A 56,482-nucleotide genomic window follows, 5' to 3' on the forward strand; every position below is an offset into this window, starting at 1 on the left:
TCGAAGAAGCAAACAAACTTCTCAATGGCGAACTCAAATACTTCTCCCATGAATATCGCAAAACCGACTTTCCACCTAATTGGAATGATGTCATCCTGAGCGATAGCGAAGGATCTCTACCAACATCCTCAGAGATTCTTCGGTCGCGAAGAACGCTCCCTCAGAATGACATGACTAAACACTGGTCCCAAATCTCCGACGACTCCGCAACCGACATCAAATTCATCTGGGAACCGAACCGCTTCGCCTTCGTCTACACCCTCGTCCGCGCCTACGGAATCACCCAAGACGAAAAATACCCCCAAGCCTTCTGGCAACTCATCCAAGACTGGGCGGAACACAATCCCCCCAACACCGGCGCCAACTGGAAAGACGGACAAGAGATCGCCCTCCGCCTCATGGCATGGACCTTCGGCTTCTACACCTTTATCCATTCTCCATCCGCCACATCTGAGCGTATTTCACAATTTACCCAACTCGTCGCCGCCCAAGCCGAACGGATTCACGCCAACATCGGCTACGCCATCTCCACCCGCAGCAACCACACCATCAGCGAAGCCTTCGGTCTGTGGATGGTTGGTTTGCTATTCCCTGAACTAAAAGATGCCGAAAAATATTTCAACCTCGGCAAACGTCTGCTCGAAGAGGAAGCCGCCAAACAAATCTTCCCCGATGGCAGTTATTCTATGTACTCTCTCAACTACCATCGCTTCATTTTGCATCTTTATCTCTACGCTGTTCAACTTGGAGAACTTAACCACGATAATCCGTCATTGCGAGCCGCGCTTTTGCCCTTTGTGACGAAGCAATCTCCCAGTCTGCTCATGAGATTGCTTCGGGCGGGAGAGCACCACCCTCGCAATGACGGAATAGGGTTTTCGGATGAATTGAAAATATCTGTAGCCAACTCCATCCAATTCCTCTCACAACTCATTGACCCTATTACCGGACATATGCCCGTCTACGGCTCGAACGACGGTGCATTAGTCTTGCCTCTCAATAACTGTGACTTTGCCGACTATCGTCCGCTGCTGCAATTAGGCTCGGTCATCTCCACCGGTCAACCCATGTTTGACGCAGGCGTTTGGGACGAGGATGTATATTGGTTATGCGGCATTGAATCCCTCTCCCAACGGGAGAGGGTGTCCGAAGGACGGGTGAGGGGGAATTTCCCCCAAGGCGGTACCTATATCCTTCACAACACCAACTCCCGCGCCATCCTGCGCTGTACCGACTTCACCTCCCGCCCCTCCCACGCCGACCAACTCCACATGGACTTGTGGATGGGTAGCGACAACATCGCCATCGACGCCGGAACCTATCTCTACTCCGGTGAGGGTATCTGGCGCAATGGATTGGCTCACCTCCGCGCACAACACCGTCACTGTGGACGGCAAAGACCAAATGACCCTGGTCAGCCGCTTCACATGGACGAATTGGGCGAAGGGCAAAGTTATCAAGCACACCGAAAACCTTTGGCAAGGCGAACATAATGGCTATAAACCCGTCCGCCACAAACGCACGGTCATGGCATTGGAAGGGGACAGGTGGCTGATCATCGACGACCTCGAAGCGAATGAGTCGCATCACTACACCCTGCACTGGCTATTGAATGATGTGCCGTTTTCCCAAAATAAAAACTCGCTTCACCTGAAATATGAAGCGAGCACATACAAAATTCAAACCGGGCTAACGAATGGCACAGGCAAACTCTCTATCCTCCGCGCCGACCCTAAATCAACTCTTGGATGGCGCTCACGTTACTACAGTCACAAAGAGCCTGCCATCTCCCTCCTGTTCGAAGTCACTCAACCCATTGCGCAGTTCTATACCTTCTTCGGCTTTGAAAACGACTTCGCAGATTCCTATCTCTCGCAAATAAAAAGACCGTGAACGGCATCGTCCACGGTCAATCGTCCATCGTCTAATCCAGTCTCTGCAAGATATGACTCACTGCCGTGGAGGCGGGACCGCCCAGCGACTGGATCAACCCGAACTTCGCATCCTTAATTTGGTTCGCCTCAGCCTGACCTCGTAACTGTATCGCCGCTTCGACGGCTTGGTACACACCGGCAGCCCCGCCGGGGAATCCGCGGGCTTTCATTCCACCCATGGTTGCGCAGGGGATACTTCCTTTCAGACCGATCGCGCCATCTGCGGCGAGCTTCCAGCCTTTTCCTTTGATCGCAAATCCCACGGCTTCCAATTGCAGTGCCGCATAAATGCTGAAGGCATCATGATATTCAAAGAAGTCAATGCCATCCAAGGTTAAACCAACTTGTTTCATGGCTTTGCCCGCCGAAAGTTGCGCGGTGTCGAAGTACAGCATGTCCTTGCGGTCGTGTAACGCCAGCGTATCAGACGATGCCGCCGAGCCAGCGATCTTTACGAGTGGACTCTTCCAACTGGACGGAAGCAGCTCACGGCGAGTCAGAACGAGCGCGGCAGCGCCATCCGCATTGGGTGCCATATCAAACATATTGAGCGGGTCGCTGACCATCTCAGCTTTGGCGTATGTCTCTGCTTTGATGGCTTTGCGGAACATGGCGTTCTTATTCGCCACACCATTGGCATGTGCCGTAAGTGCAAATCCTGCGAACCCATCGGCAGGGACTTCATATTCATGCATGTAACGCTTCATTAGCAACGCAGCTTGGGCGGCGGGAGTCATACCTTGTACGGCTTCATAATCTGAGTCCGATGCAGTGGCGAGGGCTTCATCCACACCGGCGCCGACTTTGTCTGTAAATTTTTCCACGCCCACCACGAGAGCCACATCCACAAATCCGCTGGCAACGGCGAGATAGCCCTGGCGCAGCGCTGCTCCGCCGGACGCTCCTGCCGCTTCAACGGTCACGGCTTCGATACCATTCAACCCGGCATAATCCGCAATCAACACGCCGACGTGTGCCTGACGTGAAAGATTCGGCGCGAGCATATTGCCCACGAACAGCGACTGCGGTTTGAGCCCGCCTGCATCTTCGATCGCATCGTGGATGGCGGCATAGGCTAGGTCACGTAGACCAATATCCCAATGTTCGCCAACTTCGGTTTGTCCTATTCCTGCAATAACGACTTCTGTCATGTTGTGAGCGAATCCTTTATGTGTTTAATTCCAGAATTGCCACCAGGCTTTGCCTTTTGCGTTCGCCTGGCTCGAAGTTTTCATTCCTTTAATGACTTCGCCGACCTTTGAATTCTCATTGATCGAGCGGACGTGCATTTTATAGTCTTTTAGAAAACCGCCATTGATATTGACGTAGTCCACTTCACCTGCAAGCATCTTATTCCATTCCCCGATCGTTTCTTTTGCCACATACTTGCGAGTGCCTGCATTCCTATCCGTCGATATTTCAGCGACGACCGTTTCCAGCAGGCTGACATGGTACTTGACCCATTCCTCGATAACTTGCGGTTGTTGCTTGCGCAGGGTATCAAGAAGCTGTTTTAATTCAGCTAACCCGGCGTTGATCTCAACATCGAGTTTCTTGAGGGTGTCCTCAGCTTCCTTCAACTGTGCCGGGTTGGGTTTGCCATAATCAATGTAATTTGCGCGGTCGCCTGATTTTTCTCTCAGGTCTTCGATCTTCTGGCGTAGTTTTTCGAGTCTTACAGTTTCTGACAACATATTTCTCCGATTATTCCCAAATAGTTTTTAAGAATTTCAATTTTTCCAGGTCATGAAAACTTTGTCCGCCTTCGTGACCGTTATAAGTGTAGGTCTTAATATCTTTTTCTCCAGTCCAATGGTTGTATGCTGCATAGACTGTCGATGGCGGGCAGACTTGATCCATGAGCGCCACTGAGAATAAGGTCTGCGCTTTGGCACGGACAGAGAAGTTGACCCCGTCGAAATACGAAAGCGTGTTGAAGACCGTCTCGATCTTGTCGCGATGAACATGGCAATATTCGCCGATCTCTTTGTAAGGATACGCATCACTAATTTCAGTCGCACGGCGATAGTGACATAAGAACGGCACATCGGGCATGGCAACTTTGACGTTGGGAACGAGCCCTGCCGCGGCGATGGAGATGCCTCCGCCTTGCGAGCCGCCCGTCACCGCGACTCGCGCTTCATCTACTTCGGGATGGCTGGTTGCTGCTTCGACGGCTCTCACTGCATCTGTGAACACTCGTCGATAGTAATAGTGTTGCGGGTCGAGAATCCCTTTGGTCATGCTGCCGGGGAAGTGCGCATTACCGCCGTCACCATACAGGTCAGGGGTATCGCCCGCAGACCAGGTACTGCCTTGTCCGCGCGTATCCATGACGAAATGAGCGTAACCCGCACTTGCCCAAAGCAGCCAGTTGAAGCCGAATTGACGTCCGCCGCCATAGCCGATGTATTCCACCACAACCGGTAAGGGTACGTCGCGACGTGCCCTTACAGCTGGCAGGATCAACCAGCCTTTGACGGGTTGACCACCAAAGCCATTGAACGTCACGTCAAACGTTTCTTGCGCAACGAGACCATAATCCACTTTTTCAAATTTTGCGTTCAGTGGGAATGTTCGTGCTTCGGCGAGGGTGTTTGCCCAAAACGAGTCAAAGTCTGCGGGCTCGCTGCGGGCGGGTTTGTATTTTTTTAGTTCGTCGAGAGAAAGGTCGAAGAATGCCATGGGGTCTCCTCGTCATTGCGAGGAGGGTGCTCTTCCCGACGAAGCAATCTAATGATTAGGTCATGAGATTGCTTCGGGCGAAGAACAAGAGCGCCCTCGCAATGACGGATTATTTTTTTACTTCATCGCCAACTTGCCACGGAAGCGCACATAGGTCGCGTAATCAATTTCGGTGCGACGGGCAATGTATTCACGAGTCTTCGTGGCGAGGTTTTGTCTGGCAGGAGCTTTATCAGTGACGGTAATGTCGAAGGCATCGGACCCGGCACCGGAGCCGAAAGAGACGATGAGGATTCGGTCACCGGGTTGGGCGATGTCGAGAGTCGCAGTGAGTCCGATCATCGCCGCGCCTGCGTAGGTATTTCCAATAATCGGCACGAGCAGACCGGGCTCGATCTGATCCATCGAAAAGCCAAGTTGACCCGCCACACGCTGCGGGAATTTAGTGTTGGGTTGATGGAAGACCGCCCACTTGTAATCTTTGGCGGTGGTGCCGGATGCTTCCATGAGATGTGTGGCAGCTTCGGTGACGTGTTTGAAATACGCCGGTTCGCCGGTGAAGCGCATGCCGTGTTCGGGATATTTCTGATATTCGCGTCGCCAGAAATCAGGCGTATCGGTGACGTAGGAGTACGAAGCATTGATGGTTGCCAAAGACTCTTCGGCGGGACCGACAATGTACGCGCCGCCGCCCGCGCCTGCGGTGTATTCGAGCGCGTCGCCGGGTTTGCCTTGTGCCGTATCCATGCCAATCGCCATCGCATAGTGACCCATGCCCGAGCCGACCAGACCCATTGCTGCGACGAGCGCCTCAGTGCCTGCCTTACAAGCGAATTCCCAATCTGCAGCCTGCGTGTTCGGGACAGCTCCAATCGCCTCAGCAACGAGAGTTGACGTTGGCTTGACCGCATACGGATGTGACTCGGAGCCGACCCATACCGCGCGCAGTTCGGTCGGGTCGATCTGGGCACGCATCATTGCATTTCGCGCCGCTTCTATTGACATGGTGATGACATCTTCGTCCAACCCTGGCACGGCTTTTTCTTTGATGGGAAGTCCGCTGGTCTTGCCCGTCCACACGCGGGCGACCTCCTTGGCAGGCAGACGGAAGCGCGGCACATACGAGCCATAGCCGACAATGCCAACGGGTTTGATGGGTTTGAGTAAGGTAGGGGAGGGTTGAGGAGTTGTCATTTGTTTTTCCTGAATACGTAGGAGGATTGTAGTAGGTGAGGGCTTGCAAAAGCTATCTTGTTATTTTACCGCTCAATAACCCCAATCAATTCATGCGGAGAGTTAACCACATATTCTGGTTTACCCTTTATTAGAGTCTCCAAACCCTGATGCCCCCATGTGACAGCAATACTAGTCACCCCAGCCTCCTTCGCGGCGCGGATGTCACTCAACGCATCACCGATCATAAAGACCGCTTCTCCGTTTTGTACAAATCGCTCCCGTGCAATGGATATTTTCTGTGCTTTTGAGCCGGGCGTGTCCACACCGTAAACGGCATGGATGAGACTGTCCAGTCCGTGTTGGGTGAGGAAGGCATGCACGTTTTGCGATGAATTTGTGGTTACGATGGCGATCTTATGGTTGGTGGAAAAATGCTGAATTACTTCGCTCACTCCATCGAAGATAGCGGGTGGGGATGCTTTTTCTGCGAAGAGTCTCAAGCTGATTTTAACGAACTCATCTATGAGATGCTCAGGTACTTCACAGGCTCGCCCATAGGTAGCAAAAGACATGACTTCAAGGTTGCTCAAATCGTCTTTTGTCACCACATGCTTGACGCCTAATTGGTCGCAGGCTTCCTGCCCGAAGCGGATCAAGTCGTCGAGCGTGTCTGCCAGGACGCCGTCATAATCGAAGATAACTAATGCCATGAAAATTTTCCGTTTCTAAAATGCGGTTGCGACAATGCCAAGAATGGCAATGACAACCCCGATCAATTGAAGTTTTGAAAGTTTATCTTTTAGGAAGATGACCGCCAGTGCAATGGTCACAATGGACAGAGCCGAGGCGATGGGCGTGATCAAGATGGCATCTCCAATGGTCAAGCCGTAATTCACGAGAGCCACGGCGCTGACTTCGATGATTCCCATCAACAAAACCGCGTATTTTGTTTTCGTTGGAATGTTCGTCAGTCCAATTTCTTGCTTTGCAAAAAGAGAAAAACCCAACAAGAAAATTATGATGCCAAGTTTAGTCAGTATTGTGGACAAAAGCCAGCCGATCTCTTCAGAAACGATTTCGCTAATGTTCCAAAACACTCCAAAGAAAAATGCTCCCAGAATCGCTTCGCGTACACCCAATGAAAGCTGAAATCCCTGCTTATTGATGCTCTTCCAATCAATGGCGGCAAGCGTCGCGCCGGAGAGGATCAAGAATACGCCGATGGTTTGGGTTGTGCTCAAACGCTGTCCCATAAAGAGGAAGGCGAAGGACATGGTGAAGACTGCCCACAGGTTCATGGTCGCGGCAATGATCGAGACGTTGCCTTTCTCAAAACCTTTGAAGAAGAATAAATATCCCGCCGAATAGACGATGGATGCAAGCGGTGACAAAGCGATAGCCAGAAAGGGAATGTCGAATGTTGTTTTAAGAGCAAAAGCAAGTAACAGAATGGATATTAATCCCGCTAACTGTGACCAGAACAAAGACTTGAACGACCCGATTTGCTTGGAAAAAACGCCGCCCAGGAAATCATAGATTCCCCAACCAAGCATGCCACCGATTCCCAATATTATGCTAATGATGGTTGTGCTCATAAATACTTTGGAGTTGTATGCCTATGCTGGGAAATTTTAATCCGACGAAATTTTCGTGTCACAGCAATCTGCTACGCATAAGATTTATATTGTGCCATCGCCTCGCCCGCAAAGGGTCTGCTGCTTGAACGATACACATCAGCCATCTTGTCCATGTCCAAAGCGACGCGGATGAATTCCAGTTGCACGTTCGATTTATCGATGGTTAGTAGGGCATATTCTGCCCAAGGGTCGAGTAGTTTTTGTTCACCGGTCTGATCGTGGTTGTATGCAACACCGACGCTGCCTGGGTTGAAATAAAAATTTTGGCTGTCTCGCAGGCGACGGGTATATTGCAAGTGGACATGCCCGCCGGTGAGGATATGATCTGAATACGGTTTGAAAACTTCTTGGTACTCTTCCTCAGAAGTGGATGGCAGGAGGACCTGGTCGAAGGATGTGGGGGAGCCGTGAAAGGCAAGCAGGCTTTTGCCGTTCCCTAAATCAATGCTCACCGTTGCTTGAAATGATTCAATGAATACACAATCATCTTTGTTTAGTTTGCTCAAAGACCACTCGCGGACAGTGTCCAGTTTCTTGCGGCGTTCTTCTGAGATCGAATCTGCATCGGTTTCTTCTCCGGTTAATAGCCATGCATCAGAATTACCCATCACTACGGGACTTTTCATTTCACGCAAAAGTTGAACGGTCTCATGTGGTTGAGGTCCACCCTGGATCATGTCGCCATTGCAAATGATCTGATCGAACCCTTTCTTTTTCGCATCTGCCAAGACAGTTTCGAGCGCCAGACAATTTCCATGAACATCGGATAAGACAAGGATTCTCATTGTAGGTCCTTTATAAATACCAAAATTTCGACATCAACCCAGCCTGTTTAAAAATCTCTGCAACTTGTTCCATACTACGTCCATGATACTCAAGCGACATACGATTGCCGTACCAGAGTTTGGAAAGCTCCCAAACCTGCTGAATCGACAGCATCTCTCCGCGTTCGAGGTTATTTCGTTTGCACCATTTGTCTACCCATTCTTCCGACCGGAAGAGAAGCATCGTCGCTCAGGTAAAGACCAGGTCATCGTACCATTGTGAGAAGGCAAGTGGAAAGTGAACAAGCAAGTCACCATTTGTAACCTTGCCGTCCTTTACTTCCAATTGAACCGACTCGTTGCTCTCTGTAAATACCGCGTCAATCACCGCGTCACAGTGTAATGCCGCAGGAATACCGAGCATGTCCCAGGCACAGTTGGCAAAGTAGGTCTTGCCATTGGCATGGACTTTGAAATCAGTTGGAATCCCCGAGAACGGATTTGCCATGCGGATAGCCATTTTGTCAAAATCGAGAAACACGGCGTGGCGGTTATGAAGTTCTTTAAAAAGTTCACTGGCTTCTTCTGTTGAAATACCAAAATGCGCAGCGGTTTCATCCACACTGGGTGGGCGGGTGGTATCTGCGATGTGCGAGTAAACAAAGTGACGGGTTTGCCAGATAACAGAGTCGTCTTTCATCTTTCCTCTTTCATTTTAATAATCACCACTTACCAATTACTACTTACCCAACACCGACTCTATAATCCCCGCATACCCTCGCGCCGTCTTCACAAGTTCATCGAGGCTGAGTTGTTCATCCACCACGTGCGCATCCCCTTCCGCGCCGGGACCAAAGCCAATGGTTGGCACGCCCGCTGTGCCGATGCTGTACGCGGCGTTGGTACAGAATCGGTAGGCACCCAGTTTCGGATCCAGACCGGAGGCGCGCAGTCCCTTCAATGCTTTTTGTAAAAATTCATCGTCTTCATTCAGTTCCCAAGCTGGGAAGAATTTATTCGCGGTCAAGGTTTCGCCTGTATAAGTGACGTGGTCACTTTGCGCGATCTTCGCTTTGAAATTTACATCCTTCAACGCAGGCAAAGAAGTAATTTCATTCAATACACCTTCAGGTGTTTCGCCTGGCAAGAGACGGCGATCGTAGGTCACTTTGCAGAGCGCGGGAATCACCGAATAACCGGGATACGGCTCCGAGATAATATCGGTCAACGCAAGGATGGCGGGACCCATCAGTGGATGTTCGCCCAATTTCACCTTTTCCACTTCAGCGATGACCTTTGTCATCAGATGCACAGCGTTCACGCCTAACTGTGGTGACGATGAATGGGCAGGCTTGCCGATCGCTTCGAGATGAATCTCCGCCCGTCCGCGCCCGCCTCTAGCAACATTGAGTTGGGTCGCTTCGCCGATGACAACATAATCCGGCTTGACCTCATCCATCACGGCTTTGAGCGCGCCGCCTTCGTACACTTCTTCCATCACCGAAGCGGAGATGACCACCGCGCCCGCGAGTTTGCTTCTATCTATACTCGCCGCCGCATGGATCATCGCCGCGAGCGAGCCTTTCATGTCCATCACACCGCGCCCGTACATGTGAGTGTCCGTGACTTCGGCGCCGAAAGGGGCGCGAGTCCAGACGGACCCGGGAGCGATTCCCACCGTATCGGTGTGCGCATCAAAAAGCAGAGTCTTCCCCGCTTGCGCCCCGCGGATCATTCCCACGGCGGAACCGTATTTGTCGACCCAAACCTTATCGAAGCCGAGAGCGTTCATCTCGTCCACGACGATCTGCGTGACCGCGCCTTCTTCTCCAGACAAACTCTGCTGGCGGACGATTCTTTGAGTGAATTCAATTAAGGCTTCGATATCCATGTTGGTCTCCGTTTGTCACCCTGAGGAAGCGCGCTCTTTGCGACCGAAGGGTCTCTACCTTAGATTAGCAAGACTCCATGCAGTGGTAGAGATCCTCACCGCACTGCATCCGCAGCGCGGTGCATGTGTCGCTATCGCTCAGGATGACATTAAATTATAGTGATTTCAAAATTTCTTCCGCCCTATCAATTCTCACAACCTTCTCCACCACCATCTGCGCCGCGACCTTTTCAACCAACTCGCCAGTCGCACCAGCCGCAATCGCAACTTGACGGGCATGCAGCGACATATGTCCGCGTTGAATGCCTTCGGTGGCGAGGGCGCGCAAGGCTGCCATATTCTGTGCCAAGCCAACCGAGACGATGATCTCAGCCAGCTCGCTCGCAGTTTTCACGCCCATAAGTTTGACCGCCGCCTGTGCCGCCGGGTGAACCTTGGTCGCCCCGCCGACGATGCCGACTGCCATCGGCATTTCGAGCGTGCCGACGAGGTTGCCTTCACTGTCTTTGCCCCAGGTGGAGAGGGAGGTGTAATGTCCATTTTTCACGGCGTAGGCGTGAGCGCCTGCTTCAATGGCGCGCCAGTCGTTGCCAGTGGCGATGACGACAGAGTCCACGCCGTTCATAATGCCTTTATTGTGAGTGGCGGCGCGGTATGGGTCCACAGCGGCGAAGGCGTAGGCAGCGATGATTCCGTCTCGCACTTGTTCGCCGGAAAAATTATCGAACGCCAATGATTTCACAGGGATGGTGCAACGTGCGCGGGCAATGCGTCGGTCTGCTAAGTTGGAGAGAATGCGCAAATGAACTTTTCCGCCTGTGATAGCTTCGATCTTCGGGGCGAGTCTTTCGCAAGCGGTGTTGACTGCATTCGCGCCCATTGCATCACGGACGTCATAAATGAGATGAACAACGAGAAATCCGCCAATGGGCGAGTCGTTGAAGATGCGCACTTCCAAGTCTCTTGCGCCGCCGCCAAATTTTTTGAGGATGGGATCAATCGAGTCCGCTTCGGCGAGCAACTCGGCTTTCTTTTCGTATATCTTTAGCTTTGCTTCATTGAGATTGGTGACGTTGATGACCTGCATCTGTCCGATCATGAGCGGGTCGGTAGTGGTGGCTTGGTATCCGCCGCCGGCACGGGCAAGCTTTGCCATGAACGATGCGCCCGCCACGACAGACGGTTCTTCAAGCGTCATGGGCACGAGTACGTCTTTACCGTTTACCATGAAGTTCAAGGCGATGCCCAACGGCAGGCTGTGCATGCCGACCACGTTTTCAATCATGTGGTCAGCGGCTTCGGCGGAGATTCCGCCTGAGGTCCACGCGCCAAGATCGGGCGGGGTAAGAGCCGCGGCGTCCGCTAGTTTTTGGCGGCGCTCTTCAATGGTCATGTTGTAAAAACCGGAAATTCGGGAGGTTGTCATAATAGTTCCTAGTTTAGTTTTTACTTACTCCCAAATTCTATCAAATATCAAGAGTTTGTTATAATTTTGTCGAGGAGTTTGGATGTTGCTAACCAGAGAGCAGTTACAGGAACGTCTTTTTGCGCTGCACCGTGCCAGCCTTGAGCTGGTTAAGGAGGTCACCCTCGAAACCTTGCTGGAGCGCATCGCCTCTACTGCTTGTGAACAAGCAGGTTCGCGGTATGCTGCTTTGGGGGTTCAAGATAGCAACGGGAAGCTGGAGAAATTCATTGCGGTGGGTATGAGTCGTGATGCCATCAAGCGTATTGAGCATCCGCCGGTTGGGCTTGGGCTATTGGGGGAATTGATGGATACCGAGGTTCCTTTGCGTATCCCTGTTATTCAAGACCATCCCAAATCCATTGGGTTCCCCGCTCATCACCCTAAAATGGTTTCTTTCTTGGGTGTTCCCATCCTGACTACGGATAGGCAGATCGGTCAAATTTACTTGACTGAAAAGTTGGATGGCGATGAATTCTCATCTGACGATGAGATGATCATCCAGATGCTTGCGACGTATGCCGCTACTGCCATCACGAACGCGCGTCTCATTGAAAAGATGACCGAGCGTGATGCCGCACTGACCCGCCGCAACGTGGATATGACCTTGCTGAACGATATCGCCTCCACTTTGACCTCAAGCTTGGAGCTCGATGAGATTCTGAACAAGACCCTCGGGCTTGTGATGAACTATATGAAGGTCGAAGCCGGAGAGATTTTCCTTCTGGAAGAAGACAAGACAACCTTGCGCATGATGCTGCATCGAGGTCAGGCTGCCGAAGCCTTCTGGACTCAAAATATTTTTCGAGTCGGCGAGGGGTACCCGGGAGTTGTGGCTCAGACTTGCCGTCCACTAATCAGTACCGACTTGATAAACGACCCCAATTTTTTGCGCGAAGCGGTGGTTAATGCTGGTTTCCATCAAGTATTGAGCATTCCTTTGGTTTCTGGAGAGCATGTCATGGGGGTGATGAGCGTCGCTTCCCGCTCCAAGACACCTTTTGAAGAACGTAGTGTCCAAATGCTGACAGCAGTAGGGGCGTGGGCGGGGCTTTCGATCGAAAATGCCCGTCTTCACGTCAATGCACGGCGTTTGGCTGTGCTTGAAGAACGTAATCGCATTGGGATGGACTTGCATGATGGCATTATCCAGTCCATTTATGGGGTTGGGTTGGCATTGGAAGGCACAAAACACCTTGTAGATGAAGACCCCATTGCCACAAAGGAGAAGATTGATCATGCCATTGCCGGGTTAAATCAGGCAATTCGTGATCTTCGTGCTTATATCCTCGACCTTCGCCCGCGTCAACTTGGCAACGACGGCTTAATGAGTGGAATTAAACGCCTAATTGCCGAATATCGAGCCAATACCTTCTCTGAAGTCAACTTTATGCCGCCTGAATCAGATATGAAAGAGCTCACACAGACGCAATCCCTGGCTTTATTTCATATATGTCAGGAGTCATTAGCCAATGCCGCCAAGCATGCCAAGGCTAAAGCCGTTCAAATTTCATTGTGGACAACGGATGATCGCGCATTAATGGAGGTCCATGACGATGGTAAAGGTTTTGATACCACCCAAATGTCTTCATTCATTGGTCATGGATTGGCAAACATGCATACTCGTGCGCATGCATCAGGTGGTGATATTGATATTTCATCCATTCCTGGTGAAGGAACGACCGTACTTGTATGGGTTCCACGTGGAATAAAACAATAAAACATACGAGTCGTTGAATAATGTTAATTGAATCCCCAAAACCCGAGGTTCATGCTTTTTCATTTTGATCTGTTGTACTTGATGATTCTTTAAGATAGGTATGCCATGCCCATGCCAAAAGCACCTCTGATACCCATATATGGGGGGTGTTTGGAGGCGGAGCGGTGCTCTTGCCTGAAACGCCTGTTCTAGGAAATAGTGAATATCTTCTTGAAATCAAAGCGATTCTTTAACATAAGGTAATCTTAAAAAAAACAAGTTTTTTAACTTAGCGTAGGCTGAACGACTGTTACATATCCGAATGTTCTGCTAGAATACAACTACGCTGATATAACGGATGTTTGCCCGAAAGAACAACATCCGCAATCCCTGAAAGAAATATCCCAAAAAGATGGCTTTGAAGCCGCTAAACAGGCGGGCTAGTTCATCTACACTGTTTTTACAAAATATTTGCACATTGAGGAACGTTTATGAACGCTGAGCAAGCATGGCAGACTGTCCTTGCACAACTCCAAATGGATATGCCGCGCGCATCCTATGATACTTGGGTGCGCGATACCCGTCCCGTTGGCTATGAAAACGGGATGTTAACCGTTAGTGTTCGCAATGCGTATGCGCGTGACTGGCTCGATAGCCGTCTTGCGGTCACAGTTAACAAGCTTTTGATCGATACTTTAAACTCAAAGGTCTCTGTAAAATTCATAGTTTCCCAAACGGAAGAAATCGCCTCTCCTTTAGACATTGAATCTGCTCCTGCTTCCATAGAGATCACCCCGCCTGAGCCAAAACCCCGCCATGTAACGCTTAATCCCCGTTACACGTTCGATACCTATGTTGTCGGTTCAGGGAATCGGCTTGCGCATGCGGCTTGCCAGGCGGTTGCAGAAAAACCTGCCCGCGCATATAACCCACTTTTCCTGTATGGTGGTGTGGGGCTCGGTAAAACCCACCTTTTACATGCCATCGGCAACGCATGTCACGCCAGCGGATTGAACGTTCTCTACGTTTCTTCCGAAGAATTTACCAATGACCTTATTGCTGCCATTCGTACGCATACCACTCAGGCATTCCGGGAGAAATACCGATCTGCCGATGTGCTGTTGATCGATGATATTCAATTTATTGCAGGCAAGGAATCCACGCAGGAAGAATTCTTCCACACCTTCAACACCCTGCATGGACAGGACAAGCAGATCATCGTTTCATCTGATAGACCTCCCAAGTCCATGGTTACGCTTGAAGAACGTCTGCGTTCCCGCTTTGAATGGGGGTTAACCGCCGACATTCAAGCGCCTGACCTTGAAACTCGCCTTGCCATTCTGCGTTCGAAAGCCGAACGCACTGGACGCCTGATCTCTGATGAGATCCTCGAAACCGTTGCCAAGCGGGTACAGTCCAATATTCGCGAGCTTGAAGGTGCATTGAACCGCATCATCGCCTATGCTGATTTGAGTGGAGCCTCCCTCACACCGAATCTCGTGGAAGTGGCTCTTGCTGACCTGATGCCCTCACGCGGCGATATTGGAGCCGATACCATCGTCACCGAAGTGGCGGACTATTACAAATTGACAGTTGAGAAATTATTAGGGCGAGACCGCACCAAGGAAGTGGCTCATCCACGCCAGATCGCCATGTATCTTTTGCGTGAAGAAGCGAAAATCTCCTTCCCGCAGATCGGCGAAGTGCTTGGCGGGCGCGATCACTCCACGGTGATGTCTGCCATCGAGAAGATCAAGACCCAGTATGACAATGGTGAAGGGCGTGTGCGAAAAGATATCGACTCGCTTCGTCACCAACTCTACGGACAAAACGCTTCAGTGTAATTAAACAGGAACCAGAATCAAGCAGGCGCACTCCATTGGGTGCGCCTGCTTTTTTTAGTTGAGGTCATTTCTTTATGCTAAAGTTGTGAACTGTGATATCGATCAAGGTTGGTGCTGGTAGGGGCTTCCCAGATGGCGAACGCGGCGTGACCAACCTGCGTGAGGTGTAAACGAACCCATCTCCTTGTTTGTGCTCAAGGACAACATTCGCGGCGGTGGCGAGTTTGCTAATGATATCCGCGGTGTAGTCATGTTGAATGAGCAGACCCGTTTTCAGGTCAAAGCGGAAGCGCTGAACCTTGCAGTGGGTGGGAATGCTTTCCGGGAAGGTCGCTTCCAGCCAGCCAGGTTCGATCTCTTTCCAGTCAATATCATCACGCATGAGCAAGGCGGGCAGGGTGAAATAATTCCAGAAGGCGTAGTTGGCGAAGTAGGACATGTCCAGATCGTCCCAGTAGAAGAGACGTCTGCCGCCGGGAAAGTAGCGTCGCGCATCTTTGCGTTCTTCAATGACCTTGCCATTTGAATCCTCAAGGCGTACATCATGCCCATCGAGCACACCCGCAATTTGCGGATCTTTACCAATGGGCGTCAAGCGTGAGTATGGACGATGAATATCCATTTCAATTTTGGCGTGCTTGAAAAATGGACGACCCTTCAGCGTGAACGCCCAGCCATGCACACTGACTTCGGCTTCGATGCGTTTTGCCTTCGACCAGAGTTCTTTACCACCATAGGCGGCAATAGCTTTTTCTGCGGTTGGGTTCATGCTTTCAATGCCTTGATCACTTCTTCCGGCGCTTCTTCGGGCGGGTAGTGACCGATCTTGTTCAAGATTGTGAGTGTGTGATTCTTCATCAGATCAGTCCACACTTTTAGTTCACCTTCTTTGAAGGCAATGTCTGAGTCGCCCCATACGATGGCAGTGGGGATGTGCTCAATGCGGTCGCGTTGTGCCCATAAAACCTGAAGCCAGGCTGTTGATCCGATGATCTCACGCGGGAAAACCCATGTGCCTTTGCGCGCAGTTTTCTCTTGATGCGGCATGTAGTAATGCTTGCGCACTTCTTCTGGCATTTTTTTCTTCGGTCCGTATGCGGCTTTCGATAAGACCCTGCCGATCATGTTGAAATTCAGCGTGAAGAATCTGCCGATGGGTCCGCCTGCCATACCGCTAAATCTCGTGAAATTCGGGATGTGCGTGACGGGCCAGAACCAGCTATTTGTAACCACAAGTTTTTTGATCTTTTCAGGATGCTTGATCGCATACGCCATGGCAAATGGACCACCCCAGTCGTTGAACACGAGGGTGATGTTATCCAGGTTCAGGCTGTCGAGCAGGTTGCTCACATGCTTTGTATGGTGAATGGGCAGGTAATCCCAATCGGCGGGTTTGTCCGAAAGCCCGAAGCCGATGTAATCGGGTGCAATGCAGCGCTGGGTCTTGGACATCTCCTTGATGATCTCGCGGTATTCAAAAGACCAACCCGGATTGCCATGCAGCAACACGATCGGGTTGCCGGTGCCTTCGTCCACGTAGTGCATGTCACCTTGCGGAGTTTTGAAATAATGATCCTTGAAAGGATATTCTTTTTCGTCCAACCAACTGGGTCGTGTCCTGTTTGTCATTTCATCTCCTCGGTTTCCTCTACGATCATCGAAATTTGATGAAGCCCTCGCATCATCAAATCCCATTGCTTGGCACCGATCTCATCTACAATGTGTGACTGCGCCTTCTGCCAATAGGGAAGCGCCTTCTCCAGCGTGGACTTGCCCTTGGGAGTCAGCATCAGCGGGCGGGAACGGCGATCGCTTCCTACGTTGACCTTGACCAGCCCCGCCCTTACAAGCGGATTCAAATTCCGAGTCAGAGTCGTCCTATCCATCGCCAGCACGTAGGCAACTTCCTGCATCGGCGCTTCGCCCATCATATCCAGCAGGCTGAGCAGCGAATACTGCGTCGAGCGGATTCCCGCCGGGGCAAGCATCTTGTCGTAATACTGGGTGATCAGCCTTGTGGCGCGGCGGGTGTTGAACCCCACACACGGCACGGCTTGACGCGAGAACTCATACAACTTTTCTTTGGGTAAGTCCTTGAACATAATTAGTGTATATACACGTATTTGAAAGGTTTGTCAATGGTCAAAGAGTGCTGCCCAATGGATGCAAGGCGCTACAACTCAAGTGTATTTATGACCGGGAGGGTTTTATAATAAAGGGTCTTCGCGAAGTTTGTTCTACAGGTATGGTATATGGAGTTTTATTTGATTTATCTTGATCGTATCTACGGTAATGCGGGTAAGTATGCTGCCAATTAAGATGGACATGCCCACGATCCTGTTGTTCCTGTTTTTTGGGAACCTTATTATTGCTGGCATGTTGGCTGTTTATTCCAGTAATACGATCGTGTATTCTACAAATCGTCGGTATTTGCTGGGAAAGATCATGCAAAGTGTGGCGTGGATTTTGCTTGCATTGCGCGGCTATATTCCCGATCTGTTTTCGGCGTATGCAGGGAATTCGGTTCTTATCGCCGGGCTTGCATTGGAAGCTTTGGCATTGGTTTCTGTTGAAAAAGGCAACAAAAAATTTGCAATTTTTTATGCTTTCCTTGTAACTGTATTTATCCTGGCTTTTTGGGGATTTGCAAGAAGACCAAATGAATATGTGTATGTCTCATCCTTCTTTGCATCTGTGATTTTTCTTTCGGTGACGGTCTTATTGTCACGCAGTGGTAAAAGATCGATTCTTCGCTATTTGCTCAGTGCTGTTTTTGTGCTTTCAAGCGTTATTCTGCTGGTTCGTGGTATCAATGCTATTTTGGATACCAATTACAGATTGATGTCGAACGAGTTTTCTCAAAACCTGACCTTCCTCTCGACCTACTTCCTTATGATCATCAGCGGAAGTGGTTTTTTGCTGCTACAGCGCGAGCGGACCGATAACCTGCTCAAAATCGCGAATCAAGAATTGGAACAACTTGCGCACTTTGACAGCCTGACAAATCTCGCCAACCGTCGAAGGTTCAGGGAGCATCTGACCTATGGGATTTCGGAAAGCCGCCGCCGCGCAGAGCCGCTGGCATTGATCATGGCGGATATTGATTTCTTCAAAAGCTACAACGATTATTACGGTCATATTGCCGGGGATAAGTGTCTGATCGAGGTGGCGCAAAGTTTGGCACAGCATTGCAGGCGCAGCACAGACCTGATCGCCCGCTTTGGCGGAGAAGAATTTGCGATTGTCCTCTTGAATACGAATATGACCGAGGCGTGCAGGATCTCTGAATTACTTCGCAAAGAAGTTTCAGACCTTGCCATTGCACACGAAGGTTCCTCTGTCAGTGATTCGGTTACCTTGAGTTTGGGCGTGTTTTCCGCGACCCCAACCTCAGATGAGCATGATTACGACTGGTTCATCCTCGAAGCGGACCGGCGACTCTACGCCGCCAAACATGCCGGGCGGAATCAGAGTATTTGTGTGTAATCTGCCCTTCCTCATGCACAAGGATTTTCCCGGATCTGCAGGGATGTTATTGGATAAAATTCCCGGCACGTAAAACACCGACCACACCAACCAAAACCCAAAAAACGTTCAGCAGAGTGTAAGCCCGGTCTTTCTTGAGAATGGCACACCACGAGAGCAGAAGTGCGTCGATGGTGTTAAATACCCACACGAACATGAAGGGACTGGCAGGTCCGAGCCAACTGACAAGGCTAAAACTGAAGATGCGCATGATGACGCCGATCATTTCAAATACGCGGATGTGTTTCAGGACAAAAGCGTTCATTGCAGACATGAGGCACCTCGCTAAAAAGTTTGGCGAAGTATACCCATTCTGTCCGCTCTTTTCAGTAGGCTTTTCCACGCTTCATAGCTATTGAGGCAAGTTATTACACTAGCTTGAGGGGAATTTTGGTAAACTTGAAAATTCGTCCTGCGCGAATCAACTTTTCACCGAGGAAATCAGATGAAATATTTATTGATCAAAGGCTCAATGCATGTGGTGGGATATTCGCCTGATGGCGACTCGATGATGTTCAAGGCAGCCAACCCAGCCCTGTGGGATGGATTGGAAAACGAAAATAAAGAAATCTTTACCGAAAAGTTGACCAAAGAGAACGGCGCGGTTCAGTTGCGTTTGGAAGGCATTGACGCGTTGGAGACACACTTCGGACCCATGCCGTTGCCGACTCCGCCTGACTTGAAATCGAAAGAGAAAAAGACAAGGAAGGGAAGCCGAAACCGGGTCATTACAAGCAGCCAGAAGAAATTGGACGCGTCGCCGCTGAAGCATTTATGTGGCTGGTGGGTGTAAAAAAGCAGCAGTGGCGCAAATTCGGTAAGACCACCTGGGTTGCCAAAGCCTGTTTTGAAAAAGATGGACAGGAAGTTTGGCTGGACGAGAAACAGACAGACCACATTCCCGCCTACATCGTGACCAGCAACATCGAAAAGAATGGACGTCCGCTCGCCTGGGTGTTCCCTGGCGATACGAATGACCCTGACGGTTCCGAGTTGACGAAAGAGATGCTCGCCAATCGCTTGGAAAAAAGCGTCAACTATCAACTCCTACGGTACGGATTGGTGTATCCCTATTTCTTTATGACCCTGGCTGGACGACTGCGCGATAAATTGATTGAAGCCGTGCGTCGTGCCCAAGCGGACGGACATCAAAAGAGACAAGCCCTTGAAAATAGTACCGCTGAAAGAACTCGTAAAATTCCGAACCTATGGGTGTACGATCGAAGCGTTGCCGATGGGATAAAGATATCCGACCTCAAAAATATCACGGACGAGATGGAGATTCACCCGTATCTTTTCCGCAAAATCGCCAAAACCTGGTACTCCCAGCGCATGCAGGACTATTGGAATGCCTTGCGCGAAAATAGCCCCTATGATTTCGATGAAAATGATAAAAGCCTGAGGTTGGCTGGGCTATTTGAAGATGGCGACCCGACTGTATTTATTATCAGCGACCAGGATTTTGTGAAGCTGAGTGAAATTGTTCAAATAAAAGATAATACCTTGCAGCTCCTGCGCTCACCGATGGATATTGTCTTTTTGTCGTAGAAACGAAAATAACCTTTCATAGCGAAGGATAATCTTGTGAGTACACTTCAAATCTACAATATGCCCGACGATTTGTACCAACGTATTCAGGTCATGGCAAATGCCAAGAATCGCTCTCTGAACGCGCAGGTGATTGATTTGCTTTCCCAAGCCATTGAAATCGAAGAAAGCCGCATAAAGCAGATGAAAGTTTTGAATTCCATCCAAGGTAGACGTTTCAAGGCTCCAGAAAATGCGCCCCCGTCATCAGACCTGCTCCTTGAGGATCGCGAGCGATAACCACTCATCACCGCGGACGCTCCGCTTGCGAAGGCGATTGATTGGGCAATTTGGATCGGGGATTTGGAGGTGTAATTCTCCTTGACACATCCCGCCCGCGGACGTAAAATCTCGCCCAACATAAACCAAAAACGCTGACGAGGACGAGTACACTTCAAAGCGATTTCCAGAGAGCCGAGCAGAAGTTCTGAAAGCGAGGCAAAAGCGCAGAAGTCGAATGGACCTCCGAGTTGTGAAGAGAAAGATACTAGATATTCGATAATTCGAGACTAGTAGCGAGTACCAGAGACGGGAACTGCACCCGTTACCCCGCAGAGTTTCTTAGAGAGATAGATATTAGATATTCGAGACTAGATAACTAGTCAACTATCGAACTAGCAAACTAAAGAGTGACGCTGGCTTCCTTTTCCTGTGTGCATCACGCAGGAATTTTTTGTTAAAACGGCGTTTAACTTGGGTGGCACCACGAGATTCCCCTCTCGTCCCAATGGACAGGAGGGGATTTTAATTTAACGATATTCGAACATCGATATTCGGTTTTCGAGTATCCAATATCGAATATCGAAAAGGAGCGTCAAATGCTACTTGAATCAACAAATGTACAAACCATCATCAGAGAAATCTCCGCTGACCTCGAGACTCCCGTCAGCCTGTATCTCAAACTGCGCGGAGACGGCGCGTCGTTTTTGCTGGAGTCTGTCGAAGGCGGCGAGCGCATTGCGCGCTATTCGTTCATCGGCGTTCAGCCAAAAGCGTTGTACATCTTGCGTGATGAAGAAATTGAAATTCAAGACGAACATGGTTCACGCACCACACATGTCGAAGGCGACCCGACGCGCTTTTTACAAAATGAAATGGATCGCTTTCCCGCTGTCCGCGTGCCGAACGCGCCGCGCTTCACGGGTGGGTTGGTGGGCTTTCTCGGGTTCGAGTCGGTTCGGTTTTTTGAACCAACCCTAAAGTCCAGAATGAAGCGCGCGAGCATTCCCGACGGCATCTACATGCTGGCAGATACCATCGTCGCCTTTGACCATGCGCGTCGCAGCATCTTCCTCATCGCCAATGTCTTGGATGGCAACACCGAAGCCGCGAATCAAAAACTGGACGCGATCGCCGCGCGCATCGAACAGCCGCTGCCGCCTGCGCCAAAGGTCGAGGTCAAGCCGTCGAAGGTCAAGTCGAATCACACGCAGGGCACGTACGAAGACATGGTGCGCGCCGCGAAGGAAAATATTTTGGCGGGCGATATTTTTCAGGTGGTGCTTTCGCAGCGCTTCACGCGCGAGACCAACGTCGAGCCGTTCGATGTTTATCGCGCCGTGCGCCGACTCAACCCGTCGCCGTACATGTTCTTTTTTGATTTCGGAACCGTGGACGGTGAGCCGCTCTATCTGTGCGGATCGTCGCCTGAGATGTTCGTGCGTTTGGAAGGAAGAACCGCCTCACTCCGCCCGATCGCTGGGACGCGACCCCGAGGCAAAGACAACGCCGCTGACGACGCTCTCGCGCAAGAACTCCTCGCCGACCCGAAGGAACGCGCCGAGCATGTCATGCTGGTTGACCTCGGACGCAACGACCTCGGGCGCGTGTGCGAATATGGCACCGTGCGCGTTTCGGATTTCTTCACGGTCGAAAAATATTCACACGTCATGCACATCGTCTCGCACGTGGAAGGGAAGTTGAAACCTGAACTGACCGCGTTCGATTTAGTGCGTGCAGCGTTTCCTGCTGGCACAGTCAGCGGAGCGCCGAAAGTCCGCGCAATGGAGATCATCGCCGACCTCGAACCCGACGCGCGCGGCGCATACGCAGGCATGGTCGGCTACTTCGGCTTCGACGGCGCCATGGACACCTGCCTCGCCATCCGCACCATGGTCGGGCGCGGGGACACCGTCAGCGTGCAAGCAGGCGCGGGCATCGTCGCAGACTCGAATCCCACCGCCGAATTTCAAGAGACGGTGAATAAGGCGAGTGCGATGTTGAAGGCTATTGATACTGCTGAATCGAATAGTTGACGGTGGACGGTTGGTAGTTGACAGTAGAACTGCCACCAACTACCAACCATCGACCACCAACCGATCAAAAGGAACCTAACCCATGCCTAATACCAAACCCCGCTTATTCACTGGCGACCGCCCCACAGGACGCCTGCACCTCGGACATTACGTCGGCTCGCTCTCGAACCGCGTGCGCTTGCAGCATCAATACGACTCCTTCTTCATCATCGCGGACTTGCACACGCTGACCACCAAACCCGAGCGCGAATACATCAAAGAAGTGCCAACCTTCATCCGCGAGATTGTTTTGGATTATCTTGCCGTCGGCATTGACCCGAACGTCAGCACCATCTTTGTGCAATCGGCTGTGCCTGAAACCTTCCAGTTGAATCTGCTCTTTGAAATGCTCGTCACCGTTCCGCGTTTGGAACGTATGCCCACCCTCAAAGACATGGCACGCGACGCCAACATGGACTCCATGCCATTTGGTCTGCTCGGCTATCCCGTCTTGCAAGCCGTGGATATTCTCCTCCCGCGCGCGCAAGCCGTCCCTGTTGGGCGCGACAATCAATCGCATGTCGAACTCGCCCGCGAGATGGCGCGTCGCTTCAACAACCTCTACGGCGAAGTCTTCCCCGAACCCGAATCCATCATCGGTGATGTTCCGCTTTTGGTCGGCACAGACGGACAAAGCAAAATGTCCAAGTCGCTCAACAACGCCATCTATCTTTCCGACGATGCGGAGACGGTCAAACAAAAGGTGATGAACATGTACACCGACCCGAAGCGACTCCGCGCCACCGACCCTGGGACGGTCGAAGGCAATCCCGTCTTCATCTACCACGACGCGTTCAATCCCTCCTACGCCGAAGTGGACGACCTCAAGGAACGCTACCGCCAGGGCAAAGTCGGCGACGTGGAAGTCAAGGAAAAACTTGCCCGCGCCATCAACAACTTCCTCGAACCCATCCGCGAAAAACGCGCCTACTTCCTCGCCCATCCCATGATTCCGCGCGACGTCCTCGCCAACGGCATCCGCCGCATGCAAGCCGAAGCCAAACAGACCATGGAACTCGTCCGCGAGAAAACAGGCTTGTCCTACTCCCTCGATCTGTTCGCGGATGAATTGGATATTTTCGGGAACGAAGAATAATCCGTCATTGCGAGGAGGGCGGAGCCCGACGAAGCAATCCCAACACAATGGGTGAGATTGCTTCGGGCGGAAGAGCATCGCCCTCGCAATGTCGAAGAAAGGTTTTAATCATGCTAGTCCTAATCGACAACTACGACTCATTCACCTACAACCTCGTTCAATACTTCGGCGAACTCGGCGCGGACATTCGCGTCTACCGCAACGACCAGATCTCGCTGAACGAACTCATCGCCCTCAAGCCCGACCACCTCGTCATCTCCCCAGGTCCAGGCGAACCGCTCAAAGATGGCGGCGTCTCGCCCGAAGCCGTCAAATACTTCACGGGCAAAGTCCCCGTGCTGGGAGTCTGCCTCGGGCATCAATGCCTCGGCGCCATCTACGGCGGCAAAGTGGACCGCGCTCCGCGCCTCATGCACGGCAAGACCTCGCCCGTCAAACACAATCAGCAGGGCATCTTCAAAGACATCCCGACTCCCTTCGAAGCCATGCGCTATCACTCGCTCGTCGTCTATGAACCGATTCCCGCCGAACTCGAAGTCATCGCCCAAACCGACGAAGGCGAAGTGATGGGACTCAAGCACAAGCAGCACCCGACCTACGGCGTGCAATTCCACCCCGAGTCGATCCTCACCGAGCATGGCAAGCAATTGCTCAAGAACTTCCTCGATATCAAGATCGCGCCTCCGCCATCCACCGAACCCGTCATGCTCAAACCGTTCATCGCCAAAGTCATCAACCGCACCGACCTGACCGACCTCGAAGCCGAAGAAGCGATGACCGTCATCATGACAGGCGGCGCGACTCCCGCGCAGATCGGTTCGTATCTCACCGCATTGCGCATGAAAGGCGAGACCATCCCCGAGATCACAGGCTCCGTCCGCGCCATGCGTAATGTCGCCGTGAAGGTCAACGTCAATTCGGCAGATCCCATCTACGACATCGTCGGCACAGGCGGCGACGGCGCGCACACGTTCAACATTTCCACCGCCGCCGCATTCGTCCTCGCAGGCACGGGACGCAAAGTTGCCAAGCATGGCAACCGCGCCGCGTCCTCTCAATGCGGCAGCGCGGATGTTCTCTCCGCGCTCGGCGTCAATCTCGACCTCACGCCCGATCAAGTCGCCGCAGCCATCGAGCAGGTCGGCATCGGCTTCATGTTCGCGCCCAAGTTTCATCCTGCCATGAAACACGCCGTCGGTCCGCGCAAAGAGATGGGTCAGCGCACCATCTTCAACGTCCTCGGTCCGCTCACCAACCCCGCGGGCGCGCGCATCCAACTCACGGGCGTTTACGACGCCAAACTCACCGAGCCGCTCGCGCACGTGCTCAAAGAACTCGGCAGCCAAGCCGCGCTCATCATCCACGGCGCCAACGGTCTCGACGAACTCAATCCCACGGGCGTCAATCGCGTCAGCCATCTTCGCAACGGCAATGTCGAAACCTACGATCTCAACCCCGCCGACCTCGGTCTCGCGCCCTGCACTGTCGCTGACCTGCGCGGCGGCACCCCCGACGAGTCCGCGCAGATGATGAGAGACATTCTCTCCAATAAACTGACAGGCGCCCGCCGCGACGCCGTCCTGCTCAACACCGCCGCCGCCCTCGCCGCCGAAACAGGCGACTTCAAATCCGCGCTCGCCGAAGCCACCGCATCTCTCGATAGCGGCAAGGCTCTTGAAAAACTAAATGCCCTCATCGCCTTCACCGCGGGGCGGATCGCGATCCGCCCTACAGAAACCCGCCATGACAAACATCTTAGAAAAAATCCTCGACCAAAAACGATTGGAAATTGCGGCGCTCGACGCCCAAGCCTTGCGCCACGCCGCCGAGCAGAGTCCAACGCCCAGAGATTTCCTTGCCGCCATACAGCGCCGCCGCTCGGGATATGATCCCCGTAGGGGGACTCCGCCCGAGCCTGATCGCTGAACTCAAGCGTGCTTCACCCTCGAAGGGAATCCTCGCCCCGCACCTCGACCTCTTCCAAGTTGCCGACATCTACACCCAAAACGGCGCCGCCGCAATTTCCGTCCTCACCGACGAAAAATTCTTCCAAGGCAAACTCGAAACACTTCGCACCCTACGAACCGATTCCCGAATCTCATTCCCCTTCTCCGTAAAGATTTCATCATCGACCAATCCCAAATCTACGAAGCCCGCGCCAACGGAGCCGACGCCATCCTCCTCATCGCCGCCGCTTTGTTAGACGACAAAAACTTCGCCGACCTCCACGCCTGCGCTTTGAGTTTAGGTCTCACCGCCCTCGTCGAAGTCCACGACGAAGCCGAAACCGAACGCGCCTTGAAAATTCCCAACATCCAACTCATCGGCATCAACAACCGCAACCTCGCCACCTTCGACGTTTCACTCACCACCACCGAACGCCTCCGCCCAATGATTCCCGCCGAAATCACCGTCGTCGCCGAAAGTGGCATCTTCACCGCCCCAGATGTTGAACGTTTAGCGAAAGCCAAAATAGACGCCATCTTAGTAGGTGAAGCCTTAGTCACATCTGAAGATATCCCCGCGAAAGTCCGAGAACTATCGGGTGTCACCTGAGCGAAGCGAATGGTCTGAACGAGAGATGCTTCGCCGCAAAGCGGCTCTCGCAATGACATGGTTGAAATAATGACAATCATAAAAATCTGTGGCATAAAAACATTGAAAGACGCATTAGCCGCCATCGAAGCAGGCGCCGACTATTTAGGTTTTAATTTCTACCCCAAGAGTGTGCGCTTCATTGAAAAATCTGCTTGCGCTGACATCACATCCATGCTGAAGCGTGAACATCCGCAAATCAAACTTGTCGGCGTGTTTGTGAATTCATCCGTAGATGAAATCAAAGACATCCTGCAAACCTGTCACCTTGACCTTGCCCAACTCCACGGCGACGAAACGCCAGAGATTTTTGCCCAACTCGTCCCGCACGCCTTCCGTGCCTTTCGCGGAATCCCAGAATCAAATGCAGGTTATGAAAGAAATGAAGCGCCTGCCATGTTGATCGACGCCGCCGTCAAAGGCGTCTACGGCGGCAGCGGAGTCACCGCCGATTGGACAGCCGCCGCGGAACTCGCAAAAAAATATCCGCTCCTGCTCGCGGGCGGACTCACCCCCGAAAATGTCGCGGACGCCGTTCGCCAAGTCCAACCTTGGGGCGTGGATGTGGCTTCGGGTGTTGAATCCGCTCCAGGGGAGAAGGATGCGGGGAAGATGAAAGCGTTCGTGAGAGCGATACTCGATATTCGAGATTCGGAATCAGCGTAGATAAATTCCCAATCCCAAATATCGAATTACGATTATCGAATATCTGATAACGGAGAACTTATGTCAACCACTTTATTACCCCACAAATTCGGTCCCTACGGCGGACAATTCGTCCCCGAAACGCTCATGCCCGCGCTGATTGAATTGGAGCGTGAATTCGTCTCGGCGCGCAATGACCCAGCCTTCAATCAAGAGTTCGATAAATTGATGGCGTCATTTGTCGGCAGACCCACGCCGCTCACATACGCCAAACGCCTCTCTGAAAAATTGGGCGGCGCGCAAATCTATTTGAAGCGTGAAGACTTGGCGCACACAGGCGCGCACAAGATCAATAACGCATTGGGACAGGCGTTGTTGGTGAAGCGCATGGGCAAGAAACGCATCGTCGCAGAGACAGGCGCAGGTCAACATGGAGTCGCATCCGCAACCGCGGCGGCGCTGCTTGGATTGGAATGTGTCGTATACATGGGATCCGTGGACATTGCCCGTCAGGAGCCGAACGTCTTCCGCATGAAGTTGCTTGGGGCGGAAGTGCGACCCGTTGAGTCAGGCACGAAGACCTTGAAGGACGCCATCAACGAAGCCATCCGTGATTGGGTGACGAACGTGCGTGATACGCATTATCTTTTGGGGTCGGCGTTGGGACCGCATCCGTACCCGACCATCGTGCGCGAGTTTCAGTCTGTGATTGGGCGTGAGGCGCGCGAGCAAATGCTCATGGACGCGGGACGCCTGCCCGATACGGTCATCGCCTGTGTGGGCGGCGGCTCGAATGCCATCGGCGTCTTCAGCGGATTTGTCAACGACGAAGGCGTGGAACTCATCGGCGTCGAAGCAGGCGGCAGCGGAATCGCTTCGGGCAAACACGCGGCTCGCTTCGGCGACGCGACCAAGGCACGCGTGGGCGTCATCCACGGCACGCGAACGTATGTCTTGCAAGATGACGATGGTCAAATTGCTGAGACACATTCGGTTTCTGCTGGTTTGGATTACGCCGCCGTCGGTCCCGAACACGCCATGCTGCGCGATACCGAACGCGCCTTCTACACCTCCGCAACCGATGAAGAAGCACTGAGCGCCTTCCAAACCTTGTGCCACACCGAAGGGATTATCCCTGCATTGGAATCATCCCATGCCGTGGCGGAAGTCATCAAGCGCGCGCCGACCATGCGCAAGGATCAGGTGATTTTGGTGAACCTGTCGGGGCGTGGTGATAAAGACTTGAATACGGTGATAAAGGAATTAGGGAATCGGTAAATTGGGAATCGGGAATTGGCTACTGGACATGCTTTCCGATTCCCAAATCCCGACTCCCGATTCTCGAAACACGAGGAACTCATGAACAGACTTGAATCTGCTTTTCAAAACAAACCCATCTTCATGCCCTACTTCCCCTTGGGCTATCCTGACTTGCCCACCTCCATTGATGTGATCGAAGCCCTTGCCAAAAACGGCGCGGACTTGATCGAAGTGGGGCTGTCCTTCTCCGACCCGCTTGCAGATGGACCTGTGATTCAGCAAGCCACGCAAGTTGCGTTGGAAAAGGGAATCACAGTAAAGAAATCTCTGGAAGCCGTGAAAGAACTACGCAATCGCGGCGTGACCATCCCGCTGATTCTGATGGGATATTTCAACCCCATGCTGGCGTATGGACTGGAGAAATTTATCCACGATGCTCGTGAAGCAGGCGCGGATGGATTCATCATCCCTGACCTGCCATTGGAAGAAGCAGAGGAATTTCAATCCATTAATGGCGATATGCCGTTGATCCAAATGCTCGCGCCGACATCACCTGATGAGCGCATGGAATCTATTGCCCGCAATGCAAAGGGATTTATTTATTTAGTTTCAGTGACAGGTGTGACGGGTGAACGACGGGAAATCTCAAATGACCTTGGTGATTTGATTAATCGCGTGCGGGCACATACGTCCGCGCCGGTGTGTGTGGGATTTGGCATTGGCACACCCGAACAAGCCAAACAGGTCGGTCAACTCGCGGATGGAGTCATTGTCGGCTCGGCGTGTGTGAAAACGATCGGCGGAAGCAAAACGCCTGTTGAAACAGCGAAACAGTTTGCGGCGGAGTTCCGAAGCGCGTTGTCTGGAGTCAGAAAATGATCCTCGAAGTGGTCATCCTGAATATTATCCCCGGTCAGGAAAAAGAATTTGAGGCGGCGTTTGCAAAAGCGTCGCCTATTATTTCCAGCATGGATGGGTATCACTGGCATCAGTTGCAGCATTGTTTGGAAGTTGAGAATCGATATTTGTTGTTGGTGCAATGGGAAACGCTGGAAGCGCATACAGTTGGATTCCGCGGCTCGGAGCAATATCAAGAATGGCGTAAGTTGTTGCACCCTTTTTATGATCCGTTCCCCACTGTGGAACATTATGAGGTGGTGCAAGACTACAGAAAGACGAATGAATAATTTAGTTAGTCAATTCCCCGCGTAAATCGGTTTGCATCAAGCGTTTGATTTCATCTACAGGAAGATTTTGACTGAATAGATACGAGAGTTTTGCCAACGCGGCTTCGGCGGTCATGTCGAAGCCGCTGATGACTCCGGCTCGAGCCAAGGCGGAGCCGGTGGCATAGTCCCCAAGGTGGACACTACCCCGTAGGCATTGCGTGCAATCCACGATAACCACGCCGCGGGCGGTGGCTTCTTCGAGCGCGGCGAGAAAATCCGCGTTGTTGGTGGGACCATTGCCAACGCCATAGGCTCGCAGGATCAATCCTTGTAATGGCGGTTGGAGGAAGTTGCGCACGACCTGCGCAGGGATACCGGGCCACAAGGGCAGTGCGCCCACGTTAACTTGTTTCAATTCCTGCACTTGTAATGAGATCTGCGGTGCGGGCAATACCAAATTCTTGTGGACGCGAATCTCCACGCCGATGTCACCAAGCGGAGGCAGGTTGGGGGAGGCGAAAGCGTCCAAGCCATCGGTGCTGACTTTGACCGAGCGGCATCCGCGCAGGAGTTGATTGCCAAAGCATAAGCAGACTTCGGGAATATTGAAATTGGCAGCGACAGTGAGTGCGGTGATGATGTTCGCCCGCGCATCGTTGCGGACTTCGCACAGCGGAATCTGCGAGCCGGTGAGCAAGACAGGTTTTCCTAATCCCTCTAGCATGAACGGCAAAGCGGATGCGGTGTACGCCATCGTATCTGTGCCATGTAGAATGATGAAGCCGTCGTAGTTGTTGTAATGATTGCCAATGTCACGGGCGATCTTGTACCAATCTTCGGGGGTCATGTTCGCCGAGTCAAGCAGTGGATCATATTCATGAATTTCCACCTCAGGCATCAATTCACTTTTTAGCTCCGGCATGGATAGGATCTGCTCTGCCAAATATCCGGGCGCAGGGGCATAGCCTTCTGATGTAGGCTGCATACCAATCGTCCCGCCGGTGTAAATAATATAGACGCGTTTTTTCATGTAATGGTTACCTTCGCCGCAAAGATTTCATCAATTAAACCACGTTGCTCAACGATTTGATTTCGAAAATTTTTACTCTTAAAAACAAACTCACCTCGAAGGTTTAGATCGAAGTGAGTTTGTTTGAATATCTGAAAAAAAATTACATCGGGTTCATCAGTTGGAAGAAATTCCCATCCGGGTCTGCCAGGGTGGCAATTGCCCCTTCACCTTCACCCATGCCATACGGTTCTTTGATGACGGTTGCGCCAATGGTTTTGAGGCGTTCGAACTCTTCTTTAACTTGCGGCGTTTCAAAGTTGAGCATGATGCGCCCGGCGTCTTTCGCCTTGCCTCCCATTTCAGAATGGTTCAAGATCCCCAAAAATACATTGCCAACCTGCCAGCCCCAAAAGCCGTTATCGGGGTCAACCATATCGGCGGGCTTTCCAAGCAGTTTTTCATAAAAAGCTACCATCGCCGAAGATTGTTGTGTTCCAAGCATGACTGAATTCAAGTTCAACATTAAACACTTCCTTTCATTATTAAAGTGGGTAGCTTGATTTTAGAACAAAAGTTCTATTTTGGCAATGCCTATTTTCTACTTTGGCAGCCGTTTCATCTTGATGCAAGTGACCGGGTAGCCGTTGTTCTCGCCGTTGAAACGCCCGACCTCTTTAAAGCCTTCGCTTTCATAGAGTTTGATGGCGCTTTTGTTTCCATCGAGGACAATGGTCCATGCGCCAGCGCCGATCTCGCGGATGCCAATGCGCAGCAGTTCACGTCCGATGCCTTTGCCGTAGTGGGGTGGATCCACATAAAGCCAGGCGAGGTAATCCTCGTCCACGCCGACAAAACCGACCACGGTCTCACCATCACATGCGACGAATTTCTTGCTGCGTTTCAAGTCTTCCACTTCCTTATCCTGCTCGATCGGGATAAATCCGCGCGGGTCGCAGGAACCTTTGAGTTCGTCGGGTCTTGCCCGATCGTGGATCTGACAAATGGCTTGCCAATCTTTGTCTTCGTAGTTTCGGTAGGTGATCATGTTACAGTCTCCTATTTATAAATCTTTCCATCGCGTGCCTGCCAAATATCTGTAGCGAAGTGTTCGATAAAGCTGCGATCATGGACAACAGCGAGGATGGTCCCATTGAAATTCTCCAGGGCTTCTTCAAAGCGTTCACGTGATGGGATGTCCAAGTGATTAATGGGCTCATCTAAGATCAAAAATGTACAGCCTTGTGCTACTAACAGAGCCAGTTGTAAACGGGCACGTTCGCCGAAAGAAAGATCACCGGCGGGACGTAACGCTGCATCTCCCTTGAAGAGGAAGTAATGTAGGAAGTTGCGCGTCTCAGTTTCGTTGATCGTTGAGACGCTTTGAATGGTTTGAACCGAATTCAAAGCCGGGTTGAGCAACTCCTGTTCCTGTGCCATATAACCAAGTTTGGTTGCGCCTCCCAAACGGAACGAGCCCTTCAATGGGGGAATCTTCCCAACCACAGTGCGAATAAAGGATGTCTTGCCTGCTCCATTGGGACCCGTTAACACCACACGCTGACCTGCACGGATGAATAAGTTTATGTCCGTCAGTAACGGATTCTCTAGCGTGTAGCCAATCGAGAGCGAATCGGTCACCAACACATCTTTCGACTGATGTTCCGGCTGGGCAAGGTCTAGTTTTATGCCCCATTTGGGCATCGGTCTTTCTACACGTTCATCCGATTGCATGTAGCGGTCTAATTTTTTCTCGCGAGATTTTGCCTTCACTGCCACCTTTTTTGCAATACGGCGCACACCCGGTTGGCGCGGGGTGGTAGTCATTTCTACATGCAGGGCTTGTTGCTTGGTGCGATTGATATCATCTTTCATGCGGCGAATTTCAGTTTCCTGATCGCGATACGCATCCCATTGCTTGTTCCACTCATGATCTTTCGCGTCAAGATAGTCGCTGTAATTGCCTTCGTAAGACTTGATGCCATGCGTAATTGAATCCAATTCCAGTACTCTTGTTACTGTGTTATCCAAAAATGTGCGGTCGTGTGAGACGATCAGGGCTGCGCCTTTGAATCCCTTCAACCAACCTTCGAGCCATTCGAGCATTTCTATGTCAAGGTGATTGGTCGGTTCGTCCAGCAACAGAAGATGTGGATCATCCAACAAAACTTTGGCGAGCATGAGACGAGTCTTTTGCCCGCCGGAGAGATGGGCGACGGGCGTATCAGCGGGGAAGTGAGACAAGCCCAACGGCTCCAACACCGCCGACGGTTGAATGCCCTCTCCTGAGAGTTTGCGCAACGCCGAATCGTATTGTGCTTGGAGCACAGCATCGTTTGGATTTTGCGATAATGCCAGAGCGAGTGACTCCACTTCGAGCGCGGGGTTGGTTTGGGAATCTGAATCCAGCCCGAGCGCAGAGTGAAGCGTTTGTTCGGGGGAGAAATCCATTCCTTGAGCAAGGTAGCCGAGGCGTAGATTCTGGCGCGTAAAAGCAACATTCCCACGCTCCGCGTCAGGATGTTCCAGACCGGCAAGGATGCGCATGAGCGTGGTCTTGCCGGAGCCGTTTGTGCCGATCAGCCCGATGCGCTCGCCTGTGTTGATATTAAAGTTGATATTTTTGAGAACGGGTTGGATACCGAAATATTTTGAAATATTGTGGATACTAAGCATATGAACGAACTCCGTAGTTAAATAGAAAACCGAGGGCATGCCTCGGCAGTATTAAACGCCAATAGGGAAGTGCCCTGAAACAATTGGTTTAACTACTTGCTGTCTGTCATTCGCTGGGTATCCTTTTTCGTTTTATTTCTAACTCATTATACCGTGCTGGGGTAAACTTGTGAACGTTTTGAACGTCAAAGAAGTATCATTGATCAAAGAGGTTAATATGACGAAACGAGTTTTGGCAGTATTGGCTCATCCGGATGATGAGTCGTTTGGGTTGGGCGGTACGCTGGCATTATATGCGCAGCGTGGGTATGAGACGTATTATGTCTGCGCTACACGCGGCGAAGCAGGGACGGTGGACGCGGAGCATTTGAAAAGTTTTAAAGACACTGCCGAGATGCGTACAGATGAGTTGATGCGTGCTGCCAAGGAACTGGGTTTGAAGGAAGTGATCTTCCTTGGGTATCGTGATTCAGGTATGCCTGGCATGGAAGCCAATCAGCATCCTGATGCGCAGATTAATCATCCTGTCGAAGAAGTGGCGGGTAAGGTGGTAAAGCATATCCGTGCGATCAAGCCAGATGTTGTGATTACGTTTGACCCGATTGGCGGATATAAGCATCCGGATCATATCCATATTCATAAGGCAACGGTACTTGCTTTTGCCAATGCAGATGACGAAAATTTCCATCCGGAGGCTGGCGAAGGTTTCAAGCCAAGCGCTTTGTATTTTCAGGTCTTTCCACGCTGGTTCCTGCGTGTGATGACAAACCTGATGCCCTTGATCGGTAAAGACCCCACCAAATGGGGGCGCAATGGCGATATCAATTTGAAGGAACTTGCTGAGGTGGATTTCCCCGTGCATGTGCGTATTAATACCCGTTCTGTAGCTGAGATAAAGACGCGTGCCAGTGCTCAACATGCTTCGCAGGGCGGCATTCAGATGCGCCGCGGGCTGATGGGCTTTGTAACGCGATTGTTCGGCGAACGAGAAGATTTCATGCAGGCGTACCCCCCGATGGCAAATGGATCCAAAATAAAATCAGACTTTTTCGACTCTTAAAAGAGGAAAACAGTACAAAAGACATCTATTCCCAGGTTCTGCCTTGTGTTAAGATTCCGAAAAGTTACGGAATAATTCTGCCTTGAAGGAGAATGGGATGCCAGAAAAACGCACCGTACCGCGCAAGAAATTTAACATGTACATGCGTGTCATGGATGATGACACCAGTGAGATCCTTGGTCATATGGTGGAGGTCAGTTCCACCGGATTGAGGCTGGAAACGGTGGCACCTTTGCCTTTGAATAAGGATTACTATCTGCGTATTGAATTGACGCCTGACGTAGCGGCTGTCCCCTTCATTATTTTTGTTGCTCGTACCAAGTGGTGCAAAATGGATGTCTTTCAACCGAATCTGTACCAAGTGGGTTTCGCGATTGCTGAGATCATGCCTGAGGATCAGGCGGTTTTTATGCAGATTCTGCAAAAGTTCGGCTCGTAGCGTCTGTTATTTGGTGTAAGTAACCCTGAACATGCCCCGCACCGTGGATACGTAAGCCAATCCTTTTTCTGTATCCAATGCGATGGTGCGGATCCAGGGTCCCAGGTAAAAACTTGAAATTGGTTTATTTGTGGTCAGATTGATCACGACAAGCCTGTTGTTCATGAAATTCCCAGTGAGCAACAGGTTTCTTGTTGTGTCGAGTGTCAAGGTTCGATCCCCCAGGCTCGCTTTAATTCTTCCTGTAGCTTCAAGCGTATCTGCGTTGTACCGAAGGATCGCGCCATCCAACGGCGAGGCTATCCAGATTTCGTTATCTTTTGCAGAAAAGATCATACGATCTGTCCGCGGGCTAATTTCTACCTGTTTCGTGATTTTGTAGTCTGTCATATCCCAAACCGCAAAATATGGATCGCGAAAGGAATTGAAATACATCAATGGCTTTTCAGGGTGAAATATCAAGTATGCAGTTGGGATGATCGGGAAAGGCATACTGGCAATGATCTTGCCACTTTCACGTTCGAATACATAGACCGGTGTGCCGATCTCTGCATCTGCTTCGGAAGAGAGTACGATGGTGTCGTCGCGTGCCTGCCACTGGATCCATACATCTCCTGGCGAAAGGTCTGGTACAGGCACATACCTGAGCGTTTCCAAGGTCAGGGCATTCAAATAGACCAATTCGCGTGTTTCGGCTTTATATACGTACAGTTCTTGAAGCACCGGGTTAAAAGCAAAACTCTGAGTCTTACCAATGTCTTCGCGAGACCTGAGCGGAGGCTGCTCGAGATGATTTGTATCGAACGCCAGCATGAAGTTGGTTCCGCGCCCAACAACGTAGAGTAAGTCATAGTCTGGGTTTAACTCGACCCAGTTGTAAATTCCCGTGGCAAACTTTTCGACTGAGGGGTCGGCATGTATTTTTTCAGCAAGACTAAAGACTCTCGGGTTGTTATAGGGGACAAATAGAAAGATCCAAAATAGAGATGCAACGGTCACTCCACTCAACCACGCCCATTTTCTGGCGGTATTTCCCGCTCGACCTTTTTCCATCAACCAAAGAATATACGATTGGGGAATGAACGCTTCCACCACACCAACACCAGCCATAAAAATTAGGTCGACCCATCTGCCTGATGCAAGTCCCCTTGCAAGCCATTCCTGTGGGAGGGTATTCAGGGCGAGAAGCGTAGTTACCGCAGTTGTCCTTGCAAACGCAGCCGTCGTCTGGAAGAGATAAGTGTAGGATATGTAAATGACCAAAAACGCCCCTGCAAGGGAGGTGAGATACCTTACTGTATTGGAGAGGAAGACCAGTTTTTTGACCAGCCAAAACCCCAACCCCAGCCCGAGGATCAAGATAAAGTATAGAAGCAGACGCGTTGAGAGTGTACTAATGGTGAATACAATGAAATCCATCCGCCCTAAAAAACCGAACGTGCTTTCGTAAAACCCAACCAATTGGTATCGAAAAAGATATGCGACCAGCGCAAACAAAGGCAGACGGAACGCTGCCCATGGTAATACCCAATCTCGTTTCAAATTCATTTTCTGATAATAACAGATGGTGAAAAATTACGGGTCACTGCGTCGCGAGGATGGAAGGCTTCATTTTGTGCCAGTCGGTCGCTTCTTGATACGAGTAGCCAATACGCAGGACACCAGATTCATTCCAGGCGCGCGAGACGATCTGCAAGCCGATCGGCAGACCCTCGGAGGTGAAGCCGCAGGGGATGGAAATCGCGGGCAGTCCGGTCAGGTTGAATGGTGCCGTGAGGCGCGTCAATAGTCGAGCACGTTCCACTGCATTTTCGCCTTTGAGTACAGGAGCGGCAATTGGGGTGGATGGCAGGATGAGAACATCATATTCTTCGAAAAGAAGATCGCATCGTCTGCGGACCTCGACCTGGGTGCGCCGCGCCAACGCATACTCGCTGGAAGTGAATCCTGCTCCTGTTTCCAGCCGCTGACGAACATCCGCACCAAACCAATCGGGATGTTCCTGAAGCCGCTCACGATGGAAGGCTGCGCCATCTGCTTGAGTCATCAAAGAATTGGCAAGCGCACCCTCGCGCAAGAAGTCCATGTTGACTTCTTCGATGATCGCGCCTTGTTCTGCCAGTACATCCGCTGCTTTGCGGACGGCATGCAGAATGTCTGGGCTGGTGACTTCTTCAACAAAGGAACCGACTGCAAACGCCACCTTTCGATCACGGATCGAGTCGCGCATGTGGCTGGAAAAATCGCCGGGCAATGTCTTGAATGAAGCGGGGTCTTCGCTGTCATATCCGCCCATGACTTGCAACATCAAGGCGGCGTCTTCGACTCGTTTTGTGATCGGTCCGGCATGGTCGAGGTTCCACGAAAGCGGCAGGACACCCCTCAAACTGATTCGTCCGTATGTGGGTTTAAGTCCTACCACACCACATAAAGCAGCTGGAATGCGGATCGAGCCGCCAGTGTCCGTGCCAATGGCGGCGAGTGCCATTCCGGTGGCGACCGCTACCGCACTTCCACCGGAGGAACCGCCGGGGATGCGGGTGGTATCCCATGGATTAAGGCAAGCCCCAAAATGTGGATTGTTGTTGGTGACGCCGAGTGCGATCTCATGTGTATTGGTCTTGCCAATGATTTTCGCGCCGGCATTCTTGATCTTTTCTACTACAAAAGCATCTTCGCTGGGGACGTAATCGGCAAAGAACTTGGTCCCTCCTGTGGTGCGGATGCCCTTGGTGTTATACAGGTCTTTGACAGCAACGGGGATCCCTTGAAGGAGAGGAGCATGGTGATTGTTTGCCGCTTCCTCTGTTCCTTGTGGAATGACCGTGATGAAGGCATTCAGCGTCGGGTTGAGGCGCTCGATCTGACGGTAACAAGCAGCGGCAAGGTCAGCAGCGCTGATCTCATTGCTTTTGATCAATTCTTTTTGTTCAGATAAGGTCAGGGAGTCACTGTTCATAGTCATCGATTATAGCCAAAGATATTTATTTCTCCATAGCCTATGGGTACTGATGGATGAGTTATTATTCAAATTTTAATCTTGTTGCAAGCACGCTTTTATACCATTGGGTGATATAAATGCGCAATACTTCGCTACAGTTTTCATAATTGCAATTTCACCCAAAGGAGAAAGTATCTTTATGAAAAGTTTGATTGGAAAGGTCGTTGCTAGTTTGGCGCTGTTGGCAGTCCTGGTTTCAGCCTGCAGTTTGGGAGGCGGCAACTCCGCCAATGTGGAATCCGGTGCTGTGCCCGTGTCGACCGATGATCCTGCTGTGCTTTCTGTCTCTATTAATGGACCAGTTGAAGGGGCAACCATGCCCTGGGTGGATGGCAGCACACTGGTTTTTATCCCCGAAGGGTCATTTGGAATGGGAGAAACAGGCGGGGCCGATAATCCCTTACATACGGTTCAGTTAAGCCCGTATTGGATCCAGCAAAGTGAAGTCACCAATCGCCAGTACGCTTTGTGTGTTGCGAGTGGGCAATGTTCACCGCCGATGGATGACAGGCGGGCGCTTGCTATCAGCGAAGCTACCCAGGTGGATGTACCCGTAACAGGGGTCAGCTGGGACCAGGCTTCAACTTATTGTTCATGGATTCAAGGAACATTGCCCACTGAAGCCCAATGGGAAAAAGCTGCTCGTGGACCAGAAAGCCGGATATATCCATGGGGCGATACCAATCCTTCTTGTGACCTTTTGAATTTTGAGAACTGCGTCGGGCATCCGATCGAGGTTCGCCAATATGCCGACGGGCAGTCTTATTACAAGATGTTCGATATGGCAGGGAATGTCTTCGAGTGGGTATTGGATTGGTATGACCCTGCCTATTACCCGGTTTCGCCGCCCTCAGATCCTGCTGGAGCCGCAAGTGGAACAACCCGCAGTTTCCGTTCGAGCAGTTACTATTCTTTTGCCGCAGATGTAAAGCTTGCCCGCCGTTTGTATATGGAGCCCGCGAAATTCCGTGAAGACCTGGGGTTCCGTTGTGTGGTTCAAGACCCAGCGATCCAGACGCCTTATTGTCAGGTCAGCGCGGTCGGAATCAAACCATCCGGCGCAGACGGTTCGGCATCAAATTCGGGTAGCTGCGCTCCGCCTGAATTTGAACAAGGCAATGCCTTCTGTGCAAATGGGAATTCGTATTCAAATATTTTTGTTACATCGGGCGTATTGACATCTGTCGATCAGAGTTCTTTTTGTAATTATGGCGGTGTTACCGATGGAACCGAGCTTTTTACCTGTGGACCTGGTAAAACCGAAAAGACTATGAACATCTGTGGTGAATGCACAAGCGCACCTTCGGTAAATGAGATCAACTGCCCTGCCGGGTATACGGCAAATGCAGATGGTTCGTGCAGCTGGGGGGTAGCGGGCTTGGACTCAGTCGGTGGTTGTCCTCCAGGTTGGACGCCAGGCGGGAGCAATGGCGGAGGCGGTGGCGGTGATAAAGGCGGCGACGGTACCGTGTGTTCATATCAAGGACCGAAGGATGGTGAGCATTGCCCGCTTGGCACTTACTATGATCCGTCTATTGCTGCCTGTGTTGGAGAGATGATTCCAGGAACCCCAACTTGTGCGGCTGGGTTTACATACGATCCGCAGGCACAATGCTGTGTTGCTCCATCTGGAGGAAGTTACCCAGGGTGCGGTCCTAATGAGTTTATGAATGAACAAGGGTTCTGTACGCCATTGGTGATCAATACCACTTCTTGCGTTGATATCACGGTCTCTTATATAAGTTGTGAACTACCTCCCACCAAAGTGCCGGGAGATTCTGATGATGGTGGAGGCACGAGTTGCCAGTCGATTTCTTGTGATTATCCATACACCTTTGACGGAGTTTGTTCCTGCGTTTATAACCCAAAGCCTTAGATACTAATTCAAAAAAATCCCCCGCTGAACAAGCGGGGGATTTTTGTATTACGAAAGACGTTAGAACAAGCCGAGAACCTTGCCGGTTTCAAGGTCAAGGTCTATATCATAGAATGATGGGCGGGTGGGTAGACCGGGCATGGTGCGCATATCACCAAGGATGGGGTACAGGAAACCGGCACCCACGCTGGCGCGGATCTCGCGCACACTAATGCGGAATCCGGTGGGGGCACCCTTCTTGGTCGCATCTGTGGTGAAGGAAAGATGGGTCTTCGCCATGCAGATCGGCAGTTTGTCGAAACCAAGGCGGGTATAGCGTTCGATCTGTTCCTCGGCTTCAGGGGAGTAATCCACGCCATCAGCACGATAAACCTCTTTTGCGATGGTTTCGATCTTGCTCTTGATCGAGTTTTCCAGCGGGTACAGGAACTGGAACTTGCTGGGCTTTTTGGCTGCTTTCACGACTGCTTCTGCCAGCGCCTTGGCGCCTTTGCCGCCATCTGCCCAGTGGGTCGAGACGACTGCATCCATTGCACCAAATTCAAGCGCAGCCTTGCGGATGAGTTCAACTTCGGCAGGAGTATCGTTGGCAAAGGAGTTGACCGCCACCACTACGTTCACACCGAATTTAAGAGCGTTCTGAATATGGCGTTCGAGGTTGGCGAGACCCGCCTTGAGCAGGTCGAGATTCTCTTCCACATATTCGGGGGCGAGGGGTTTGCCAGCCACTACTTTTGGACCGCCGCCATGCATCTTCAGTGCGCGGACAGTGGCAACCATCACCACCACCTGAGGGATCAAGCCAGAGTAGCGGCATTTGATGTTGAAGAACTTCTCCATGCCGATATCCGCGCCGAAGCCGGATTCGGTGACCACGAAACCATCTTTGCCGACCAGTTTGAGCGCGATCTTATCTGCGATGATGGAGGACTGTCCATGCGCAATGTTGGCGAATGGACCTGCATGAACGGTGGCGGGAGTGCCTTCGAGGGTTTGCATCAGGTTGGGTTTGATCGCATCCTTCATGAGGACGGTCACCGCGCCTGCCACACCGAGGTCTTCCACGGTTACGGCTTCGCCCTGCTTGTTGGTGGCAACCACCATTTTGCCGAAGCGTTCGCGCATATCTTCGATGCCAGTGGTCAGTGCCAGAACAGCCATGATCTCAGAAGCAACGGTAATGTCGTAGCCAGACATGTGAGCGTGACCGACTTCATCCTTGCCGCGCCCCACTTCCACTTCACGCAGCATGCGGTCATTGATGTCTACCACACGGCGCCAGGTGATGGTCTTCTCGTCGATATCAAGGCGCGCAAAGCGGGTGCGCTCTTCAGGGGTCAAATCGTTGGGATTGGTCTTTTTGATTCCGAGTTTCTTCAAGCGGCGCAACATGGTGGGTGAGAATTTGCGTTCACCTTTTTTATTGGCGGGGCAAAGCGCATTGAAGAGTTTTTCATCGTCCTGCTCTTTCTCATGCATGACACGCGTATCGAGCGCAGCAGCCACGAGGTTATGAGAAGCGGTGATGGCGTGAATGTCGCCGGTGAGATGGAGATTGAAATCTTCCATCGGAATGATCTGCGAGTAACCGCCGCCAGCCGCGCCGCCCTTAATGCCGAAGGTCGGTCCCATCGAAGGTTGGCGAATGGCAGTGATGACTTTCTTGCCGAGATGCGCGCCGAGCGCCTGCGAAAGACCTACAGTAGTTGTGGTCTTGCCTTCACCAAGCGGGGTGGGGGTAATGGCGGTCACGTCCACATAAATGCCGTTTGGTTTACTCTTAAGGCGTTCCAAAATTTCAAGTTTGATCTTGGCTTTGTACGGACCGAACAACTCAAGTTCATTCTCGCGCACGCCGAGCTCCGCCGCGATCTGTGTGATCGGTTTGAGCTTGCCCGCTTGTGCGATATCAATATCTGAAGGGACGGGGCGCAACAGCTTCAATTTGGTCGGCTGAAAAGCATTGCTGGCTTTTGGTGCAGCTTTCTTGACTACTTTTTTTGCAACTTTCTTGGGCGCAGCTTTCGCACCCTTTTTGACAGACTTGCCTTTGGTTGCCATAGAGTCTCCTTGGAAAATTATATATAATTATTACTTCCCCAATTATCAGACAAATTTAAAAAAACGCAAGAGCAAACCGTCATTTTTTTGTAACTAGTGCCCAACCGATTTAAAAGCAAAGGATGAGTGGGGGTAAAACTCGCCTCGCCACCCTTCATCTTGGTATTGTTTTGAGGATTTAGGCGGTCAATAAAGTCCCTACATTTTCGCCCTGTAGGGCGCGTGTAAGGAATCCATGTTCTTCTGCAGAAAAAATTTGTACGGTCAACTTATTTTGCTTTTGGATGAGGGATAGCATTTCCTCCACCTTGGCTTTCATCCCACCTGTAACATCGGTGCTCGCCGAACCCTTGATGCCTGCGCGCATCGCTTCATAATCTGCAAGTTGGATCTGCTTCACAAGCTGGGTTCTCGCTGGGAAATCTGCCCATACCCCGGCTTCAATGCCAGCCAGCAGGATCCGTGTGGTCGGGAATTGGTCCACGAGAAACGTGAAGACATCTTCTGTGGAGAGGATCGTACCGCCCAGCGTTTCATCGAAAGCGACATCACCTTGCACCACCGGCAGTAGGTTAACTTCCAATGCCCGGCGAATGGTCTCCACGTTGTGGTGGGTCACTTTGCGTTTATCTGAAACGATCGAAGCAGAAGGCGGAAATGGCATGGCGGGAATTCCGGCTTCAAAGAGGGAAGTCACCACATAGCGGTTCAACTCCGCTGCCTGCAAACGGACTTCGGTGAAGCCCAGCCATTGTTCTTTCGTTTGCACACCGTCACGTGTGCCATGTTTCTTCGCGGCGACGTGTCCGAAGGAGCCGGAGCCATGCCCAAGGATCAGGTTCAGCCCTGGGTTCGAGTCCAGAGCCGTTTTGACCTCGCTGGCGAGTTCTTTTAATTTATCTAATCTTGGGGTATAGGGTTTGTCTTTGTCGGTGATGAGCGATCCGCCCAGTTTGAGGAGAACAAGTTCGTTGGTCATGGTGCATGTTTTAACACATAATCCTAAAAATGTGTCGAGAAAAGAGTTCAAAAAGTTTTCATGTTTTTCTGGGCAATTCTTGAAATTGGTCAGACTCTCCACATGCTATAATTTCATTATGGATATTCGCACCGGTGTCATCGTTCTTGCCTTGTTCGCAGTTTTGGGGGCATTCTTTTCTCTTCGCGGAGCGATCCGCAGTATGCAGGCAGCACGCAAGATCTCATTCTACAGTCTGCGCAAGCGATACAACGCCAATGCTTGGAGGCTGGTCATTTTGGCGTGGGTACTGATCGCGGCGGCTTTTTGGTTCCCGGGCGGCGGAGCAGAAGTGATGTATCAAGTTTTCCCCCCGTCTGCCACACCTTCGCTGACGCCGACCATTACGCTTACCCCAACGATCACGCTTACCCCAACGTTGACGTTGCCGCCTACTCAAACCTTGACTCCGCTTGTTTCCAACACACCTACCCTGACGCCGACCCCATTCCTGCCGGTTGCCATCGAAGCGCTCTTTGCTGGACCCGTCACTCCGAACCCAGACTCGATCTTCACTGCGGTTCAATTTTCAACCGAGTTTGACGGCGTCAATGCCGTGGACCCAAAAACTGTTTTTGAGCTGCCCCTCCAAACGCTTTATGGCGGCTTCGACTACAACAATACCCTGCCTGGCGTTCAATGGACCGCACTCTGGTATCGCGATGGAGAATTGGTCTGTTATGAAACCGAGCCCTGGCGCGACGAGTGGGGAACGGGCGGCATTGGCGGATATACCTCTTGCACCTCGCCTTTAGGCGGCTGGCAGGCAGGACAATACGAAGTGCAGATCTTCATGGGCTATGAATGGAAAGTCGTTGGGCGCTTTGTGGTGATGGAGAATCTTACGCCGGTTGTCACACCGACGGGGACACCAGACCTGACCACGACCTTATTGCCAACCACTACACCATAACTCATAAGTTGCAAATCCTAAAACATCATAGAGGAATAGTATGACCGCTTTTCAAGATTTCTACCCCGACTATTTTGCCCATTGTTACGGCTGTGGTAAATTGAACGATCTTGGTCATCAGATCAAAAGTTATTGGGATGGTGACGAATCCGTCTGCCACTTTCAGCCCAAGCCGTATCATACTGCCATTCCCGGTTATGTTTATGGCGGGCTGCTCGCTTCGTTGATCGACTGTCATGGTACGGGTACGGCTGCGGCGGCAGGATATCGTGCTGAAAACCGTGAAATGGATACTGAGCCTGCACTTCGTTACCTGACCGCCTCTCTACATGTGGATTATCTTAAACCTACGCCGATGGGACCGATCCTTGAAGTCCGTGCACGGGTAAAGGAAGTGAAAGGGCGCAAAGTAGTGATCGAGGAATGGCTGCAGGCAGATGGTGTCATTACAGTAAAAGGTGAAGTGGTCGCGGTTCAGGTGCCTGATTCCCTGGTAAAAGAACTGCTTGAAAAAGGCGCCGGTTCGTGATGGCACTGAATGATCTCCATATGGAAAAGATAAAAAAGATGAAAACCAAAAAGTTAACGTTCGTGATCTTGTTCGGATTGGTTCTGGCTGGCTGTACATCGAATGTCCCCGCTGATATGCGGTTGATGATGATGGATCAGGAAGATATCCCGTCCGAATGGGTCATCTTCAATGAGTCGACGGGTGAGGAGTGGGGCGGCGAGGTTTATAACATTGGCTTTGCGTATGGAAACGAATCCACGTCGGCCGCAATAGAGCAGCAATTGATCGTTTATTCGGATGCGACAGCAGCAGTTAAAGGCTTTGGGGAATATACGGGCTACATTTACACGGCTGGCTGGTCAACGCCGGTCGAGGCGAACTTTGCCCCCGTGACTGCGGGAGATCTCTATGAATTCAAATGTGCCGATCAGGAACTGGATCATATGGTATTGAAGAACTGCCTTGTTCTTCAACAGCATGATAATTATGTGTCTGCTGTAGGCGCCAGTGTCAGCGGACCTTTGACCTTCGAAGCACTGAATTCAGCACTGAAGGCGATCGATGCAAAATTAAACGGTAATTAGATATCTCAATCTGCGCCTTGGCGCCAAAACTTTGCAGATTCTGCAAGGTCGCAACTTGGATTAGATATAAATAATCAAAATTCTTAAACAAATCCCCCGAAGTTAAACTCGGGGGATTTGTTTTTAACCAAAGAATTCTTTCATTGGCTTGAAGTAATAATCCTGCCAGCCGGTTTTATAACCGTCTGCCTGCCCTTCAGGGATACGTGTGTGTTTTAAGGTCAGTGTCGTTTTGCCTTCATTCTCTTCCAGCAAGATATCCACTTGAGAGTCTTCGGCGCCTTCGGGGAACTCGCTGGTCCGCCAAGCCTGCGAAATGCGTTTGTTCGTTTCCAAGACGGCGAATGTGCCCCATATATACCCATCCCAGGCGGTAAATTTTCCGCCTGCGCTGCCATTCACGTTGGCAGGGCTGCCCGTCATTAAGGTGTGACCTTGCGTGGAGATCCAGGCAGTGTAGATCGTCTCTGCGCTGGCGTTGAACGTTTCAGAAACCGTAAATTCGTTTGACATACTGCCTCCAACCGTTAAACTAAATTGCTTCGCCGCAAAAGGCGCGGCTCGCAATGACGGGATTCTAATTATTTTCGACCGACCACTTAGATCGCCCACTCTTTTTTGCGTGTGTACATTTCATTGGCGATCTCACCCGCAAGGCGGGCATTGTTAAGCAGCAGGGCAAGATTGCTTTTAAGTGACTTCCCTTTGGTCAGCTCGCTAATCCGCCCAAGGAGGAAGGGAGTTAATGCCTGTCCGTGGATTCCTTTTTCCATTGCTTCCGCGGAGGCTTTTGCGATCATCGGCTCCATCTCGGATGCGGGTATGGCATCTGTTTCGGGGATCGGGTTCGTCACGAGGATGGCGCTGCGCAACCCAAGGCTCCAGTGAGCTTTGGCGAACTCGGCAATCTCTTTGGCAGAATCCAGCCGGGCACTGACTTTAAGTCCGCTTTCGCGGGAGTAGAAGGCGGGGAATTCGTCAGTCTGGTAGCCGACAACGGGCACTCCCATGGTTTCAAGGTATTCCATGGTGGCTGGCAGATCAAGGATGGCTTTTGCTCCAGCACAGACCACGATCATGGGGGTTTCTGCCAGGGCTTTCAGGTCGGTGGAGATATCAAAGGATGATTCTTTATGTACGCCGCCAATGCCGCCGGTGGCGAAGACTTTTATGCCGCTCATGTGCGCGGCAAGCATGGTACCTGCAACCGTTGTACCGCCATCCATTTTTTTTACGATGGCGGTGGCGAAATCGCGGTGACTCACTTTCAATGTGGCTTGACTTTCAGAAAGCCGGACCAGCTCCTCGTCTGAGAGACCGATGCGGATCTTTCCATCTAACAGCGCCACAGTGGCGGGAATCGCTCCGGCGTCACTCACTTGTTTTTCCATATTGCGTGCCAGTTCCAAATTTTGTGGTTGGGGCAGACCATGAGTGATGACAGTGGATTCGAGGGCAACAATAGGCACGCCTACGGTGAGTGCGCGTGTGATTTTCGTAGAGAGTTGGAAATGAGGGTGTTTCATTAAGATCCTTTTACATAATGATAGACATGGAAATCGATATCGCGCAGGGCTTTATCAATACGGGCGATCTCGGCTTGTTTTTCGACCGAGGAGCGGGTTTCTTTTTCAATGAGTTCGCGTGCGACAATAAACTCGCGTCGGAAGGCTTTCAGGATTTCGAGTGCCAGGACGTGCGCATCTCTTTTTAACGCAACGTTTGCAGCGGCATTAAACGAGAAGCGCTGCTGGAGCATGGGGCTGTGGGCGATATCCGGGTTGTCTTCGAGGATCTTGGCAAGTTCGAGATATTCTTTTTCAGACAGTTTTCGGCTGGAACTGGCGCTGCTTCCTTTGTTGAAATTGCCGACGATGACGTTGTTAACCAGCTCCATGAGTTCCTTCATTTCATGGCGCTTGCCCGAACGTTCGATGTCGCCGCGTTTGCGGGCGTTCTCGCGGAGCATTTGTGAAGCGGCTTTTAATTCTTCCTGGATCATTTCTGAGGGCAGCTGCCAGGTGCCGATGTCGATCCAGTGAATGGCAACCCCAAGTTTTCCGGCTTTTTCTACGAACTCATTGCTGAAGAATTGGGCTGTGATCTTGGAACGTGATTCAAAATTAGGAGTGCGGTACGAGCCGCTGCTGCTGGCGACGGTCTGTTCGCCGGTCATTTCAAGCCGCATTTGTTTGTTGGTGACTTCGTTCGCGTTCAGGTTATCGATCTCCTTGGTGCTGATGCTGGCAAGGATCTCGCTTAGGTTACGCGAGGTGATCAGTTTTTCCAGCTCACTGGTGATCAGTGGGATGACGGTTGTGTCCCATGGAAAGGAAACACCCGAGGTCTTGGCAGGCGGAGGCGACATGATGATCTGGTCGTATACCAGTGAATAGACTGCCTTTTCCTGGAAGTGATAGGGGTCATTTTCCGGCGCTTCGTTCTTGGGTTTGCGCAGAATGCTGAACAGCACCTTGATATCTTGCGCTTCAAGCGGGATGCCGTCTTTGGTGCGCGACCGGACGGAAAGTCCGCGTACGAATTGATCGCGCAGGTTAATGATGGCGTATTCGCGTTTACCCACTTCATCATATTTGCCGATCTCTCGAATACGTTCGAACCTGCCCAGCTTCCATGGTTTGCCGCGCGGATGAATGATCTCTGGTGTTCCATCCACACGTTCGAGCAGGGCAACGCTATCCAGATTGACTTGAACATAACCGGGTCCGCCGATGAGGATGATGGGGGAGCGTTCATCTTTTTCGGAGATTTTTCCTTCGTTGATGGTGATCTGCTCTGACCCATCCCCAAAGGTCACTTCTTCAATGAAATTATCGGCAATGGCTTCATCTTCAAGCTCAAAAATATCTGCCAGATAGTTGGCGGCTTTTTTGCGGGCAAGTGCGTATGCCACTGCAAATAACGGCAGGTATTTAAAGATGCTTAAACCGATCACTGCAACGCGCTGGATATTATCTGTTGCAAGAAAGATGAAAAGCACGAGGGTCAGACCGCTAAGCACAACCCATGCCGCCAGGCGCACATAGGTGCGCATCGTATTGCGGTATTCCACACTTTCTTCTGTCAGCCCGAAGAGGCGCGGAATGAATTGGTCACGTTGGGCGCGGAGTTGCTTCATGACTCATCCTCTTCGCGGCTCAACGTTGTATCCAGTTTGCTGACCAGCAGCCATTTCCAGACATCTTCAAGCTTTTTGATCTCTGCTTCCATTTGGCTGTTGGCGCGGCTTTCGATCAGGATGGTTTCTTTTACTGGCTCCATCAGGTTTTGCAGAGTGGTAAAAATATCTTCTGGGGTGGAGATCGGGTTCTCGAATTTTTGCGAAGCGATCTTCGCGAAACGTTTGATGGCTTCATTACGTGCGGCAGTCTCGATCAATTTTTCGCGCTCATTCAACAAGTCTTCTTCGCGCTTGGCGATCTTGGTCCACTCGGCACTCCAGTTCTTGATGGTTTGTTCTTCAATGGCGGGATCGAACAAGACGTTATGGATACGAACATCCATGATCTCCAGCCCGCGGTCAAGGAGTTGATGGTATTCAAGACTGACGAGCGCTTCACCCGTGGGCAAACCGGTATCGTCCATGGCGACGACTTCGGGTCGTTTTACCCGACGGTTGATCATCTCTTCAATGGTTTGCAAGCCGCTGACGCCTTCTGCTTTGAAAAGGTCTTCCAGTTTGAACTTGCGCACATATTCGCGCCACAGATTCACGACCAGATGCGCAGGCAGGCGGTGCCAATCCATGCGGGTGCGTTTGTTCTCTGCCGTGCCCAGCTCGATCACTTCGCGTGTTACGGCGCTGAGTACGGCGGCGGCATTATAGCCATATTGCGAGACCACGCCGCTTTCGGAGGGTCCCTTCGTTTCTGGTTGTTTAATGCGGAATTTAATACTAATGGTGGGGGATATTTCGAACCCGTCACGGGTAAGCCCCGCAGTCTGCTGGCGGCGACCTTGTGTTTCATTATATTTTTTCGGGTCGGAGATCGGAACCGGATTCAGGAAGGGTTGGTCGCTTGTCAACGGACCGATGAACTGCCATTGCGCGCGCAGATCCACACCTTCGTTGCGGGCGATCTTTTCCCGCCCCTTTGTAAAACGGATGCCCGGACCCGATGCGCCAGTGATTTCTGTTTCGGTCTGCATGACGATGGCGCTGGCACTATCCAGCACGATCACTCCCGGACCTTTTTTATCGGTCTCACCTTCATGCTTGATCACCCGTCCATTCTTGACGAACAGGATCGGACCACGGCTGCCGTCAAATCCGCTGACACGTGAGTAGATCTCCTGTCGGTCTTTCGGGGTCTGCACAGGCAGGATAAATTGTGAAAAGAAGTAGATGAGCTTGTCGATCAGATAGAATGTGGCGAAAATATCCACGATCAGGATGAACCCGGCTAGGGCAAGCGTGATAACGGAATACTCAAGCCCGAGTGCCCATAACAAGCCGTGGAAAACGACCGTGATCATGAATAACACGCCAAAAGGCGTCTGCAAAAAAGAACCGATTCCGCTAAAGGCGCGTTTCATTGTCGGGCGATTCTAAATCAAAATTGGAGAATGTGGCAGTCGGAATTGTTTCAATATGGTTTGAATTCCATCCCCCAAAAGACCCCTGTCAAAAGCCTGTTTTCGTCCGCATCTTTGGCACTCACGTCAATAAATGTGAATATTCTCACCTGACTGTTGTAAATTGATTGTAAACGCTCCACTTTGACATCTGTGGAGTAAAATACGCACCGCTTTGTTATTTCACTAAATATCTTTATACCCACATATTATTTCAAACTGCATTATGTAACGCCAAGGAGAAAGATAAAAACATGTCATCTAACGATATTAAACCCTGGTTTCGCGACGATATAGCCAGAACATTAATGAGTATATATTTTGCGTCTGCAGCGAATGGTACACAGCGAACTGATGATGATAATTATAGAGTTGGGTTTGCGGCTGCGCTTTCGAGCGTGGCATTGGCAGTAGGTGTTAATCCGGAAAGCTTTCTTGCACCTGAAGACATTCAAAGACTTCGAAGCAACTCCAGATAGATTTTAGCTTAAATTAAATAATTATTTTATTGAACAGATCCACCAGGCGGCAATGGTCCGGGTGGATTATTGCCGTTTCCGTGATTGCTATCGCCATTGCGCCCGCCTTGAGCTTGGGCAAAATCTCGAAGGAAGTTAAAGAACTCCATGGGGATAATGTATTTGGTGGATGCGCCCTCGCCGATCCGTTCAAGCGTATCAAGATATTTCAAATTAAAAGCGATGGGATTCCTTGCCATGCCTTCGCCAATGGTCAGGAAGTCTCGCAACGAGCGGACTTTTGCATCAGATTTTACGAGACTGGCTTCACTTTCCAAGTTGGCAGTGAAGAGATTTTCGATGTGTTTCATCACACCGTCAGGCGGCGTTAATTCGCGAAGCTCAGTATTATTGATTTCCACACCCCATTCCGTTGCTTTGTGTTCGATGCGGCTGCGGATGAGTGCATTCAGGGCGCGCCTTCTTTCCATAGCGTTTTCCATTGTGAATTCTGCGATGGTAGCACGCAAAACAGCGGTGCTAAGCAGCGACATTGACTCGTCCACTTTGGATACCTTCGTCAGGCTTGGAGTGGGGTCGTCGATGTGCCACGAAATATAGAAACCAGCATTCGCCAGGATTCTGTCTTGCGTGATGCAGGGCTCCTTTTTGATCTCCTGTGAACGTTCGCGAACATCCACCTTTTTGGGGTTATCGATCAAAGGCAAAATGAAGACGAGACCGGGTCCTTTTTTGCCGATGGCTTTGCCTCCACGAAAAATGACCAGCCGTTCATTTTCCATCACATGATGATGTGAGAGCCATACATATAAAATGACAATGGCAAAGTACAGAACCCAGACTGAGATCTGGGCGATCTTTTTATCCAACGAGATAAAATAATAGCCAGCTGTTGCTGCTGAAGCAAAGGCAAAAGCCGGGATGAGCAGGATCAGCGGCATTGCGATCCAGACAAAGAATTCATTAAAAGAAGAGAAAAAAGGCGGACGGATTTTCTTGATAAAATCTTTGCGCTCGGGTTCATCTTCGGGTTCGGCCGCAATGACCCCTCGTAATGCCAGAAATTCAATGCCTGCTGTGGCAATGATGAATTTCCCTTTTTCGCTCTTGATGAACTGCCTGTCTAGTAGGGTTTGCAAGGCTGCCCAAAGATTGCCATTGGGTCGATCTGGAAGTCTGGAGAGTTCGTGGGCGGTAAAACGCTGCCCACCAGACAGCATTAATAAAACCCATAAGGCGATGGGGTCAAATTCGTTGTTGATATTTCCAACCATGGAGTCCTCGTTGATGTAAGGCCGTTCGAAACGGTGACGATATGGGCATTGATGTTTTTTTATGCCGCCCAGAGAAACTGAATATTAGTATATAAGAATTGCATGGACGATTCAAGTGCCAATCGTCCCGGATTTGGATATGATTACTCTAGAATTTCATTGCCATACCAACGCATCGAAAGACTCTTTGACCAAGCCTGAGGACCTGATTCTCATGGCGCGGAAAAAAGGTCTGGATCGCCTCGTCATTACTGACCACAACTCGATTGCCGGAGCACGGGCGGCTCAAGCACTGGACCCGGAACTGATCATCGTGGGCGAGGAGATCATGACCACCAAAGGGGAGATCCTTGCTGCATTTGTGAAGGAGGAAATTCCCGCCGGGCTGACGCCGCAGGAGACAATACGACGGTTGAAGGAGCAAGGGGCGTTCATCAGTGTGTCGCATCCGTATGATACCCATCGCAAGGGTGGTTGGAAGGAAATAGACTTGTTGGAAATCGTCCCCCATGTAGATGCGATTGAAGTATTTAACTCGCGCTGCATGGACCCGCATTTTAATCACCAAGCCAGGGCGTTTGCCGAGAAATATGATCTGCCTGGCACTGTCGGGTCAGATGCGCATGGCGCGTTCGAAGTGGCGACCTCTGTTCTGGTGCTGGATCCATTTCAAGGTCCAGATGAGATGCGAAAGGTCATCCGGCAGGCGAAGGTCAAAACAAAGTTGTCGCCCTGGTGGGTGCATCTTGTTTCGCGTTATGCCGCCATGAAAAAAAGGAAGTAGAAACGTTACCGCGCTACCATCTACTTTTAAACCCTTTTTTGTACCCTTCGTTCAAGGCTTGGTATCGAACCGCATAGAATTCAGTGTAGCCGCATGCGCCGCAAATATACGCTGTGAACTGACTTTGTTCGCTTTGCGCCAACCATATAAAAGGACGGTTGGGCGGCTCCGGTTGGACGATATCCACATAGGGTGGGTGTCCTTCGCCACCGTGCAGGGGAAGTTGGCTGAGAATTTCGGTTGAATTGCATTTGGGACAGATGCCACTTTTCATGAATAAACTCCTTTTGAAAAACTATATTCATAGTAACGTGCAGTTCCTATCACCCAATAGGTGGAAAAAAAGCCTCTCCTGTTCAGGAGAGGCTTGGAGAATCCGTTTGTTAGAGCAGGGACGGATTTGATGTTCAGTGGAAGTGTTTAGGCGTGTGCGGCTTCTGTGCGAGGTTTGGCGATATTAACCTTGAGCGTGTTTTCGCCCAAGACATGAGCGTTGAACATACTGACTGCCTTGTCGGCTTCGGCTTGATCTGCCATGGCAACGAAGGCAAAGCCTTTCGATAAGCCTGTGCTTTTATCCATGACGACCTCGACCGAAGAGATAGTACCTGCCTGTGCAAAGAGGGTTTTGATTTCCTCTTGTGTGGTGGACTTGTTGAGATTACCTACATAAATTCGAATATCCATTTGTTCCTGCTTTCTACCCAAAAGGGCACACGCCCGGCATTGCCGGAAATAAAATGACCGCCCACCCTATAAAAGGGTCGGCGGCCACGGTTGCGCAGAGATCCAGTTATTTCTTGCATATTCAGCATAACACACATTCCCACTATAAACGCTGCGTAGACAAACACTTATTATCTATACAGCAATCTGGTTCTGGCTGAAGAGAGTAGTAAAACCGAGTAGATCTTATGAAACCCCAGCAAGACTCGAAAAACGAATCCAAGCGATGGTCCGCCATCTTTTGATCTGTGCTGTGGAACTACAGCCGACCCAAAGTATAGGCGCGTGCCGTTTTCAGTTTGAATGCTCATCAGCCATGAACGGGTGCTGCCTGCAAAATCGCACATCAGAATCTGATTCGCACTCCGGTCTTCCACGGTCCATGCCGCGAATTGACTGCGGGTATCATCAGCGAGCTCCCGCGCTTCTTGATCTGTGGATGGTTTCCGCACTACTATCTTCAAGATCAACCGCTCTACTTTGAAGAGAGGCGTGGTGTAAAAGGCAAGGACGTAATCAGAGAAGGAGACTTGCGCAGGGATTTCAGTCAGGTAACTGTCTGTGTAGGCTCCGGGCATATTTACATATTTATTGAGGATCGAATTAGGAGGCGTTGAGCACTTTTCAATGAGCATGATGAAAGTTTATCATTGAGCGTTCCCTTTCGCTTCATTACAAGAAGTTCAAACATGATCTATTTGACATCTATTCCCTCTTCTGCTAAACTAGAAGTTGTCAGACAAATTTAGTCTAGTCATCAGGCAATTTGCCAGACTATCCGACTACCCAACTACCGGACCAATCGACTAACTCCCATGACAACCCTCCTCATCAAAAACGCATATATCGTAACCATGGACGACCGCCAAACCGAAATTCCCGATGGCGGAATTTTTGTTCGCGACGGATTCATCGAAAAGATCGGACCCACATCCGAACTTCCATCCACTGCCGATGAAGTGCTTGACCTCAAAGGACACGTTGTCTTACCGGGTTTGGTCAATACCCATCATCACTTTTATCAAACCCTTACACGTGCTGTCCCTGCCGCGCAGGATGCCAATCTCTTCAACTGGTTGAAAACACTCTACCCGATTTGGGCACGATTAAACCCTGAGGATATTTTCACCTCGACGCAAACCGCCCTTTCTGAACTCGCCCTCTCGGGCTGTACCACCGCCTCAGACCACCTTTACCTTTTTCCCAACGGCTCAAAATTAGACGACGAGATTGCCGCCGCGCTCGAAGTGGGGGTCAGGCTGCAAGCGTCTCGCGGCTCGATGAGCCTCGGCGAATCCAAAGGTGGACTGCCGCCTGATAGCGTCGTCGACACCGAAGAAAACATTCTCAAAGACTCACAGCGCCTCATTGAAAAATATCACGACGCCAAACCCGGGGCGATGACTCAAGTGGTGCTTGCGCCGTGCTCGCCGTTCAGTGTCACTTCAGACTTGATGAAACAATCTGCAAAGCTGGCGAGACAGTATGGTGTGCATCTCCACACACATCTAGCCGAAACCGAGGATGAAGAACAATTCTGTATGCAAATGTTCGGTCATCGTCCGGTTGGGTACATGCAAGAAGTGGGCTGGGTGGGGAATGATGTCTGGTTCGCGCATGCGGTTTGGGTCAATGACGAAGAGATCAAAGTCTTTGTCAAACATAACTGCGGCGTGGCGCATTGTCCCACTTCGAATATGCGTTTGGCATCAGGCATCGCTCCGGTCAAAGAATACCGGAAAGCAGGCGTGAACGTAGGATTAGGCGTGGATGGTTCCGCCTCCAACGACGGTTCACATCTCCTTGCAGAAGTCCGCAATGCCATGCTGGTATCGCGCGTCAAAGAAGGTTTGACTGGTTATTCCCTTTCCAATGATCCCAATCGAAAATTGATGACCGCCCGTGAAGCCCTGCACCTCGGCACTCGCGGCGGCGCGGCGGTTTTAGGAAGAAAAGATATCGGAAGTTTAGAAACCGGCAAATGCGCCGATTTCTTCGCTGTCAATTTGAACCGACTGGAGTTCACCGGTATGCACGACCCCGTCTCTGCGGTAGTTTTCGGACAATCGGTCAATGTCGATTACACCGTGGTGGGTGGTACGTTCGTTGTAAAGGAAGGTCAACTTGCTACCATTGATAAAGGCAAACTGATCGAGAAGCATAACAAGGCAGCCAAGAGGCTGTTGGGCAGTTAACCGGCACGACCTGAACACATTCAACCAAATTAACCCGGAACGGAGTTTTTATGACATCTTCCACCAAACTCACCACTGCGCTTATCGATGTTGCCATGGGGCGCGCCAATGCCGACCTGGTCATTCGTGGCGGCAAGTGGGTAAGTGTGCAGTCCGGTGAGATCATTCCAAATATTGATATTGCGGTGGTACAGGGGCATATTGCTTATGTAGGCAGAGATGCCAGCCATACCATTGGCAAAAAGACCAGGGTCATCGATGCGAAGGGACGTTATCTCGTCCCTGGGTTGCTTGATGCTCACATGCATGTCGAATCTGGCATGGTCACAGTGACGGAGTTTGTCCGCGCGGTGGCTGTGCGTGGCACGACCGGCATGTTCATTGACCCGCATGAGATCGCCAATGTGTTTGGTCTCAAGGGCGTCAAGTTGATGGTGGATGAAGCCCAGAAGCAGCCGATCCACGTGTGGGTACAAATGCCCTCGTGTGTGCCCTCTGCGCCGGGCTTGGAAACTCCCGGTTCCTCCATTGGACCCAAAGAAGTTACCGAGGCGATGAAATGGAAGGGCATCATCGGCTTGGGTGAAATGATGAACTTCCCTGGCGTCTTCATGAGCGATAAGAAGATGCTCGATGAAATGTCCGCAACGCATGCGGCAGGCAAGACCATTGGCGGGCATTATGCTTCCCCCGACCTCGGTTTACCCTTCCACGGTTACGTGGCTGGCGGCGCGGAAGATGACCATGAAGGCACCCGCATGGAAGATGCCATTGCGCGCGTCCGCCAGGGAATGAAGCCGATGCTGCGTTACGGCTCTGCCTGGTTCGACGTTTCTGCTCAAGTTAAAGCCATTACCGAAAAGAAGCTGGACGCTCGCCGTTTCATCCTCTGCACCGACGACTCGCACGCCGCTACCTTAACTGAAGAGGGTCACATGGACCGTGTCCTTCGCCACGCTGTGAGCGAAGGGTTGAACCCCATGACAGCGATCCAGATGATGACAATCAACACAGCCGAGCATTTTGGGCTGAGCAAAGAGATGGGCATGATCGCCCCCGGAAGATGGGCGGATGTTCTGCTTGTGGAAGACCTGATGAATTTCAAAGCGGATATGGTCATTGCCAGAGGACAGATCATTGCTGAAAATGGGGGAATGGCAGGTCAAACTGCCAGTGGTGAAATATCCCCAATGGGCGACCAAGTCTGTAAAGGTGAAGAGAAAACTCACAGTTGAAGATTTTATCCTTCGGACAAGAGCCGCTCACGGCGCGGAGGTTGAGGCGCATGTCATCGGCGTGATCGAGAATCAGGCGCCGACCCGTCATCTACGCATGAAGGTCAAGGCGGAGAATGGCGAAGTCAAAGCAGATATCAAACGCGACCTGGCGAAGATCGCGCTGGTTGAACGTCACCGCGCAACAGGCAAAGTTACTGTTGGCTTGGTGAGTGGTTTTGAATTCACAAGAAAGTGTGCGATCGGTTCAACGGTGGCGCATGATAGTCATCACATGATCGTGGTTGGTAATGACGATGAGAGCATGGCGCTGGCTGCGAATGAACTGGCAAAATGCGGCGGCGGTCAGGTTGTGGTGATGGATGGTAAGGTGGTCGGTTTGGTGGATCTGCAGATCGCGGGCTTGATGTCTAATGAGCGCGCAGAGGTGGTTGCGAAGAAAGCTGCAACCGTGTTGGAAGGCTTCAAGATGTGCGGAAGCGAATTGAATAACCCGAACATGCAATTGAGTCTGATGGCATTGGTGGTGATTCCTGAATTACGTATTTCCGACAAGGGTCTGGTCGATGTGACCCAGTTCGATTTTATTCCCGTGCTGGAAGACTGAGTATTTAGCCATCTGGCTAAAAAGAGAGTAGATATGGCAAATTTTCCTTTTCAACGATTGCAGGCAGATCTGGCTACATTGATCAACAAAACGCCCGCCGGGCAACGGCTGCCTTCAGAACCTGACCTTGCAAAACAACTTGGGGTTTCACGCGCTACGTTGCGTGAAGCGA

Annotated in this window: 55 protein-coding genes and 2 pseudogenes (1 of these 57 cut by a window edge); 26 read left to right on the forward strand and 31 right to left on the reverse strand. The window is 51.2% G+C overall.

All coding sequences use genetic code 11. The features are described 5' to 3' along the window. Window positions 1–170 precede the first annotated feature (170 nt). A pseudogene (locus IPG80_RS13050) lies at window positions 171–1,893 on the forward strand (alginate lyase family protein). Window positions 1,894–1,924: 31 nt separating this feature from the next. Here IPG80_RS13050 and IPG80_RS13055 read toward each other — a convergent pair. The 11 genes from IPG80_RS13055 to IPG80_RS13105 all read right to left on the reverse strand — a co-directional run bounded on the left by IPG80_RS13055 (window position 1,925) and on the right by IPG80_RS13105 (window position 11,513). Beyond that, a complete protein-coding gene (locus tag IPG80_RS13055) occupies window positions 1,925–3,085 on the reverse strand; it encodes a thiolase domain-containing protein (RefSeq protein ID WP_345107539.1) in 1,161 nt (386 codons plus the stop codon). A gap of 24 nt (window positions 3,086–3,109) precedes the next feature. After that, window positions 3,110–3,628: a hypothetical protein gene (locus IPG80_RS13060; protein ID WP_345107541.1), complete on the reverse strand. Its 519-nt coding sequence runs from the start codon at window positions 3,626–3,628 to the stop codon at window positions 3,110–3,112. 10 nt (window positions 3,629–3,638) lie between these two features. Then, window positions 3,639–4,619: an acetylxylan esterase gene (locus tag IPG80_RS13065; protein WP_345107542.1), complete on the reverse strand. Its 981-nt coding sequence runs from the start codon at window positions 4,617–4,619 to the stop codon at window positions 3,639–3,641. 117 nt (window positions 4,620–4,736) lie between these two features. Further along, the gene (locus IPG80_RS13070; protein WP_345107544.1) at window positions 4,737–5,813 is read right to left on the reverse strand and encodes a hydroxymethylglutaryl-CoA synthase; all 1,077 of its coding nucleotides are present in this window, start codon (window positions 5,811–5,813) and stop codon (window positions 4,737–4,739) included. Window positions 5,814–5,878: 65 nt separating this feature from the next. Beyond that, window positions 5,879–6,505, reverse strand: coding sequence for an HAD family hydrolase (locus IPG80_RS13075; protein WP_345107546.1), 627 nt, complete (start codon window positions 6,503–6,505; stop codon window positions 5,879–5,881). A gap of 15 nt (window positions 6,506–6,520) precedes the next feature. Continuing rightward, window positions 6,521–7,390 carry a DMT family transporter gene (locus IPG80_RS13080; protein ID WP_345107548.1) on the reverse strand — a complete coding sequence of 290 codons (870 nt, stop codon included), beginning with the start codon at window positions 7,388–7,390 and terminating at the stop codon, window positions 6,521–6,523. A 71-nt stretch (window positions 7,391–7,461) separates the two neighbouring features. Continuing rightward, window positions 7,462–8,217: a metallophosphoesterase family protein gene (locus tag IPG80_RS13085; protein ID WP_345107550.1), complete on the reverse strand. Its 756-nt coding sequence runs from the start codon at window positions 8,215–8,217 to the stop codon at window positions 7,462–7,464. Between the two features lie 10 nt (window positions 8,218–8,227). Then, window positions 8,228–8,440 carry a hypothetical protein gene (locus tag IPG80_RS13090; protein WP_345107551.1) on the reverse strand — a complete coding sequence of 71 codons (213 nt, stop codon included), beginning with the start codon at window positions 8,438–8,440 and terminating at the stop codon, window positions 8,228–8,230. 6 nt (window positions 8,441–8,446) lie between these two features. Beyond that, window positions 8,447–8,896, reverse strand: coding sequence for an organomercurial lyase (gene merB, locus IPG80_RS13095; protein WP_345107553.1), 450 nt, complete (start codon window positions 8,894–8,896; stop codon window positions 8,447–8,449). A 39-nt stretch (window positions 8,897–8,935) separates the two neighbouring features. Further along, window positions 8,936–10,087: a YgeY family selenium metabolism-linked hydrolase gene (locus tag IPG80_RS13100; protein ID WP_345107555.1), complete on the reverse strand. Its 1,152-nt coding sequence runs from the start codon at window positions 10,085–10,087 to the stop codon at window positions 8,936–8,938. A 154-nt stretch (window positions 10,088–10,241) separates the two neighbouring features. Further along, entirely contained in the window at window positions 10,242–11,513 is a 1,272-nt protein-coding gene (locus IPG80_RS13105) for a hydroxymethylglutaryl-CoA reductase, degradative (protein ID WP_345107556.1), read from the reverse strand. A gap of 82 nt (window positions 11,514–11,595) precedes the next feature. Here IPG80_RS13105 and IPG80_RS13110 point away from each other — a divergent pair, with 82 nt between their 5' ends. Further along, complete coding sequence (locus IPG80_RS13110; protein ID WP_345107558.1) at window positions 11,596–13,272, forward strand: GAF domain-containing protein; 1,677 nt, start codon at window positions 11,596–11,598, stop codon at window positions 13,270–13,272. Window positions 13,273–13,742: 470 nt separating this feature from the next. Continuing rightward, window positions 13,743–15,095 carry a chromosomal replication initiator protein DnaA gene (gene dnaA, locus IPG80_RS13115; protein ID WP_345107560.1) on the forward strand — a complete coding sequence of 451 codons (1,353 nt, stop codon included), beginning with the start codon at window positions 13,743–13,745 and terminating at the stop codon, window positions 15,093–15,095. A gap of 64 nt (window positions 15,096–15,159) precedes the next feature. Here dnaA and IPG80_RS13120 read toward each other — a convergent pair whose 3' ends face one another. From IPG80_RS13120 to IPG80_RS13130, 3 genes are read right to left on the reverse strand one after another with little or no spacing between them, the layout of a single operon-like run. Beyond that, window positions 15,160–15,864, reverse strand: coding sequence for a hypothetical protein (locus IPG80_RS13120; protein WP_345107562.1), 705 nt, complete (start codon window positions 15,862–15,864; stop codon window positions 15,160–15,162). Next, the gene (locus tag IPG80_RS13125) at window positions 15,861–16,724 is read right to left on the reverse strand and encodes an alpha/beta fold hydrolase (RefSeq protein WP_345107564.1); all 864 of its coding nucleotides are present in this window, start codon (window positions 16,722–16,724) and stop codon (window positions 15,861–15,863) included. Before IPG80_RS13125 ends, IPG80_RS13120 begins: the two co-directional genes overlap by 4 nt. After that, window positions 16,721–17,197, reverse strand: a complete 477-nt coding sequence (locus IPG80_RS13130) for a MarR family winged helix-turn-helix transcriptional regulator (RefSeq protein WP_345107565.1) — start codon at window positions 17,195–17,197, stop codon at window positions 16,721–16,723. Before IPG80_RS13130 ends, IPG80_RS13125 begins: the two co-directional genes overlap by 4 nt. Before the next feature lie 202 nt (window positions 17,198–17,399). Between IPG80_RS13130 and IPG80_RS13135 the strand changes: the two genes are divergently transcribed. Then, window positions 17,400–18,581: a diguanylate cyclase gene (locus tag IPG80_RS13135; RefSeq protein WP_345107566.1), complete on the forward strand. Its 1,182-nt coding sequence runs from the start codon at window positions 17,400–17,402 to the stop codon at window positions 18,579–18,581. Between the two features lie 46 nt (window positions 18,582–18,627). Here IPG80_RS13135 and IPG80_RS13140 read toward each other — a convergent pair whose 3' ends face one another. Beyond that, window positions 18,628–18,894: a hypothetical protein gene (locus IPG80_RS13140; protein WP_345107567.1), complete on the reverse strand. Its 267-nt coding sequence runs from the start codon at window positions 18,892–18,894 to the stop codon at window positions 18,628–18,630. Between the two features lie 171 nt (window positions 18,895–19,065). On the opposite strand from IPG80_RS13140, the gene IPG80_RS13145 reads away from it, so the two are divergent. The 12 genes from IPG80_RS13145 to IPG80_RS13200 all read left to right on the forward strand — a co-directional run bounded on the left by IPG80_RS13145 (window position 19,066) and on the right by IPG80_RS13200 (window position 29,284). After that, the gene (locus IPG80_RS13145) at window positions 19,066–19,413 is read left to right on the forward strand and encodes a hypothetical protein (RefSeq protein ID WP_345107569.1); all 348 of its coding nucleotides are present in this window, start codon (window positions 19,066–19,068) and stop codon (window positions 19,411–19,413) included. Further along, on the forward strand, window positions 19,395–20,168 hold the full coding sequence (locus IPG80_RS13150) for a hypothetical protein (RefSeq protein WP_345107571.1): 774 nt from the start codon (window positions 19,395–19,397) through the stop codon (window positions 20,166–20,168). The genes IPG80_RS13145 and IPG80_RS13150 overlap by 19 nt, the downstream gene beginning before the upstream one ends. A gap of 36 nt (window positions 20,169–20,204) precedes the next feature. Next, window positions 20,205–20,447 carry a hypothetical protein gene (locus tag IPG80_RS13155; protein WP_345107573.1) on the forward strand — a complete coding sequence of 81 codons (243 nt, stop codon included), beginning with the start codon at window positions 20,205–20,207 and terminating at the stop codon, window positions 20,445–20,447. 578 nt (window positions 20,448–21,025) lie between these two features. After that, window positions 21,026–22,462, forward strand: coding sequence for an anthranilate synthase component I (trpE, locus tag IPG80_RS13160; RefSeq protein WP_345107575.1), 1,437 nt, complete (start codon window positions 21,026–21,028; stop codon window positions 22,460–22,462). Between the two features lie 82 nt (window positions 22,463–22,544). Beyond that, entirely contained in the window at window positions 22,545–23,597 is a 1,053-nt protein-coding gene (trpS, locus tag IPG80_RS13165; RefSeq protein ID WP_345107577.1) for a tryptophan--tRNA ligase, read from the forward strand. Between the two features lie 110 nt (window positions 23,598–23,707). Continuing rightward, window positions 23,708–25,486: an anthranilate phosphoribosyltransferase gene (gene trpD, locus IPG80_RS13170; protein ID WP_345107579.1), complete on the forward strand. Its 1,779-nt coding sequence runs from the start codon at window positions 23,708–23,710 to the stop codon at window positions 25,484–25,486. Then, the gene (locus IPG80_RS13175) at window positions 25,483–25,800 is read left to right on the forward strand and encodes a hypothetical protein (protein ID WP_345107581.1); all 318 of its coding nucleotides are present in this window, start codon (window positions 25,483–25,485) and stop codon (window positions 25,798–25,800) included. The genes trpD and IPG80_RS13175 overlap by 4 nt, the downstream gene beginning before the upstream one ends. Then, a complete protein-coding gene (locus IPG80_RS13180) occupies window positions 25,740–26,153 on the forward strand; it encodes a hypothetical protein (protein ID WP_345107655.1) in 414 nt (137 codons plus the stop codon). Before IPG80_RS13175 ends, IPG80_RS13180 begins: the two co-directional genes overlap by 61 nt. Before the next feature lie 69 nt (window positions 26,154–26,222). Further along, window positions 26,223–26,858, forward strand: a complete 636-nt coding sequence (locus tag IPG80_RS13185; RefSeq protein WP_345107583.1) for a phosphoribosylanthranilate isomerase — start codon at window positions 26,223–26,225, stop codon at window positions 26,856–26,858. A 60-nt stretch (window positions 26,859–26,918) separates the two neighbouring features. Further along, window positions 26,919–28,115 (forward strand): tryptophan synthase subunit beta, encoded by a 1,197-nt coding sequence (trpB, locus tag IPG80_RS13190; RefSeq protein WP_345107585.1) that lies wholly within the window; start codon window positions 26,919–26,921, stop codon window positions 28,113–28,115. 81 nt (window positions 28,116–28,196) lie between these two features. Further along, window positions 28,197–28,976: a tryptophan synthase subunit alpha gene (gene trpA, locus IPG80_RS13195; protein ID WP_345107586.1), complete on the forward strand. Its 780-nt coding sequence runs from the start codon at window positions 28,197–28,199 to the stop codon at window positions 28,974–28,976. Next, window positions 28,973–29,284, forward strand: coding sequence for an antibiotic biosynthesis monooxygenase (locus IPG80_RS13200; RefSeq protein WP_345107587.1), 312 nt, complete (start codon window positions 28,973–28,975; stop codon window positions 29,282–29,284). Before trpA ends, IPG80_RS13200 begins: the two co-directional genes overlap by 4 nt. 1 nt (window position 29,285) lies before the next feature. On the opposite strand, the gene ansA is transcribed toward IPG80_RS13200, so the two are convergent. From ansA to abc-f, 4 genes are all read right to left on the reverse strand, one after another. Then, entirely contained in the window at window positions 29,286–30,296 is a 1,011-nt protein-coding gene (gene ansA / locus IPG80_RS13205; RefSeq protein ID WP_345107588.1) for an asparaginase, read from the reverse strand. A gap of 142 nt (window positions 30,297–30,438) precedes the next feature. After that, the gene (locus IPG80_RS13210; protein WP_345107590.1) at window positions 30,439–30,780 is read right to left on the reverse strand and encodes a VOC family protein; all 342 of its coding nucleotides are present in this window, start codon (window positions 30,778–30,780) and stop codon (window positions 30,439–30,441) included. A gap of 96 nt (window positions 30,781–30,876) precedes the next feature. After that, the gene (locus IPG80_RS13215; RefSeq protein ID WP_345107592.1) at window positions 30,877–31,323 is read right to left on the reverse strand and encodes a GNAT family N-acetyltransferase; all 447 of its coding nucleotides are present in this window, start codon (window positions 31,321–31,323) and stop codon (window positions 30,877–30,879) included. A gap of 11 nt (window positions 31,324–31,334) precedes the next feature. Further along, on the reverse strand, window positions 31,335–32,951 hold the full coding sequence (abc-f, locus tag IPG80_RS13220) for a ribosomal protection-like ABC-F family protein (RefSeq protein ID WP_345107594.1): 1,617 nt from the start codon (window positions 32,949–32,951) through the stop codon (window positions 31,335–31,337). Window positions 32,952–33,168: 217 nt separating this feature from the next. On the opposite strand from abc-f, the gene IPG80_RS13225 reads away from it, so the two are divergent. Both IPG80_RS13225 and IPG80_RS13230 read left to right on the forward strand, forming a co-directional pair. Beyond that, complete coding sequence (locus IPG80_RS13225) at window positions 33,169–34,011, forward strand: PIG-L family deacetylase (protein WP_345107595.1); 843 nt, start codon at window positions 33,169–33,171, stop codon at window positions 34,009–34,011. A gap of 97 nt (window positions 34,012–34,108) precedes the next feature. After that, window positions 34,109–34,450: a PilZ domain-containing protein gene (locus IPG80_RS13230; protein ID WP_345107597.1), complete on the forward strand. Its 342-nt coding sequence runs from the start codon at window positions 34,109–34,111 to the stop codon at window positions 34,448–34,450. Between the two features lie 6 nt (window positions 34,451–34,456). Here the strand turns inward: IPG80_RS13230 and IPG80_RS13235 are convergent, their stop codons facing one another. Then, a complete protein-coding gene (locus IPG80_RS13235) occupies window positions 34,457–35,998 on the reverse strand; it encodes a hypothetical protein (protein ID WP_345107599.1) in 1,542 nt (513 codons plus the stop codon). A gap of 34 nt (window positions 35,999–36,032) precedes the next feature. After that, window positions 36,033–37,409 carry an amidase gene (locus IPG80_RS13240; RefSeq protein WP_345107600.1) on the reverse strand — a complete coding sequence of 459 codons (1,377 nt, stop codon included), beginning with the start codon at window positions 37,407–37,409 and terminating at the stop codon, window positions 36,033–36,035. 181 nt (window positions 37,410–37,590) lie between these two features. Between IPG80_RS13240 and IPG80_RS13245 the strand changes: the two genes are divergently transcribed. Beyond that, window positions 37,591–39,327: an SUMF1/EgtB/PvdO family nonheme iron enzyme gene (locus tag IPG80_RS13245; RefSeq protein ID WP_345107602.1), complete on the forward strand. Its 1,737-nt coding sequence runs from the start codon at window positions 37,591–37,593 to the stop codon at window positions 39,325–39,327. Window positions 39,328–39,387: 60 nt separating this feature from the next. Here IPG80_RS13245 and IPG80_RS13250 read toward each other — a convergent pair whose 3' ends face one another. After that, window positions 39,388–41,388, reverse strand: coding sequence for a formate--tetrahydrofolate ligase (locus IPG80_RS13250; protein WP_345107605.1), 2,001 nt, complete (start codon window positions 41,386–41,388; stop codon window positions 39,388–39,390). A gap of 178 nt (window positions 41,389–41,566) precedes the next feature. Continuing rightward, on the reverse strand, window positions 41,567–42,367 hold the full coding sequence (locus tag IPG80_RS13255; RefSeq protein ID WP_345107607.1) for an isopentenyl phosphate kinase: 801 nt from the start codon (window positions 42,365–42,367) through the stop codon (window positions 41,567–41,569). A 118-nt stretch (window positions 42,368–42,485) separates the two neighbouring features. Between IPG80_RS13255 and IPG80_RS13260 the strand changes: the two genes are divergently transcribed. The 3 genes from IPG80_RS13260 to IPG80_RS13270 are packed head-to-tail and all read left to right on the forward strand — an operon-like array spanning window position 42,486 to window position 44,414. Continuing rightward, window positions 42,486–43,319 carry a hypothetical protein gene (locus IPG80_RS13260; protein WP_345107609.1) on the forward strand — a complete coding sequence of 278 codons (834 nt, stop codon included), beginning with the start codon at window positions 42,486–42,488 and terminating at the stop codon, window positions 43,317–43,319. A gap of 40 nt (window positions 43,320–43,359) precedes the next feature. Further along, the gene (locus IPG80_RS13265; protein WP_345107611.1) at window positions 43,360–43,848 is read left to right on the forward strand and encodes a PaaI family thioesterase; all 489 of its coding nucleotides are present in this window, start codon (window positions 43,360–43,362) and stop codon (window positions 43,846–43,848) included. A 38-nt stretch (window positions 43,849–43,886) separates the two neighbouring features. Next, window positions 43,887–44,414, forward strand: a complete 528-nt coding sequence (locus IPG80_RS13270) for a hypothetical protein (protein WP_345107613.1) — start codon at window positions 43,887–43,889, stop codon at window positions 44,412–44,414. A 123-nt stretch (window positions 44,415–44,537) separates the two neighbouring features. Here the strand turns inward: IPG80_RS13270 and IPG80_RS13275 are convergent, their stop codons facing one another. The 5 genes from IPG80_RS13275 to IPG80_RS13295 form a co-directional block, all read right to left on the reverse strand. After that, complete coding sequence (locus IPG80_RS13275) at window positions 44,538–44,927, reverse strand: SRPBCC family protein (protein ID WP_345107615.1); 390 nt, start codon at window positions 44,925–44,927, stop codon at window positions 44,538–44,540. An 86-nt stretch (window positions 44,928–45,013) separates the two neighbouring features. Next, window positions 45,014–45,940: a pseudouridine-5'-phosphate glycosidase gene (locus tag IPG80_RS13280; RefSeq protein ID WP_345107617.1), complete on the reverse strand. Its 927-nt coding sequence runs from the start codon at window positions 45,938–45,940 to the stop codon at window positions 45,014–45,016. After that, window positions 45,940–47,553 carry a hypothetical protein gene (locus IPG80_RS13285; RefSeq protein WP_345107619.1) on the reverse strand — a complete coding sequence of 538 codons (1,614 nt, stop codon included), beginning with the start codon at window positions 47,551–47,553 and terminating at the stop codon, window positions 45,940–45,942. The genes IPG80_RS13280 and IPG80_RS13285 overlap by 1 nt, the downstream gene beginning before the upstream one ends. Continuing rightward, on the reverse strand, window positions 47,550–48,971 hold the full coding sequence (locus IPG80_RS13290) for a hypothetical protein (RefSeq protein ID WP_345107620.1): 1,422 nt from the start codon (window positions 48,969–48,971) through the stop codon (window positions 47,550–47,552). Before IPG80_RS13290 ends, IPG80_RS13285 begins: the two co-directional genes overlap by 4 nt. A gap of 544 nt (window positions 48,972–49,515) precedes the next feature. Continuing rightward, the gene (locus IPG80_RS13295) at window positions 49,516–50,763 is read right to left on the reverse strand and encodes an SPFH domain-containing protein (RefSeq protein ID WP_345107622.1); all 1,248 of its coding nucleotides are present in this window, start codon (window positions 50,761–50,763) and stop codon (window positions 49,516–49,518) included. A 139-nt stretch (window positions 50,764–50,902) separates the two neighbouring features. Here IPG80_RS13295 and IPG80_RS13300 point away from each other — a divergent pair, with 139 nt between their 5' ends. Next, window positions 50,903–51,547, forward strand: coding sequence for a PHP domain-containing protein (locus IPG80_RS13300; RefSeq protein ID WP_345107624.1), 645 nt, complete (start codon window positions 50,903–50,905; stop codon window positions 51,545–51,547). Between the two features lie 13 nt (window positions 51,548–51,560). Here IPG80_RS13300 and IPG80_RS13305 read toward each other — a convergent pair whose 3' ends face one another. The 3 genes from IPG80_RS13305 to IPG80_RS13315 all read right to left on the reverse strand — a co-directional run bounded on the left by IPG80_RS13305 (window position 51,561) and on the right by IPG80_RS13315 (window position 52,908). Further along, on the reverse strand, window positions 51,561–51,821 hold the full coding sequence (locus IPG80_RS13305; RefSeq protein ID WP_345107626.1) for a hypothetical protein: 261 nt from the start codon (window positions 51,819–51,821) through the stop codon (window positions 51,561–51,563). A 146-nt stretch (window positions 51,822–51,967) separates the two neighbouring features. Continuing rightward, entirely contained in the window at window positions 51,968–52,234 is a 267-nt protein-coding gene (locus IPG80_RS13310; protein WP_345107628.1) for an RNA-binding protein, read from the reverse strand. 170 nt (window positions 52,235–52,404) lie between these two features. Continuing rightward, window positions 52,405–52,908 (reverse strand): hypothetical protein, encoded by a 504-nt coding sequence (locus IPG80_RS13315; RefSeq protein WP_345107630.1) that lies wholly within the window; start codon window positions 52,906–52,908, stop codon window positions 52,405–52,407. Window positions 52,909–53,088: 180 nt separating this feature from the next. Between IPG80_RS13315 and IPG80_RS13320 the strand changes: the two genes are divergently transcribed. From IPG80_RS13320 to IPG80_RS13330, 3 genes and pseudogenes are all read left to right on the forward strand, one after another. Beyond that, window positions 53,089–54,468, forward strand: coding sequence for an 8-oxoguanine deaminase (locus IPG80_RS13320; RefSeq protein ID WP_345107632.1), 1,380 nt, complete (start codon window positions 53,089–53,091; stop codon window positions 54,466–54,468). Window positions 54,469–54,518: 50 nt separating this feature from the next. After that, window positions 54,519–56,310, forward strand: a pseudogene (gene ade / locus IPG80_RS13325) (adenine deaminase). 33 nt (window positions 56,311–56,343) lie between these two features. Next, a protein-coding gene (locus IPG80_RS13330) for a GntR family transcriptional regulator (protein ID WP_345107634.1) crosses the window boundary here: on the forward strand, window positions 56,344–56,482 show its start. It continues 578 nt past the right edge of the window; 139 of the gene's 717 nt are visible here — the first part of the coding sequence; the start codon lies at window positions 56,344–56,346; the stop codon falls past the right edge of the window.

This window comes from Candidatus Villigracilis vicinus (assembly GCF_016702885.1).
Classification (GTDB): Bacteria; Chloroflexota; Anaerolineae; order Anaerolineales; family Villigracilaceae; genus Villigracilis; species Villigracilis vicinus.

What these genes read in the sequence shown, in the direction of transcription:
- IPG80_RS13285 (WP_345107619.1), bottom strand. Translation starts at nt 47,553, where the DNA reads ATGAAGCAACTCCGCGCCCAACGTGACCAATTCATTCCGCGCCTCTTC.
- IPG80_RS13085 (WP_345107550.1), bottom strand. Translation starts at nt 8,217, where the DNA reads ATGAGAATCCTTGTCTTATCCGATGTTCATGGAAATTGTCTGGCGCTC.
- IPG80_RS13105 (WP_345107556.1), bottom strand. Translation starts at nt 11,513, where the DNA reads ATGACAACCTCCCGAATTTCCGGTTTTTACAACATGACCATTGAAGAG.
- IPG80_RS13320 (WP_345107632.1), top strand. Translation starts at nt 53,089, where the DNA reads ATGACAACCCTCCTCATCAAAAACGCATATATCGTAACCATGGACGAC.
- IPG80_RS13130 (WP_345107565.1), bottom strand. Translation starts at nt 17,197, where the DNA reads ATGTTCAAGGACTTACCCAAAGAAAAGTTGTATGAGTTCTCGCGTCAA.
- trpD (WP_345107579.1), top strand. Translation starts at nt 23,708, where the DNA reads ATGCTAGTCCTAATCGACAACTACGACTCATTCACCTACAACCTCGTT.
- trpE (WP_345107575.1), top strand. Translation starts at nt 21,026, where the DNA reads ATGCTACTTGAATCAACAAATGTACAAACCATCATCAGAGAAATCTCC.
- IPG80_RS13185 (WP_345107583.1), top strand. Translation starts at nt 26,223, where the DNA reads ATGACAATCATAAAAATCTGTGGCATAAAAACATTGAAAGACGCATTA.
- IPG80_RS13300 (WP_345107624.1), top strand. Translation starts at nt 50,903, where the DNA reads ATGATTACTCTAGAATTTCATTGCCATACCAACGCATCGAAAGACTCT.
- trpB (WP_345107585.1), top strand. Translation starts at nt 26,919, where the DNA reads ATGTCAACCACTTTATTACCCCACAAATTCGGTCCCTACGGCGGACAA.
- IPG80_RS13265 (WP_345107611.1), top strand. Translation starts at nt 43,360, where the DNA reads ATGACCGCTTTTCAAGATTTCTACCCCGACTATTTTGCCCATTGTTAC.
- IPG80_RS13070 (WP_345107544.1), bottom strand. Translation starts at nt 5,813, where the DNA reads ATGACAACTCCTCAACCCTCCCCTACCTTACTCAAACCCATCAAACCC.
- abc-f (WP_345107594.1), bottom strand. Translation starts at nt 32,951, where the DNA reads ATGCTTAGTATCCACAATATTTCAAAATATTTCGGTATCCAACCCGTT.
- IPG80_RS13260 (WP_345107609.1), top strand. Translation starts at nt 42,486, where the DNA reads ATGGATATTCGCACCGGTGTCATCGTTCTTGCCTTGTTCGCAGTTTTG.
- IPG80_RS13120 (WP_345107562.1), bottom strand. Translation starts at nt 15,864, where the DNA reads ATGAACCCAACCGCAGAAAAAGCTATTGCCGCCTATGGTGGTAAAGAA.
- IPG80_RS13140 (WP_345107567.1), bottom strand. Translation starts at nt 18,894, where the DNA reads ATGTCTGCAATGAACGCTTTTGTCCTGAAACACATCCGCGTATTTGAA.
- IPG80_RS13145 (WP_345107569.1), top strand. Translation starts at nt 19,066, where the DNA reads ATGAAATATTTATTGATCAAAGGCTCAATGCATGTGGTGGGATATTCG.
- IPG80_RS13235 (WP_345107599.1), bottom strand. Translation starts at nt 35,998, where the DNA reads ATGAATTTGAAACGAGATTGGGTATTACCATGGGCAGCGTTCCGTCTG.
- IPG80_RS13135 (WP_345107566.1), top strand. Translation starts at nt 17,400, where the DNA reads ATGCTGCCAATTAAGATGGACATGCCCACGATCCTGTTGTTCCTGTTT.
- IPG80_RS13255 (WP_345107607.1), bottom strand. Translation starts at nt 42,367, where the DNA reads ATGACCAACGAACTTGTTCTCCTCAAACTGGGCGGATCGCTCATCACC.
- IPG80_RS13200 (WP_345107587.1), top strand. Translation starts at nt 28,973, where the DNA reads ATGATCCTCGAAGTGGTCATCCTGAATATTATCCCCGGTCAGGAAAAA.
- IPG80_RS13090 (WP_345107551.1), bottom strand. Translation starts at nt 8,440, where the DNA reads ATGCTTCTCTTCCGGTCGGAAGAATGGGTAGACAAATGGTGCAAACGA.
- IPG80_RS13280 (WP_345107617.1), bottom strand. Translation starts at nt 45,940, where the DNA reads ATGAAACACCCTCATTTCCAACTCTCTACGAAAATCACACGCGCACTC.
- IPG80_RS13225 (WP_345107595.1), top strand. Translation starts at nt 33,169, where the DNA reads ATGACGAAACGAGTTTTGGCAGTATTGGCTCATCCGGATGATGAGTCG.
- dnaA (WP_345107560.1), top strand. Translation starts at nt 13,743, where the DNA reads ATGAACGCTGAGCAAGCATGGCAGACTGTCCTTGCACAACTCCAAATG.
- IPG80_RS13275 (WP_345107615.1), bottom strand. Translation starts at nt 44,927, where the DNA reads ATGTCAAACGAATTTACGGTTTCTGAAACGTTCAACGCCAGCGCAGAG.
- IPG80_RS13080 (WP_345107548.1), bottom strand. Translation starts at nt 7,390, where the DNA reads ATGAGCACAACCATCATTAGCATAATATTGGGAATCGGTGGCATGCTT.
- IPG80_RS13110 (WP_345107558.1), top strand. Translation starts at nt 11,596, where the DNA reads ATGTTGCTAACCAGAGAGCAGTTACAGGAACGTCTTTTTGCGCTGCAC.
- IPG80_RS13150 (WP_345107571.1), top strand. Translation starts at nt 19,395, where the DNA reads ATGTGGCTGGTGGGTGTAAAAAAGCAGCAGTGGCGCAAATTCGGTAAG.
- IPG80_RS13075 (WP_345107546.1), bottom strand. Translation starts at nt 6,505, where the DNA reads ATGGCATTAGTTATCTTCGATTATGACGGCGTCCTGGCAGACACGCTC.
- IPG80_RS13125 (WP_345107564.1), bottom strand. Translation starts at nt 16,724, where the DNA reads ATGACAAACAGGACACGACCCAGTTGGTTGGACGAAAAAGAATATCCT.
- trpA (WP_345107586.1), top strand. Translation starts at nt 28,197, where the DNA reads ATGAACAGACTTGAATCTGCTTTTCAAAACAAACCCATCTTCATGCCC.
- IPG80_RS13210 (WP_345107590.1), bottom strand. Translation starts at nt 30,780, where the DNA reads ATGCTTGGAACACAACAATCTTCGGCGATGGTAGCTTTTTATGAAAAA.
- IPG80_RS13315 (WP_345107630.1), bottom strand. Translation starts at nt 52,908, where the DNA reads ATGCTCATTGAAAAGTGCTCAACGCCTCCTAATTCGATCCTCAATAAA.
- IPG80_RS13230 (WP_345107597.1), top strand. Translation starts at nt 34,109, where the DNA reads ATGCCAGAAAAACGCACCGTACCGCGCAAGAAATTTAACATGTACATG.
- trpS (WP_345107577.1), top strand. Translation starts at nt 22,545, where the DNA reads ATGCCTAATACCAAACCCCGCTTATTCACTGGCGACCGCCCCACAGGA.
- IPG80_RS13290 (WP_345107620.1), bottom strand. Translation starts at nt 48,971, where the DNA reads ATGAAACGCGCCTTTAGCGGAATCGGTTCTTTTTTGCAGACGCCTTTT.
- IPG80_RS13175 (WP_345107581.1), top strand. Translation starts at nt 25,483, where the DNA reads ATGATCCCCGTAGGGGGACTCCGCCCGAGCCTGATCGCTGAACTCAAG.
- IPG80_RS13055 (WP_345107539.1), bottom strand. Translation starts at nt 3,085, where the DNA reads ATGACAGAAGTCGTTATTGCAGGAATAGGACAAACCGAAGTTGGCGAA.
- IPG80_RS13100 (WP_345107555.1), bottom strand. Translation starts at nt 10,087, where the DNA reads ATGGATATCGAAGCCTTAATTGAATTCACTCAAAGAATCGTCCGCCAG.
- IPG80_RS13060 (WP_345107541.1), bottom strand. Translation starts at nt 3,628, where the DNA reads ATGTTGTCAGAAACTGTAAGACTCGAAAAACTACGCCAGAAGATCGAA.
- IPG80_RS13270 (WP_345107613.1), top strand. Translation starts at nt 43,887, where the DNA reads ATGAAAACCAAAAAGTTAACGTTCGTGATCTTGTTCGGATTGGTTCTG.
- IPG80_RS13295 (WP_345107622.1), bottom strand. Translation starts at nt 50,763, where the DNA reads ATGGTTGGAAATATCAACAACGAATTTGACCCCATCGCCTTATGGGTT.
- merB (WP_345107553.1), bottom strand. Translation starts at nt 8,896, where the DNA reads ATGAAAGACGACTCTGTTATCTGGCAAACCCGTCACTTTGTTTACTCG.
- IPG80_RS13305 (WP_345107626.1), bottom strand. Translation starts at nt 51,821, where the DNA reads ATGAAAAGTGGCATCTGTCCCAAATGCAATTCAACCGAAATTCTCAGC.
- IPG80_RS13065 (WP_345107542.1), bottom strand. Translation starts at nt 4,619, where the DNA reads ATGGCATTCTTCGACCTTTCTCTCGACGAACTAAAAAAATACAAACCC.
- IPG80_RS13310 (WP_345107628.1), bottom strand. Translation starts at nt 52,234, where the DNA reads ATGGATATTCGAATTTATGTAGGTAATCTCAACAAGTCCACCACACAA.
- IPG80_RS13245 (WP_345107602.1), top strand. Translation starts at nt 37,591, where the DNA reads ATGAAAAGTTTGATTGGAAAGGTCGTTGCTAGTTTGGCGCTGTTGGCA.
- IPG80_RS13250 (WP_345107605.1), bottom strand. Translation starts at nt 41,388, where the DNA reads ATGGCAACCAAAGGCAAGTCTGTCAAAAAGGGTGCGAAAGCTGCGCCC.
- IPG80_RS13240 (WP_345107600.1), bottom strand. Translation starts at nt 37,409, where the DNA reads ATGAACAGTGACTCCCTGACCTTATCTGAACAAAAAGAATTGATCAAA.
- IPG80_RS13215 (WP_345107592.1), bottom strand. Translation starts at nt 31,323, where the DNA reads ATGATCACCTACCGAAACTACGAAGACAAAGATTGGCAAGCCATTTGT.
- ansA (WP_345107588.1), bottom strand. Translation starts at nt 30,296, where the DNA reads ATGAAAAAACGCGTCTATATTATTTACACCGGCGGGACGATTGGTATG.